This is a genomic window from Erythrobacter dokdonensis DSW-74 (genome assembly GCF_001677335.1).
Classification (GTDB): Bacteria; Pseudomonadota; Alphaproteobacteria; order Sphingomonadales; family Sphingomonadaceae; genus Erythrobacter; species Erythrobacter dokdonensis.
In genome coordinates this window covers 173,015-229,386 of the sequence record NZ_LZYB01000008.1, presented here as the reverse complement: position 1 = coordinate 229,386, position 56,372 = coordinate 173,015, and the positions used below count along the sequence as shown (strand labels likewise).

Sequence of the window (56,372 nt, the reverse complement as noted above, 5' to 3'; positions counted from 1 at the left end):
CGTGTCATGCCGCCGGGGCTGGCAACACGGTCGGCGAGCTCGCCCGGACCGATATCGGCAGCAGAAGCAAGCGCCGAGGCGCCGTCAACCGTGACCAGCGCCAGCTCTTCGGCCACATCACGGTCCAGCCCCAGCTCCACCGCCGCCCCCGCCAGCGCGTCGATGAAGCGATAGACGAAGCCGGGTCCCGACCCCGCGAGCGCGGTAACGAGATCGAAGCGGCTTTCCTCCTCCAGCCAGATCGCGGTGCCAAGCGCATCGTAGAGTGCAAACAGGTCCGCGCGACCCGCATCTTCCAGCCCGCTCTCGCACAGGATCACCGGCGAGCGGTTCACCCGCGCGGCGAGATTGGGCATCACCCGCACATGGCCCTTCGCTTGGGGAAAGGCGGAGGCAAGCTGCGCGCGGGTGATGCCGGCAAGCAGCGAGCACACCGTTACATCTTCTCCGGCAAGACCCTGCAATCCCGGCGCAAGGTCGCGCAGCTGTTGCGGCTTGAAGCCGAGCATCACGGCATCATGCGCATTCGCCGCTGCGGCTTCGGTCGCTTCGCGATAGAGCACGACCCCTTCAGGAGCTTCGGGCAGCGCCGGATCGAGAATGGCGAAACGCAAAGAGTCGATGCCTGCTGCAAGCCACCCGGCGAGCATCGCCCCGCCCATGTTGCCGCAGCCGATGATGAGAAGCTGGTTGATCATGCCAATCCACCCTTTTGGGGATGAGCCTGCCGAAGCCCCGTCCGTGCTGGCGACCGGCGAAAAGGAAAACGCGGCCCGGCCAAGCCGCGCAGCACGCGGAATGGGGGCAGACGGGATGCGAAGATCTGGCCTTCAGCCTCTCAGGCCTCGCCCGCCGCGTCAACCATGGCAGCCTCCAGCGCGGCGCGCGGGGATTTGTCGCCCCACAGCACAAACTGGAACGCCGGGTAGAAGCGGTCGCACTCGTCGATCGCGCATTCGACCAGCGCCTGGGCCATGTCGAGGCTGAGCCGCCCGTCCTCGCCAAGCAGGGCGCCGTGGCGGTAGAGCAGCACGTCACCGTTCGACCAGATGTCGAAATGGCCAAGCCACATCTGTTCGTTGACGAGACAGAGCAATTCATGGGCTGCGGTGCGCTTGTCTTCGGTGACGCGTATATCGGGCAGGCACAGGAACTGCAGCACCCGATCCTCGGCCCGCCAGATCCCGCGCAGCTGGTAATTGGCCCAGCTGCCCTGAACCTCGCCGCTCATCTCCTCGTCCGAAACCATCTCGCACGGCCAGCCGCGCGCCTCGAACAGGGCCGCCAGCATCTCGACAGGGGCGGCATCGTCTTCGGCGGAGTAATCCATTGCCCGCGGTCTCATCGGGAAATCTCCCGGTGGCAGGGCCGGAGGGCGAAGCGTAGGGGGCGCGATCCAGTCATTGCCGGCACGAATGGACGCGCGAGGGGCTGCTTGGCAATGCGCGGCAATTGGGCAGTTGGGGAGAACCGTGCTTGCTTGTTCAAAGCCTGTGCAAAGATTGTGGGGGAGATCCGGTTGAAATCACTTAACTTGCCGAATTTCCTCACCTTCCGGGCTGACATAGAGAAAGGAGTCGACCCCCTTGCCCTTGAGCTCGCGCACCATCGCCTCGGCCGTCTCGCGCCTGTCGACCGGCCCGGCAAGCAGGCGATGCGCCTCGCCCCAGGGGGTGGTGTGGGGCTTGAGCCGCGCCAGCACATTGCCGCCGCTGCGGGAGATGCGGCGCCAGTCGAAGCCGAGCGCGTCGGCCTTCTTGCCGGTTGCTACCTGCACCCACACCCGGCTGGGATGCACCGGCTTGGGAGGCTCCTTGGGCTTGGGCGGGGGTTCGCGCTTTACTGTGATTCGCGCCAGGTCGACCGCGCCGGCACCAACGCGGGCGTCGGGCAGCTCGTCGGCAACGAAATCGGCAAAGGCATCGGCGACGCGCTGCGGCGGCTCCGGTGGCGGAGGCGGTCCGGCGGGGCGCACAGGCTCAGGCGGCGGTGATTGCGGAGCGGCCACTACCGTCGCGATCACCGGCAAGGGGGCTGGCGGCGATGACGGCTTCGCCGTCGGCGCAGGCGGAGATACAAGTGCGGGCGAAACCGCCGGGCTCTGCGCGCCCTGCTTTCCGCCGAGCGGCGCTCCGGCCGGTTCCAGCCGGCTGCCTGCCTTGGCTTCGGCTGCGAAGCGGGCAAGGCGCGGGTCCTCGCGTCCGATATCGGCCGCGCGCGGAAAGATGCCAAGATTGGCGGCCGCCGCCTTCTGCGCCGCTGTCAGCCGGGGCATATAGGCAAGATAAGGCACAATCCGGCTCGACAGGTCACGCGGCATCACCTGCTCGGTGATAGATGCCGCGCGTTCCTGATCGCCGAGGATCGCAAGGCCAAAGGCCCGCGCCCGGAAGGCCGCCATGTCGCGTTTGTCAAGCAGCGAGCGCAGCGCCTCCTCGAAACGCGCGCGATTGCCCGAAATGGCAAAGCTGATCGCCAGCCTCCGGCGCGCCTCGTCATTGCCCGGATCAAGCGTGATCGCCTGACCATAGGCCGCCTGCGCCGACGTCTGGTTGCCGATCAGATCGAGGGCCAATCCCTGATCGGCCAGCACTTCGCGCGCCGGCACGCCCGCGGCAAGCGCACGGTCGAACTGGGGAATCGCCTCTTCCGGCCGGCCCGATCGCAGATAGACCGTTCCCAGCCCGAGAGCGACGCGTGGATGCGCCGGATCAATGTCCGCTGCCCGTCCGAAAAAACCGACCGCAGCCTCGAGATCGTCGACCCCCATCGCCGCTGTGCCTGCCTCGACCAGCGCATCGAGATCGCGCGGTGTCCTGGCCAGCGCCACCAGAGCGCGGTTGAGCCGCTGCACTTCCTCGCTCGGAAGCGGCTGCACCACCTCGCGCGAGATTACATCCTGGGCCTGAGCCACCGTCGGGAATGAGGCGGCAGCGCTTGCGGCCGCAAGCAGCGCCGTCCGCAAGAATGGGAGAGAACCGGTCATCACGCGGCGAGACTTAGTGCGGTTGGCCCGCTTTGCCAGCGGCGACAGGCCAAGCCAGCGGCGAACGGCACCGGAGACGCGCCGGACCGCCGCTGCGCACAGGAGCAGGCGCGGAAGTTACTGGTTCCGGTTGCGGTCGAGAAAGCGGGGAATGCTCAGCGCGGGGCCATCCCCGGCATCATCATCGTCATCCTCGTCCTCGTCCCCCCGTGCAGTGCTGCGCGACAGATTGGCCATGCGCTCGAACAGGGTGCTGCCGCCGATTGCGCCGCCACCGGCTTCGTCACCATCCGAGGCGCCGCCGAGCAGCCCGCGCCGGCGTCCGCCGAGCCGGGCCGTAACCGGCTGGTCATCGGCGGCAAGCCGGTCCGCACTGGCGAGCAGATCATCCTGCGCCGGGTCGACTTCGGGTTCGGCCGCATCTTCGTAGTCGGTATATTCGCCGGTCAGGTCGAGCGTCTCATCGGCCGGATCGCCGTCGTCGTCGAGCGGCAGCGGCTCTTCTTCCTCCTCCTCGACACCGCGCAAGCCGGCGAGCGGGTCGACGATTCCGTCGACATCGTCCTCGTATTCATCGCCCATCTCGTCACCAGCCTGCATGCCGGTAAGGTCGAAGGGCGCCGAGACATCGTAATCCGACTCCGCCTCGGGCTCCTCATCGGCGACGGGATCGGGCGGGGTAAGAGTGAAGCCGGGCGATACAAGCGGCGCGACCGCAGCGGGCGCTTCAGGCTCTTCAGGCGGCAGTTCGACCAGGCCTTCATCCTCGGACAACTCCAGCACCGGGCGCTTGGGCGCGCGCGATGCACCGAGCGCGACCGGCTGCGGACGCTCGATATTGCCCACCGCCCCCTGCTCGATCCCGGTGGCGACGACCGAGACGCGGATCTTGCCCTTGAGATCGGGATTGAAGGCGCTGCCCCAGATGATGTTGGCATCCTCGTCGACCAGCTCGCGGATGTGATTGGCGGCTTCATCGACTTCGAGCAGGCGCATATCCTCGCCGCCGATAATCGAGATGATCACGCCCTTGGCGCCTGCCATCGACACGCCATCCAGCAAGGGGTTGGCAATCGCCTGCTCGGCAGCCTGCAGCGCGCGGTTCTCGCCCTCGCCCTCGCCGGTGCCCATCATCGCCTTGCCCATCTCGCTCATCACCGAACGCACGTCGGCGAAGTCGAGGTTGATGAGGCCCGGCATCACCATCAGGTCGGTGATCGAGCGCACGCCCTGCTGCAGCACCTCGTCGGCGAGCTGGAAGGCTTCCTTGAAGGTGGTTTCGGCCTTTGCGACCAGGAACAGGTTCTGGTTGGGAATGACAATCAGCGTGTCGACGTGGTCCTGCAGTTCCGCAATGCCCGCTTCGGCAGCCCGCATCCGGCGGGTGCCTTCGAACAGGAACGGCTTGGTGACGACGCCCACGGTGAGCACGCCCATGCGACGCGCGGCCTCGGCGATCACCGGGGCGGCGCCGGTCCCTGTACCCCCGCCCATCCCGGCGGCAATGAAGCACATGTTTACGCCTTCGAGCGCCTTCTCGATCTCGGCGACGGTTTCCTCGGCAGCGGCCTTGCCCACTTCGGGCCGCGCGCCGGCTCCGAGCCCGCCGGTAATGTCGGGACCAAGCTGGATGCGCTTTTCAGCCGGCGACTTGCTCAGAGCCTGTGCATCCGTATTGGTGACAATGAAATCGACGCCCTCGATTTCGGCCTCGATCATGTTGGCGATCGCATTGCCACCTGCACCGCCGACACCGATGACAGTAATGCGCGGGCGCAGATCATCCGTGGCCGCAGGTCCGATATTGATGCTCATCAGCTTGTCCTCCAGGCGCGGGACAGGACGATTGATGACCTCTCCCCGCGGTCTTGGTTCTTCTGTGACATAATCATGGGTCACATTTTATAGGGGACGTGCCCTTATCCACAGGCCTCGTTCCCTTCAGAAATTCTCCTTAAGCGCCCGCACCATCCGCATGACAGGATCAAGCAGGCCGCCCGCGCGCGCTACGCCGCGATAGGTCGATGCGCGACCGGCCCCGACGGCGCGGATATCGATCGGGTCCTCGGCAGCATAGAGGCACAACCCCGCGAGCGTCGCAAAGCCTGGTGCATGATGCGCCTCGGGCATTCCCGGCAACTGCGGCGGGCGCCCGAGCCGGACCGGCTGGCCCAGCGCGCTCTGCATGAAATCGGCCATTCCGGCGAGTTCGGCCCCGCCTCCGGTAAGCACCACCTGCCCTGCGCGCGCGGCGGAAAAGCCCATTTCCTTGAGTGCCTTGCCGATCTCTCCGGTAAGCGCGGCAAGCTGCTGGGTCACGACCGAAACAAGTTCGGCGCGCACGATCCGGTTTTTGTCGTCGGCCCCGCGCGCGAGCGGCCCGGCGGCGACGCCATCGGGCGCGTCGTTGGGACCGTTGACGGGGATCAGTTCGCGGTGATCGGCCGGACTGGCGATGGCCGAGCCCGCGACGCATTTAAGCCGCTCGGCCTGCGAGCGGCGGATACCGAAGCCGCTGGCAATGGCATCGGTAATATCGGCCGATCCCATCGGCACCGCCTTGAGGCCCAGCAGCATCCCGCCCGCGAAGACCGCAACATTGGTGACATCGGCACCGATCTCGACCAGCGCCACGCCCAGTTCGCGCTCCTCGAGCGTCAGACAGGCATGGCCTGCAGCAAGCGGCGCGGCGACCACGCCCTCGACCGAAAGATGCGCGTTCTGCACCGCCTCGGTCAGATTGCGCACCGGCGCCCCGTCGGCCAGCATGACATGGATATCGACCCCGAGCCGTTCGGCATGAAGCCCGCGCGGATTGGCGACACCATGCGCCCCGTCGAGCGTGTAATGGGCAGGCTGGGCGTGAAGCACTGTGCGCCCGTCGGGCTGGATCATGTCCTGCGCCTGTATCAGCAGGGTCTCGACATCCTCGTCCTCGATCCGCCGTCCGCCGATCTCGATGTCGACCGCGACGACATTGCTGGCAAGCCCTGCCCCGGCACAGGCGATCCAGACCGAGCGCACGTTCGTATTGGCGCTCTTTTCCGCCCGCTCGACCGCATCGCGGATAGCGAAGCTGGCTGCGTTCATATCGGTGACATAGCCGCGCTTGATCCCGGCACTGGCGCGGTGCCCCGAACCGAGCACCTCCAGCTCGCCGGTCTCGGTCTCGCCCATGATCATCGCCGAAATGCGGAAGGAGCCGATATTCACCGCCCCGAAAGTGCGGGCGAAGCGGCGCGGCGAGGCGGCGCGGGAGGCCATCAGAGCGCCCCTCCCGCAGCTGCCATTTTGCGTGCCTCGCGCTCGCCGTCGGGCAGGCGCATGTAAAGCCGCGGCGGCGAACGCATGTCGAAGGCCAGCACCTTGCCGCCGATCAGGCGGTTCTGACCGTCGAGCCGCGCGAACTTGACCAGCGCCGTTGCCGCCTCGGTGTCGCCTTCGGGCAGGGCGAGCAATTGTCCGGTCTTGAAGGTAAGGTTCCAGCGACGGTTGCCGACCCACTCGGCCGCTTCGATCTGGGGTCGCAGCGCCGGAGCTGCGGCGAGCAGCGTATCCAGCCGCGCTGCCTGCTGGCCAGCACCCGGTCCCGCAAGCCGCAGCATCTGCTTGGCCTTTGCGGGCGCAACCGTTTCCAGCTCCACCCCGCCGACATCGATCAGCACCAAACGGTCGGGTTTCTCGAGCACCGCATGGGGCTTGCGTTCGACAATGTCGATCGCCAGCGTGTGCGGCAACTGGATCGAAACCCGCGCGTCCTTGACCCACGGCAGTTCGGTGCCGAGCCGGGCGCGGATCTCGGCCGGATCGACCTGCGGCATGGGTTGGCCGAGCTGGTCGGCGATCAGGGCATAGACCCGGCCCTCGTCCATTCTTTCGGTGCCGGTCACCCGAAAGCCCTTGACCTCGAATCCGGCGTCGGCGGCAATCCGCGCGGCCTGCGCCTCGGCCATGGCCGGAACGCCTGCAAGGCTGGCGATGATGAAGGCGAGCCCCACCGCGCCGCCGATGATGATGGCCAGCCAGATGCGGCTCCACTGTTCCTCGCTGAAGGGCAGGAGGCCCATGAGCCAGTCGATGAAACCGCTGGCCGAGCCCTTTGCCTTGCGCGCGGTGACCGCGCGGCTCTGTGCCTTGGCGGCACGCCGAACCCCGGTGGAGCCGTTACGCCTGATCTGCTGCGCCATGCGTCCCTCCCTTCTGCTTGAGCGCGTGGACGCGCAAGGCCTCGGCCACCAGCATCTCGACAAGATCGGCATAGGCAATGCCGCAACCTGCCGCCTGTTCGGGCACAAGGCTTAGCGGTGTCATCCCCGGCTGGGTGTTGGTTTCGAGTACGAACAGCCCCTCCTCGTGCAGCTCCTCGTCCCAGCGGAAGTCGGTGCGGCTGGTGCCGTGGCAACCCAGGACCTGGTGCGCCTTGATCGCATATTCCTCGCACAATGCGGTGATCTGTGGCGGCAGCTTGGCCGGAAAGATGTGCTCGGTACGCCCGGCGGTGTACTTGTTCTCGTAATCGTAGAAGCCGTTAGCGACCACCAGCTCAGTGACGCCAAGCGCGCGTGGGCCATCGGGGCCGTCGAGCACCGCCGCTGTCAGCTCGCGCCCCTTGATAAAGGGTTCAGCGAGCAGCTCGGGGAATTCCTGCCAGGGGCCTTTGGCTTCGGGTGAGATCGGGTTGCCGACATTGCTGTCTGCGGTGACGATGGCGACGCCGACCGAAGAGCCCTCATTCACAGGCTTCAGCACATAGGGGCGCGGCAGCGGGTCGCGCCTGTAGAGCTCCTCGCGGGTGACGATCCGTCCGCCGGGCATGGGGATGCCGTGCGGGACCAGCGCCTGCTTGGTCAGCTGCTTGTCGATCGCGATCACCGAGGTGGCGAGGCCAGAATGGGTGTAGGACAGGCCCATGAGGTCGAGCATCCCCTGCACGCTGCCGTCCTCCCCGGGAACGCCGTGGAGCGCGTTGAAGACGACGTCCGGCTTGGCCTCCGCCAGTCTCAGCGCCACATCGCGTCCCATGTCGATCCGGGTGACACGGTGGCCCTTGCTCTCCAAGGCGTCGGCCACGCCCTTCCCGCTGGAGAGCGAGACCGGACGCTCATTGGCCCAGCCGCCCATCAGGACGGCGACGTGGAGTTTCCGGTCAAGGCTCATGGCCGCCCCACCCGCTGGATTTCCCACTCAAGGCTGACGCCGGTCGCGGCATAGACCTTGTCGCGCACCAGTTCGCCCAGCCCTTCGATATCGGCGCTGGTGGCGGTGCCGGTGTTGATCAGGAAGTTGGTGTGCTTTTCGGATACCTGCGCCCCGCCCAGCGTCAGGCCGCGGCAACCTGCGCGGTCGACCAGTTCCCACGCCTTGTGGCCTTCGGGGTTCTTGAAGGTCGACCCGCCGGTCTTGGTGCGCAGCGGCTGCGAGGCTTCGCGGGCGGCGGCGATCCGCTCCATCTCTGCACCGATTTCGGCAGGATCGCCGGGACGTCCCTTGAACCGCGCAGAGACAACGATCGCCCCGTCGGGCAGGGCCGAGTGGCGGTAACCGTAATCGAGTTCGGCAGCGGTCAGTGTGACGAAGGCCCCATCGGGCAGGATCACCGCGCAATCAACCAGCACGTCGGCCACCTCGCGCCCGTAGGCTCCGCCGTTCATGCGTACGAAGCCGCCGACGGTGCCGGGGATGCCGCGCAGGAATTCCAGGCCCGCAATACCCAGATCGCGCGCCGTCGAAGCAACCAGAATGCCGCTTGCCCCGCCGCCGCAGGTGAGTTCCATGTCGCCGCTGTGCTGCACGCCCGCAAAGGCCTTGCCGAGCCGCACCACCACGCCCGGCACTCCGCCGTCACGCACGATCATGTTCGAGCCGAGGCCCAGAGCCATCACCGGAACTTCCCCGCCGAGCCGTTCAAGGAACATCTTGAGGTCTTCCAGATCGGCAGGCTCGAACAGCCAGTCAGCCGGTCCGCCGGTCTTGAACCAGGTGTAGGACGCAAGCGGCGCCTTGCAGGTGAGCTTGCCGCGAATCCCTTCGAGCGGAACCGGCGCGGAAACGGCTCCTTCGACCGCGCAGGTCGGGGCCGAGCCGTCGTCAAAGTGGTAGCTGTCGCCGGGCTGGTTCACGCCGCACCCCGCCTGTCGCTGATGGCGGAAGCGAGGCCCGCCGCCCAGCGGGTTATGTCGCCCGCACCCAGGCACACAACCATGTCGCCGGCCGCAATCTCCTCCGCCAGCACCTCGGCCAGCGCATCGGCTCCGGCAATCTCGCGCGCGGCGCGGTGCCCGCGGGCCTTCATCCCGGCCACCAGCGCGGCGTGATCGATGCCCGGAAGCGGCTCCTCGCCCGCAGGATAGACCGGTGCGACAAAGGCGATGTCGGCATCATCGAAGCACGACTGGAAGTCGTTCATAAGGGTCTGGAGGCGCGAATAGCGGTGCGGCTGGGCGACCGCGATCACGCGGCCTGCGCTGCCCGCCACAGCCTCGCGCGCTGCGGCAAGGACGGCGCGGATTTCGACCGGGTGGTGGGCGTAGTCGTCGATCACGGTGACGTTGCCGCCATCCATCGCCACCGAGCCGACCTTGGTGAAGCGCCGACGAACCCCGCCGAAGCGGGCAAAGCCGGTGCGGATCACCTCGTCCGAACAGCCCATCTCGATCGCCACGGCAATTGCCGCCAGAGCGTTCTGGACATTGTGGCGGCCCGGCATGGGCAGGTGCACACCCTCGATCCGGCGGTCCTCAAGGCCGCGCTGGCGCACGATCACGTCGAAGGTGTTGCCCCCGTCCTCGGAACGGACATTAACCCCGCAGATATCGGCTTGAAGGGAGAAACCGTAGGTCACGACCTTGCGATCGCGCACCTGTCCGATCACCGCCTGCACTTGCGGATGATCGACGCACAGCACCGCCGCGCCATAGAAGGGGACATTGTGGATGAACTCCACGAAGGCCCGCTTCACCCCGTCGAAATCGCCGTAGTGATCCAAGTGCTCGGGATCGATATTGGTGACCACCGCAATGGTGCCGTCCAATCGCAGGAAAGAACCATCGCTCTCGTCGGCCTCGACCACCATCCAGTCGGATGTCCCCAGCCGCGCGTTGGAGCCGTATTGCTCGATGATCCCGCCGTTGATCACGGTGGGATCGATCCCGCCCGCATCCAGCAGCGTGGCGATCATGCTGGTGGTGGTGGTCTTGCCGTGGGTGCCAGCCACCGCGACGGTGGATTTGAGGCGCATCAGTTCGGCCAGCATCTCCGCCCGCCGCACGACCGGGATGCGATTCTCGAGCGCGGCGGCGACTTCGGGATTGGTGCGGCGCACCGCAGTGGAGGTGACGACCACCGCGACGCCTTCGACATTCTCGCGCTCGTGGCAGACATGCACCGTAATGCCGCGCGCACGCAGACGCTCGACGCTCGGCCCTTCGGCAAGGTCGCTGCCCTGCACCCGGTAACCGAGATTATGCATCACCTCGGCGATGCCGGACATGCCGATCCCGCCGATGCCGACGAAGTGGATCGTGCCGATGTCGGTTCCCACGCCCTTCATTGGTCGGCAAACTCCCGGGCGCTCTTGCGCGCCGAACCTGTCGCCGGACGGGCACTGGCGGTAGCGGCAGCGGCTCCCTCGCCAACGCGGATCACGTCCATGAGATCGATCCCGCTCATACTCTCCACCAGATCGGCAAGGTCCTTCACCGCATCGGGCCGCCCGCAATTGAAGGCGCAATGCGCCGCATTGGCGAGGCTGGAGGGGTTCATCGCCATCGCCTGGATCTGCTTGGCGAGTTCCTTGGGCTGGAAGGCGTCCTGCCGGATCATCCGCGCCCCGCCCGCCTTCACCATCTCGCGCGTGTTGACGGCCTGGTGATCATCGGTGGCGATGGGCAGCGGAACCAGGATCGCCGGACGGCCCACGGCGGTCAGTTCGGCAATCGTCGAAGCGCCCGCGCGGCCGATGAACAGGTGCGCATCGGCGAGGCGTTCGTGCATGTCCTCGAAATAGGTGCCGAGCTCTGCGGGAATGTCGTGTTCGGCATAGCGCTGGCGCACGGCATCAAGATCCTCCGGACGGCATTGCTGCGTCACCTGCAAGCGCTGGCGCAGCGCGGGCGGGAGCATGGCAAGGCCATCGGGCACGACTTCGGACAGGACGCGCGCGCCCTGTGAACCGCCCGTCACCAGCACGCGCAGCAGGCCTTCCTCGGTGAACGCGGGGAAATCCTGCTCGCGCAGGGCCAGCACCTCGGCGCGCACCGGATTGCCGGTCAGATAGACCTTGGCCGCATGCTTCGGATCAAGCCGGTCAACCTTGTCGTAGGAGGTCGCAATCGCGTCCACGCGGCCAGCCAGCAGCCGGTTGACCCGGCCCAGCACAGCGTTCTGTTCGTGGATCACGCTCGGCAGTCCCGCCGAAGTCGCGGCCAGCAGTGCGGGCAGCGCGGGATAGCCGCCGAAGCCTACGATCGCGGACGGTTCGAAAGCATCGAACAGGCGCAGCGCCATGCGCCTGCCTTCCAGCACCGCCGCAATCCCCTTGGGCCAGCCGAGCGGGTTCTTGCCGAAGCGGCCCGCGGGCAGGACGTGGGCGGTGAGGTAATCGGGCTTGCCGGGGATATTCGCCCCGCGCTCGTCGGTGATCAGCGCGACATGGTGACCACGCGCGTGGAGTTCCCCCGCCAGCGCAAAGGCGGGGATAAGGTGGCCGCCGGTCCCGCCTGCTGCCAGCACGAAGTGGCGCGAGGCACCGGTGCGGATCTCGCTGCTCATGAGCGTTCCTCCTTGCGGTCGATCAGATCGCGCAAGCCTCCCGCCTCACGGGCGAGGAAGGGATTGCGTCGGGTGATCGCCAGCAATAGCCCAAGCGTGAAGCACACCGCCAGTGTCGATGATCCGCCATAGGAGATCAGTGGCAAGGTCATCCCCTTCGACGGGAACAGCTTGAGATTGACGAGGATGTTGATGAAGGCCTGCCCGCCGAACTGGGTGACAAGGCCTACCCCGGCGAGCAGCGCGAAGAGATTGTCCTCACCCGTCATGCGCAGCAGGGCGCGCAGCACAACCGCCGCGTAAAGCGCGACGACAACCGCACAGGCGATCAGGCCGAACTCCTCGCCGATCACCGAGAAGATGTAGTCCGTATGCGCCTCGGGCAGGTTCATTTTGCGGATGCCGAGCCACAAGCCGCTGCCGGTCCACCCGCCCGCCGTCAGCGTGCGCTGGGCAAGGTCGACCTGATCAAAGGCGGTGCCGCCGCCAAGGAAGCTGTCGATCCGGTTGCGGGCATTGTCGTAGAAAAAATAGGCGAGCGTAAGCCCGACCGCCCCGACCCCGATCAGGCCGAGAATCAACTGCCATGCGACACCGGCAAGCAGCACCATCACGAGCCAGATGCCGGCAAACAGGATCGCATCGCCAAGGTTGGGCTGGGCCATGAGCAATGCGGCAATCAGCCCCATCAAACCGCTGACGAACCAGATTACCGGCAGTCCGGCATCGCGCAGCCGCCAGCTCAGCACCCAGGCACATATGATCGCAAAGCCGGGCTTGAGGAATTCTGATGGCTGCAAGGACAGGCCGAGATTGATCCAGCGTCGCGCGCCGTTCTTCTCCTCGCCGATGATCGGCACCACGAACAAGAGCGCGAGCATGATCGCCCCCACCACGATGCCCACCCGCCGCGCAGACTCGCGCGACAGGAAGGACAAGCCGATCATCACCGAAAGGCCCATGAACTGGAAGATCACATGCCGCTTGAGGAACATGAATTCGTCGAGCGTGACCCGTGCGGTCGAAAGCTGGTCAGCGCTTGCCGGCGAGGCGGCGGCCACCGCCAGCACACCGAACGCCATCAGCAGCATGATGAGGCCCAGCAGCACCTTGTCGATCTCGCGCCACCATACCCGCAAGCTGTCCCGCCAGCGACGCTGCGCCACTGCCGGCGGACGATAGCTGCCCGAGGCCGGACGCGAGGGGGGCCAGGCCGAGCTCACGGCAGGATGCTCCGTCCAGACCCGTCGGTTTCGCAGCCGGTCATCGCGCCGACCATCTGGCGGAAATGGTGCCCGCGCTTCTCGTAGTCGCGGAACTGGTCATAGGAGGCGCAGGCGGGCGACAACAGCACCACCTCGCCCGGGCGGGCCGCATCGCGGGCGCGGCGTACCGCCTCGCTGATGAGCTCGCACCGTTCGACCTTGACGCCGTCGCCTTCGAGCAGGTCGGCGAACATCGGCCCGGCCTCGCCCACGGTATAGGCTGCGGCAAGATTGCCGAGATGCGCAGCGCAGGCGCCAAGGCCCGGCTCTTTGGGAAGGCCGCCGCAGATCCAGTGGATAAGGGGCGCGCCCCCTTGCACGGGCGGAAAGGCTGCCAGCGCAGGCGCCGCCGAGGCGGTGTTGGTGGCCTTGCTGTCGTTGATGTAAATGACCCCGCCTGCCTCGCACACCCGCTCCATCCGGTGCGGCAGGCCGGGATAGGTCGCAAGACCATGCGCAATCTGCGCCTCGCTCAGCCCAAGCTGGCGGCAGATTACCGCCGCTACGGCAGCGTTCTGGGCATTGTGCGGCCCGGCGAGCGAGGGCGAGCGCCCTTCGGCCAAGCCAGCCGCATCGAGATCGCTGGTCTTCACCCTCAATAACGGCTTGTCCGCCGCCGCGAGCCGATCGGCAATCGCGCCCGTCGGTTCGTCCTCGTCACAGATGACCGCAACGCCGCGCTCCTGCATCGCGAACAGCCGCTCCTTGGCCGCGGCATAGGCAGCAAAGCCGGCATAGCGATCGAGATGATCGGCCGTGATGTTGGTCAGCGCGGCGATATCGCAATCGAGCGTGAAGGTGAGGTCGATCTGGAAGCTCGACAGCTCGAGCACATAGACGCCCCCTTCAGGCAGCGGATCCTGTCCGAGAATGGGGTCGCCGATATTGCCGCCCATGACGCTCGGCACGCCCGCGGTTTGCAGGATGTGGTGCACAAGCGCCGTCGTGGTCGACTTGCCGTTGGTCCCGGTAATCCCGACCACGCGGTGCTTCGGGAGGCTTGGCCGGGCCATCGCAAACAGTTCGATATCGCCGATTACCGGCAGGCCATACTGCCAGACATGCGGCCCGATGGGGTGGGTATTGAGCGGCACGCCCGGCGAAACCACCACCCCTGCAAAGCCGGTGAGGTCAAGCTCCAGCGGATCGATCAGGCGGCAACGCCCCTCGAACGGTGCGCGCGCCACATCCTGACGGTCCCAGGCGATCACTTCCGCCCCGCTGGCCAGCAGCGCCTCGGCCGCAGCTGCGCCCGAGCGCGCCAGCCCCAGCACCGCAAAGCGTTTACCGGCAAAGGCGGGGGAAGTGATCATGCAGCCCGTCTACCTCAGCTTGAGCGTCGAAAGACCGATCAGCGCCAGCACGATGGCGATAATCCAGAACCGGATCACGACCTTGCTCTCGCTCCAGCCAAGCTGTTCGAAATGGTGATGGATCGGAGCCATGCGGAACACCCGCTTGCCGGTGCGCTTGAACCAGAACACCTGCACGATCACGCTGACCGCTTCGAGCACGAACAGCCCGCCGACGATGGCGAGCACCACCTCGTGGTGGCTCGCAACCGCAATCGCCCCCAGGGCGCCGCCCAGCGCCAGGCTGCCCGTGTCGCCCATGAACACCGCGGCCGGCGGCGCGTTGAACCACAGGAAGGCCAGCCCCGCGCCCATGATCGCGGCGCAGAAGATCGCCAGTTCGCCAGCGCCAGGTACATGCGGGATGCCCAGATAGGCGCTGAAATCCGCACGGCCCACGAGATAGGCGATGATCGCGAAGGTGCCGGCCGCGATGATCACCGGCATGATCGCAAGACCATCCAGCCCGTCGGTCAGGTTCACCGCATTGCCCGCGCCCACGATCACGAAGGCGGCGAAGACGTAATAGGCCGGCCCCAGCGGAATGCTCACGCCCGACAGGAAAGGCAGGTAGAGATTGGTGTTGATCTGGCTGACGATCAGCCACGCGGCGATGCCCGCCACCACGAATTCGAGCGCGAGCCGCACCCGGCCCGGAACGCCCGCATGGCTGTTCTTGGAAACCTTGTCATAATCATCGAGGAAACCGATGAACCCGAAACCGATCGTCACCGCCAGACAGGCCCATACGAAAGGGCTTGAAAGGTCCATCCACAAGAGCAGGGATGCGGTCAGCGCGGTCAGGATCATCAGCCCGCCCATGGTCGGCGTGCCGCGCTTGGCAAGGTGGGTCTGCGGCCCGTCCTCGCGGATCGGCTGGCCCTTGCCTTGCCGCACGCGCAGGAAATTGATGAACCGCTCACCGATAAGCAAGCCGATCACCAATGCGGTCATCAGCGTCGCACCGGCACGAAAACTCTGGTAGCGCACCAGATTGAGGATGCCGTCGAAGCCCAGCCATTCGGCAAGCAGATAGAGCATTCAGTCGTTCCTCGGCGCCCGTTGCTTCGGGCTTCAGGCTCCCGCTGCGGTTCCGGCGGGAGAGTTTTCGATAAAGTGCGACACCAACCTGCCCAGACCGACCGAGTTGGAGCCCTTCACAAGCACCGCATCGCCCGGCGCAAGGCTCCATTGTTCCAGCAACGCGATCGCCTCGACAGGTGTTTGGCAATGCGCGAAGGCAATGGGCTTGCCAAGCGAATTGCCGGTGCCTTTCCCCAGTTCCTCGGCAAGCGCGCGCATCTCCTCTCCGACGAGGATCGTATAGGCGACGCCCGCCTCGGCAAGCGGCTCGGCCAGCTGGCGGTGGAAAGCCTCGGTAAAGTCGCCCAGTTCCTTCATGGAGCCGAGCACAGCAAGGCGGCGGCTGGCGGGGGTGGCCGCCAGCGCCTTCAAGGTGGCGCGCATCGAGGCGGGGTTGGCGTTGTAGCTCTCGTCGATCATCAGCGCCTCGCCGCCCGGCACAGCGATCCGGTGACGCGCACCGCGGCCCTTCAATCCCCCCATTTCGGCGAGCGCCAGCCCCGCGCTGGCAAGATCGCCCCCAGCCGCGCGCACCGCCGCCATCACACCCAGAGAATTGACGATCCAGTGTTCGCCGGGCTCTGCGACATGATAGCAGATGCGTCTCTCGCCGAGGTCGGCGGTGACCAGCGCGCCGCCGCCCGGCGCCGGAATTGCATCGAGCAGCCGCACATCGGCCCCGGCGCTGCGCCCGAAGGTGACAATGGTCGCACCGCAATTCCTGGCATGGCCGATCAGGCGCCCGGCCCATTCGCTGTCGGCGGGAATGACTGCGGTGCCACCGGGCAGCAAGCCGGTAAAGATCTGCGCCTTCTCGTCCGCAATCGCCTCGAGGCTACCGAGGTTTTCGATGTGCGCGGGCGCGATGGTGGTGATCAGCGCGACATGCGGGCGCACGTGATCGGCCAGCGGCGCAATCTCGCCCGAATGGTTCATCCCCATCTCGAACACGCCGAACCTGGCCCGTGCAGGCAGGCGGGCAAGGCTGAGAGGCACGCCGACATGGTTGTTGTAGCTGCGCACCGAACGATGCGCCGCGCCCCGGCTGGCGCGATCAAGGCAGGCAAAAATCGCCTCCTTCACCCCGGTCTTGCCGACCGATCCGGTAATGCCGATGCGGATAGCGTGTGAGCGCTCACGCGCGAAATGCGCAAGGTCGTGCAGCGCCTTCGTGGTGTCCGCGACAAGGATGTGGGGGTAGTCGACCGGACGATCGACGATCGCAGCAACCGCTCCCTTTTCAAAGGCCTGGGGGATGAACCTGTGACCATCCATCGCCTCGCCCCGCAAGGCAACGAAGACGTCGCCCGGCTTGACATCGCGCGAGTCCATCTCGACGCCCGCGGCGGCAAAATCGTGACTTGTGACGCCGCCGGTTGCGGCCACGATCTCGGCAGCGGTCCACAACGACATCGGCAGCGCATCGCGCTCAGCGACGGGCCACTGGCGCAGCATCGGGTGGGCAAGCGATACGTTCATCACCCCAAGCCTCCGGAAGATTGGCCTCCGGCGCATTCGCGCGCCACTTCGACATCGTCGAACGCTTCGATCCGCATGTTTTCTCCTGACCCGAAAATCTGCCCTTGCTCGTGGCCCTTGCCGGCGATCAGCACAATATCGTCCGGCCCGGCTTCCCCGACAGCTTCGGCAATTGCTGCACGGCGATCGCCGGTTTCGCGTGCTGCGCTTCCCGCTCCTGCCATGATCGCGGCGCGGATGGCGGCGGGATCCTCGCTGCGGGGGTTGTCGTCGGTAATGATCACCAGATCGGCTCCGCGCGCAGCGACCGCGCCCATTTCCGTCCGCTTGCCGCTGTCACGATCCCCGCCCGCTCCGAACACCGCGATCAGCCTGCCACCCGGACCCACATGCGGGCGCAGCGCAGCAATTGCCGCCTCCAGCGCATCGGGCGTATGAGCATAGTCCACATAGGCCGGTGCCCCCGCCTGATTGATCGCCGCACGCTCAAGCCGTCCGCGCACGGGCTGCAGACGGCCCAGCGCGTCAAACACCGTCGTGGCGGCGACACCCGTCGCCAGCGCCAGTCCCGCCGCCACCAGCGCATTGGCCGCCTGGTAGGCGCCGATCAGCGGCAGATTGACCTTCCGCACCTCGCCTTCATGTTCGATGGCAAGAAGCTGCCCCAGCTGTCCGGGTTCGCGCGAGATCAGGCGCAGGAAGTTTCCGCCCTCGCCCACGGTCAGCACCTTGAGCCCGCGCGCCTCGGCCTGGCGTATTGCCCGGGCGGTCCAGTCCGAACCGTCGCCTGCGTCATGGATCACTGCCGGGCTGCCAGCGGCCACGACCTCGGTAAAGAGCCGCATCTTGGCCGCGAAGTAGTTCTCCATCGTGCCGTGATAGTCGAGATGGTCGCGGCTGAAATTGGTGAAGGCGCTGGCCGAGACCGTCAGCCCTTCGTTGCGATACTGGTCGAGGCCGTGGCTCGATGCCTCGTAGGCGACATGGGTCACGCCCTCGCGCGCAAGACCCGCCATGTTGGCGAGGAAGGTGACGATGTCGGGGGTGGTCAGCCCGGTCGAAACCGAACCGTCAGGCGTGGTGACGCCCAAGGTTCCGATGCTCGCCGCCCGCTCTCCGGCCATGCGCCAGATCTGGCGGGTCATCTCGACGGTCGAAGTCTTGCCGTTGGTGCCGGTGACCGCGACGATGGTTTCCGGAACGGGCGCGAAAAAGCCCGCCGCCAAACGCGCGAACGCCCGGCGGGGCTCGGCATCGGCGATGTGGAGTGCACCCGCGAACTCGGCTTCGGGCCGCGCAACGACCGCCACTGCCCCTGCCTCGATTGCTGCGGGGATAAAATCCTCGCCGTTGAAGGTGCCACCGGCAAAGGCGCCGAACACCGTGCCGGGGGCGACCTTGCGATGATCGATGGCAAAGCCCGTTACCGCCACCTCATCCGCCTCTCCGCTGGCTAGCCCGGCGCGCGCAAGCAGGTCGCCGAGCCGCATCAGTGCTTGTCCACGAGGTAGCGCAGGTCGGAAATGTCGACATCGCGGCGTTCGTCGGGCTGGACGCCCAGCATCGGCCCGATGCGCGGCACCAACCGGCCGACAACCGGCGCGGCGGTGAATGCGGCGGTGCGCTGGTAGGAACTGGCGATGGTTCCCTTGGGCTCGTCAATCACCACCACCACGACATAGCGCGGCGCATCCAGCGGGAAGGCCGAAGCGAAGGAGGAGATCAGCGAGGTCTTGGCATAGCCGCCACCGCTCGCCTTCTCGGCCGAACCGGTCTTCCCGCCCACCCGGTAGCCCGGCGCATCGGCGCTGCGCCCGGTGCCGTAGAGCGAGATCATGCGCAGCATCTGGCGCATGCGCGAGGAGGTCGATTCCTTGAACACGCGCCGTCCGCGCGGGATGTCCTTCCTGTCGAGCTTCATCAATGTCGCCGGACGCCAGATCCCGCCATTGACCATCGCGGCATAGGCACTGGCCAGATGTAGCGGGGTGACCGCGAGGCCGTGACCATAACTGACCGTCATGTTGGTCACCCGGCTCCACTTGCCACCCGGAAACAGCGGCTTTCCGCGCGCGGGCAGCTCGATGAAGGGGCGGGCATCCATACCCAGATCAATCATGGCACGGCGCAAGCGTTCCGGGCCGAGTTCGTCGGCCACACGCGCGGTGACGGTATTGGAGGAATAGACCAGCGCCTGCGGCACATTGAGCGTCGCGCCCTTGGGCTTGAGATCCTTGATCGTGCTGCGCCCGACCTGCACCGGCTCGGCGTTCCACGCGCGGCCCAGATCGCGCACCACGCCCGCATCCATCGCCGCCGCCACGCTCAGCGGCTTGAAGGTCGAACCAAGTTCGTAAACCCCGTTGGTGACACGGTTGAAGACGTTCTTCGCTCCGCTTGCCCCTGCCACATTGGGATCGAATTCGGGCAGGGAGGCCATCGCCATCACCTCGCCGCTATCGACATCAAGCACGATGCCCGCCGCGCCGAGAGCATTGGTCTCCAGCATCCCGCGCCGCAGTTCATCCTCCAGCGCGCCCTGCACGCGCACATCGAGCGATAGCGCCACCGGCTCTGCGCGAAGGTCGGGATCGGACAGGCGATCATCCAGCACCTGTTCCATGCCGAGCTTGCCGCCCTCGCCCTCCACGACATAGCCCAGCACATGCGCGGCGAGCGTGCCTTGCGGATAATGACGGTCGGTCTCGCGCGGGATCTCGAGCGCGACTTCGCCCAGTGCGAACACCTTGTTGGCCTCTTCGGGCAGGATGCGGCGGCGCAGATAGCCCGCACGGCCCGAGGCGAGGCGGCGCGCCATGCGTGCCTCGTCGATATCGGGGAAGATCGCCTTCAATTCGCGCGCCACCTGTTCAGGCGAGCGCACCAGCGGCGCGCCGTCATCGCCCATCGCCTTGGGATCGAACCACAGCGCGTAGGCCGGGAAGGCGCGCGCCAGCGGCACGCCATTGCGATCGGTGATCTCCCCGCGCGACGGCAACAGCGCCTCTTCCAGACTGGTGCGCTCGGGCACCTGTCCGGCAAAGGCGAGCGAGGCGATGCGCACCAGCGCGACAAGCGCCACGAGCACAAAGCCGAGCATGATCCACAGCACCCGGAAACGCGCGGTCCATAACAGCCGCGCGCGCAGGTTGAGACGCTGGACGCGTCCCGCAGGGATCGAGGGGACGGCCGCAGTGGCCGCCATGGCGTTCATTCGCCTTTCCCCTTTGCGCTCAGTGTCTGGGCCTGCGCGGCACGGATCGGCGAGGCATCGATCAGGAAATCGCCAAAGGCTTCAGTGACGACCTGCCCGGCATCCTTCTCGCTTGCAGCCGAGGCGAGCGTCACTGCCGCGCCCGAAACCGGCGAGCGCATGGGGCCAGCATCCACGCGAGCAGCTTGCGCCTCGCCGCCGGTTTCGGCTCGGGCCAGCATGACCGGTGCGGGCGCATCCGGCCCGCGCCGCTGGCCGAGGCTCGCAAGCTGGCGGGTGCCATCGAGAAACTGGTCGGCGCGCGGCGCCTCGTAGCCGAACTCGACCGCATTCCACGCCGCGAGCTGGCGCTGGCTGGCGCGGGTCTGGAACTCCGTCTCCAGCAGCAGGGTCTCGCGCTGTAGCGCGAGGATCTGGCGTTCGGCCAGCAACACCTCGCTCTTGACCGCATGGACCTTGAAGCTGAGGCCCACCACCATCGCAAGACAGATCGTCAGAACCGCCATCCATCCAAGCGAACGCGCGTGTAAGCCGGTCATCATGCCGCCATGCTCCTTGGCTGGGCGCCGGTGCGGATCGCATGGCGCAGGGTGGACGAACGCGCGCGCGGATTGCGCAGCGTCTCGGCCTCGGACGGGCGGATGCCCTTCGAGACGCGGGTGAAGGTCGGCGGCGGGCCGGGGATCTCGCCGGGCAGATGGCGCGACACGGCCCGACCGGCGCCACTGCGTTCGCGCAGGAAGTGCTTCACGATGCGGTCTTCGAGGCTGTGAAAGCTGACCACGGCCAGCACCCCGCCCTCGCCCAGCAGCGCCTCGGCCGCCGCCATCCCGGCTTCGAGCTCGCCCAGTTCATCGTTCACATGGATGCGCACCGCCTGGAAGGTGCGGGTCGCCGGGTCTTTCTTGTCATGCGGCTTGTGACCCAGCGCGCGGCGCACCACGCGGGCAAGTTCGCCGGTGGTCGCGAGCGGCCGCGCGGCGACGATGGCGCGGGCCACGCGGCGCGACTGGCGTTCCTCGCCATAGCGGTAGAGCACATCGGCAATCGCTTCCTCGTCAGCGGTATTGAGGAAGTCGGCGGCGCTTTCCCCCGCCTGGCTCATGCGCATGTCGAGCGGGCCGTCATGCATGAAGGCAAAGCCGCGCTCGCTTTGGTCAAGCTGCATCGAGGACACGCCGATATCCATGACGACCGCATCAACCCGGGTGATGCCGAGCGCGGCAAGTTCCTCGCGCATCTGGGAAAATCGCCCGGAATGCAGCGCAAGGCGGCCCGCATGGCGCGCCACCAGCGCCTGCCCGGCGGCGATGGCATCGGGATCGCGGTCGAAAGCGTGGACGCGCGCACCTGCCTCCAGCAAGGCGGTGGTGTAGCCGCCCGCACCGAAGGTCGCATCGACAATGGTCATGCCCGGGCGCGGCGCGATGGCGGCGACGACTTCATCGAGCAGCACGGGAATGTGGGGCGCAGATCTGGGGTCGAGCGACATCACGCGCCCCCCTTCTTCGCGGCGGCGACCAGCTTGGCGCAGCTTGCCTGCGCGCCTTTCCATTCCGGGCCCATGCGGGCGAGTTCTTCGGGATTCCAGACGAAGAAGAAATCGCCGGCTCCCTGGAAATAGAGACCCTCGCCGACCTTGCCGAGATCGCGCAGGTGTTCGGGCATGACGAAGCGGCCGGAATCATCGAAGGGCATCTGCTCGAAACCGAACAATTGCTGGGCGCGCACCTCACGGTCGAAATCGGTCTTGCCGAGGCGGGTCGCGCGTTCTTCCTCGCGGTCGAGCTGGTCGTGGAGCTGGGCCTTGCGCGACAGGCCGAAGCCGACGAGGCAATCGAAGCGGTCATGCGCAGCAAGACACAGGATGCGGTTGCCGTCCGAGCTTTCCTTCACCGCCTTGCGGAAGGCGGCAGGCAGGACAAAGCGGCCCTTGTCGCCGGCGGGCGAGTAGGCTTGGCCGCTATATCCTCCGAAAGCCGACACCTGGCCCTTCCCCTCCTGCCCCTGTGTCCGGGCCTCCCCACGAGGCCCCGGACGTCTTCAGACACGCCTTCCCCGTCGCCGCTCACGCGCAAGCGCCGGCGGCGCGCCGGCTCCACCAGCCGAACGCGTTGCAAACAGGCATGTTTGATGGACTACGGTATTATCGAGGAAGGTCGGGGGATGGAAGGGGTTTTTCGGGGATATTGCGGGAAAACTTGTTAAAAATCTGAATCTCCTCAATTTTCTGTATACAGCGTAAGAACACCTAGACTACGAAAATCACATGATCCGGGGGATTCAAGCGACCTGAAACGGGCATTTCCCGCAATTTCCCATGTCCGGACCGCCACCGAGTCCCGCCTCTCCCGCGATTTCCCCGATGGGCCCTATTCGAATGCGGCGGCGAGCAGCGCGGCGAGGATTTCCCCTTCCTCGCCCGCCAGTGCGGGATGCTCGAACACCGCGGCATCGGCAAGCAGGGTAACGCGCCCCTGTCCCACCGCGCAGCGCGCTGCCGCGCCGCCGGCGACCAGCGTGCATTGCCCAGCGGCGGGATCGACGATCGTCACCTGACCCGCCAGCACCAGCGGGAAGGCCGCTGTGCCAAGGCGCTCATTGCGCACCGCGACCTCCTGCGCATCGTCAAAGCGGATGGCCATGCCCCAGCGCGCCACGACCGGCGGGATCAGCGCGGAATCCACCGGACGGCGCGGGTCGCCGAGCGGCAGGTCATATTCCCCCGTCAACGCCGGATCGAGCACCAGCAGCAGGCGCCCGCCCTCCCGCACCCACGCATCAAGCGCGACATTGTCGGCAGGCGACAGCCCGCGCGGCTGGATCACCGCCAACCGCGCCAATCCGGCCAGCGGGTCGACCTCGGGCGCATCCGGAGACAGGGCGGGAGCCGGCGAGAGCGTGTCGAGCGGGTAGATTGCATGATCGCGCTCCAGCACCTTGCGCTGCCACGGGGCCGGCGCATCCGCTGCGGCGAGATCGGCGATCCCGGCCCCCTGCGGCCAGTAAAGGGGCAGACTGGTCATCAGCGCCAGCGGCGGACGATCGCCGGGGGAAGCGGAATCGGCCGGTGCCGCGCCATCGTGTCCTGCCTGTGACGTCGCACCGCATCCAGCCAGCGCCATCAGGACACTGACCAGCAGCGCAATACCTCTATGGTGCGGGTGCATCATTGCCCGGCGCGGTGTCCGGAGCCGGCAGGTCGAGCGGCGCGACCGGCGTCGGGCTGGGCTCGGCAGCGATATCGGGCACGACGCCCGCATCGGCAAGCGGGTTCGCCTGGGTCGGCGTTGCCGTCGGCTCGGTGGTCGGCGCTGCCTCGGGAACGGCGGCCTCTTCGGTGATGTCCGCCTGGCTGCCGATGATGCTGGCAAGCCCCACCAGCAGCACCATCGCAGCAATTCCGAACAGACCGATCTGGAGGCGCTGGAGCGCTTCCTGGCGGGCCTGGTTCGCCGGTGTCGCAGGCTGGGCGTTCACCGGCAGATCGCCCGCGCCCGGTGCCGCATCGCCCCCTCCCGCATACAGACTGCGCTGGGTCATCGCGCGCAGCCTTGCCATGAGGGAGGCAGGCGTCACGCGCGTTCCTCTGCCCGCCGGACCAGCCAGTCGAACACCGGCAGGCCCTTCGCTGCCAGCCAGTCCGGGTTGTAGAGCGTGGAGAGATAGCGAAAGCCGGTATCGCACAGGATCGTGACGACTTGCGGATTGTCTCGCCCCTCTGCGACCAGTTCACGGCCGAGCTGCACCGCGCCTGCGACATTGATGCCGGAGGACAGGCCGAGACACAGTCCTTCCTCGCGCAGCAATCGGGCGACCCAATGCAGCCCTTCCTCGTCACTGACGCGGTATTGCGTGTCGATGGCCGCGCCTTCGAGATTGGCGGTGATGCGTCCCTGCCCGATGCCCTCCGCGACAGACGAGCCTTCAGCCTTCAGCTCGCCATGGGCGTAATAATTATACAGCGCCGCGCCATGCGGATCGGTCAGCGCAATGCGGATATTCTCGTCGAAGGCCTTGAGGCCGAGGCCCACGCCCGCAATCGTCCCGCCGGTGCCGGCCGCGCAGGTAAAGCCGTCAATCCTGCCACCGGTCTGCTCCCAGATTTCGGGCGCGGTGCCTTCGATGTGGGCGCGGCGGTTGGCGATATTGTCGAACTGGTTGGCCCAGACTGCACCAGGCGTCTCTTCCGCCAGGCGGCGCGAGGTGTGGACGAAGTGGCCGGGATTGGCGAACTTGGTCGGCGGCACCAGCACCAGTTCGGCGCCAAGCGCCCGCAGGGTGTCCATCTTTTCCTGCGACTGGTTGTCCGGCATGACGATGATCGTCTTGTAGCCGCGCGCATTCGCCACCAGCGCGATGCCGATACCGGTATTGCCCGCGGTGCCTTCGACCACCGTCCCGCCCGGCTTCAATTCCCCGCGCGCCTCGGCATCGCGGATGATCCACAGCGCCGCGCGGTCCTTCACCGAAGAACCGGGATTGGCAAATTCGCATTTGCCGTAAATGTCGCAGCCGGCGGCCTTGCTCGGGCCGGCGAGCCGCACCATCGGCGTGTTGCCGATCAGCGCGAGCGTATCGCCAAAGGGGCGGGTGATGTTCATGGGGCCAGAGTTAGGCGCTGTTTCTCGTGCGGGCAAGGCGCACCAGAGCATCTGTCAGTCTCGACGCGATGCGCCGCAAGCCCAAGCGGGCACCCGCAAGCGGTCAGCCGCCACACGGCAGAAACAGCGCCGAGGACGGGCTCGCGCAAGGCGAGCCCGCAATCAGGAAGGCCTCAATCTTCCGGCGCGATCGTGACGTGCAACCCGTCAAGCTCGGCGGTGAAGGGGATCTGGCACGACAGGCGGCTGGTGGGCGCACGGTGATCGGAGGATTCGAGCAGGTCGTCCTCGTCCTCGCTGATCGCGGGCAGCTTGTCGGCGAAAGCCGGATCGACATGCACGTGGCAGGTCGCGCACGAACAGCAGCCGCCGCACAGTGCCAGCAGCTCGTCGAAGCCATTGTCGCGGATCGCTTCCATCACGGTCAGGCCGTCATCGACGCTGATCTCGCTGGTTTCGCCTTCGCGATTGGTGACGACCAGTCTGGGCATGGGTGCAGATCCTTTTCGGCTATTGGGCGCAATTCAGTGCGCTGGGAGAGTGGTGGATGCGCTGCTAAGACAGTCTTTCGCGCAAGGCAAGTTAAGGAAAGTGGCAGTGGGGCTGACGGCGGAAAAATTGCGCGAGGGCCTCGATTGCCTCGCCACGCGCGAGCCGCGCCTTGCCGCGGAGCTGGCGCGCATCGGCTATCCCGAACCACGCATCCGCCCGCCCGGCTTCAAAACGCTGCTGCGCACCATCGTCGGCCAGCAGGTCTCGGTCGCGGCGGCCGCTTCGATGTGGCGCAAGCTGGAGGCGGAACTGGGTGCGGATTTCACCCCCGGCTGCCTGCTGGCGCGGGATTTCGACACCTTGCGCGCCTGCGGACTGTCGCGCCAGAAGCAGGGCTATGCCCGGTCCTTGTGCGAACTGGCCCACGCGGGCGAGCTCGATTTCCATGCCCTGCCCGCCGACGACGAGGAAGCGATCGCCCGGCTCACCCGGATCAAGGGCATCGGCCGCTGGTCGGCGGAAATCTACCTGCTGTTCGCCGAAGGCCGCCCGGATATCTGGCCCGCTGGCGATCTCGCCGTGCAGGAGGGGGTGAAGCGGTTGCTGGACCTGCCTGAACGACCGGCGGAGAAAGCCACCCGCGAGCTTGCCGAACCCTGGGCGCCGCAGCGCGGGAGCATGGCGATCTTCACCTGGCATTTCTACGCTAACCCGGCGCTCTAGACCGGATTCCGCATGAAAAAGGCCCCCGGCCGCGCGAAGGCGACCGGGGGCCTTTTCGCATTCGCCGGATTTACTGGCGGGTTGCCGTCCAGCGTACCACGCTATTGTCGCGCGGATCGGTGCTCACGCCGCGCAGCGTGTCGCCATCGACGGTGAGTTCGAGCACGCTGATTACCTCTCCATCGCGCGAATAGGTTTCGCGATAGACATTGTCGGAAACCTTCTCGACCGCCATCGTGCCGCCGGTCGTGTCTCCTTCGGGAGTCACCGGCTCGCCGCCCAGCGTGGCGGTGTAGCCGCCGCTGTTGCCGGTCGAGGTGATCGTATCCCCGTCGATCGCGTAGGTGAAGGTCAGTGCCGCGTCGCTCATCTCGCCAAGGCTGGCAACGTTCCAGTCACCGGAAACCGCGTGCGCGCCCTCGGGGGCTGCCGCGACGCGCGTATAGGTGGTCGAACCCTTGACCTCCTCATCGCCGTCGAAATCGGTCCAGTTCATGGTCAGGGTCTGGCCGTCTTCGCTGACCGTCCAGGTCGAGGTGCCCAGTTCCTTGTCACCCAGCCGGGAAGCCGTGGTCACCGTCCGGTCGTCGACGATGGTGTATTTGAGCGCGTCCACGCCGGGGCGATCGACTGTCACCCAATCGCCGTTGGCCGCCACCGAAAACGGCGGGATGCAGCTGTTGCAGGTATATGTCCCGTCGGCGAACGCAAAGCTGCTGGTGTCGTTTTCGAACTCCGCGGAGTCGAGATTGGCTTTCCACGTGCCGGCGAGCGAGCCGGACGCGGTGGCTTCGGCAGAGCCGTTCGCCGTTTCGCCACTGCACGCGGCAATCCCAAACGCAAGCGATGCAGCACACATCGCAGTCACAAATTTCTTCATAAGTTCCCCACTCCTAAATCGCACCCGTTAGGGGACGGTAGCACCGATTGCCCCTGCGACCAAATTTGCCACGGGAGCGATGGCATCGGGCGAATGATCCGCAGCGTCCGCGCGTGCCGACTTGAAGGACGGCGAAGGGTGTCTTAACTGCACAACACAGAGACGCAATTGAGAGGGAGAAACTCAATGCAGACCCGTTTCGCCCGCTTGCTCGCCGGCGGCGTTGCCGCTGCCGCCCTGACCCTGCCCGGCCTCGCCAGCGCCGACAGCCACACCGCCATTCCATCCGCCATGACCGGAGCCGCAATGACCAACGAATCCCAAGCCGCCCCCCTGATCCCGCGCAGCGCCCTGTTCGGCAATCCGACCCGCGCATCGGGCCAGATCAGTCCCGATGGCCAATGGCTGAGCTGGCTTGCACCCAAAGACGGGGTGCTCAACATCTGGCTGGCTCCGGTCGACAATCCCGACGCGGCGCGCGCCATGACCAGCGCCGCCGACCGCCCGATCCGCCAGTATTTCTGGTCGCCGGATTCGCGCGCGGTGATGTATATTCAGGACAAGGGCGGGGACGAGAACTTCCTGCTCTACAGCGTCGATGTGGCGAGCGGCGCGGAAACCACCGTCACCCCGTTCACCAACACGCGGGTCGAGATCATCGGCGCATCCAACACGATCAAGGACAAGCTGCTGCTCGGCATCAACAACCGCGATCCGCAATGGCACGATGTCTACCTGCTCGACATTCCCACCGGTGAACTGACGCTTGTCATGGAAAACAACGCCTATGCCGGGTTCATGGCCGATGACAGCCTGACCTTGCGCATGGCGATGAGCCAGAACGAAGCGGGCGGGACGGATTATTTCCGGGTCGAAGGCAACACGGTCGAAAGCGAACCTTTCGAGACCACGGCGATGGAGGATTCGCTCACCACCGGCCCTGCGGGCTACACCACCGATGGCGGCACGCTCTACTGGATCGACAGCCGCGGGCGCAACACCGCCGCCCTGTTCGCGCAGGACACCGCGACCGGCGCCAAGCGCCTGATTGCCGAGGACGACAAGGCCGACATCGGCAGCACCCTGCGCGATCCGCAGACCGGCGAGGTCGAGGCCTATGCGGTCGATTACCTCACGACCGAATGGCACGCGACCGACCCCGAAACCCGCGCCTCGCTCGATTGGCTGGACCAGCAGCTCGAAGGCGAATTCGGCGTCAGCAGCCGGACCGATGACGATAGGACCTGGATCGTCTGGAACGATCCGCTGACCAAGCCTGCGGCCACCTTCATCTATGATCGCGCGGCGCAGACGCTCACCCCGTTCTACATCTCCCGGCCCGAGTTGGAAGGCGCGCCGCTGGTGCCGATGCACCCGGTCGAGATTACCAGCCGCGACGGGCTGATCTTGCCGTCCTACCTCACGCTGCCGCCGATGAGTGACAGCGATGGCGATGGCCGCCCCGATCAGGCAGTGCCGATGGTGCTGCTGGTGCATGGCGGCCCCTGGGCGCGCGATGGCTATGGCTTCAATTCGCTCCACCAGATGCTCGCCAACCGCGGCTACGGCGTGCTGAGCGTCAATTTCCGTGGCTCGACCGGGTTCGGCAAGGACTTCATCAATGCCGGGAACAAGCAGTGGGGCCTGACAATGCACGATGACCTGATCGACGCGGTCGACTGGGCGGTTGCAGAGGGCATCGCGCAACCCGACAAGGTGGCAATCATGGGCGGCTCCTATGGCGGCTATGCGACGCTGGCGGGCCTCACCTTCACGCCCCAGACCTTTGCCTGCGGGGTGGATATCGTCGGGCCGTCCAATCTTGAAACCCTGCTCGCCTCGATCCCGCCCTACTGGGCGCCGATGGTCAAGATCTTCCACGAACGCATGGGCGATCCCGGCACCGAGGAAGGCCGCGCGCTGCTGCGCGCTGCCAGCCCGCTCTACAAGGCGGACCGGATCGAAAAGCCGCTGCTGATCGCGCAAGGGGCGAACGACCCGCGCGTCAAGCAGGCGGAAAGCGACCAGATCGTGGACGCGATGAAATCGGCCGGGATTCCGGTTACCTATGTGCTCTATCCGGACGAGGGCCACGGCTTTGCCCGGCCTGAAAACAACATCGCCTTCTTCGCCATCGCCGAGAACTTCCTGGCCGAATGCATCGGCGGGCGGGCCGAACCGCTGGGCGATGCGCTCAAGCCCTCAAGTGCCAGGATCATCGAGGGCGAGGAACATGTGAAAGGTCTGGAGGCTGCACTGGCAAGCTGATTTGGCCTGCTGACAAGCGCCGCGAGCCGCTCTAGGCAGGTTGCAAATAGCAATCGAGGGAGAGGCATCACATGAGCGAGAGGCGCAGCATTTTCATCACCGGCGGCGCGTCGGGCATCGGGCGCGCCGTTGCCCGCCATTTCGCCGAGCGCGGCTGGTTCGTCGGCATCGCCGATGTCAATGTCGAAGGGATGGAGGACACGCTCGGCCTGATCGCGGGCGGGTTCAAGTACATGCACCGCCTCGACGTGCGCGACCGGGCGGGCTGGGACGAGGCGCTGGCCGCCTTCAACACCGCTGCCGGATCGCGGATCGACGTGGTGGTGAACAATGCGGGGATCGGCACCGGCGGGCCGATCGCCGAGCTCGACAAGGACGAGATCGACCGCTGTCTCGACATCAACCTGCGCGGGGTGCTCTACGGCGCGCAGGCCGCCTATCCCTACTTGAAGGCGAGCGCGCCCGGCTCGGCGCTGGTAAACATCGCCAGCGCCGCAGGGATCACCGGCGGCAGCGGGATGAGCGTCTATTCCGCCACCAAGTTCGGCGTGCGCGGGATTGCCGAGAGCCTGGACGCCGAATGGGCGCCCGACGGGATCAAAGTCTCCTCGATCTGCCCGAGCTTTATCGAGACGCCGCTTCTGGACGGCACCGGCAACCGCAACACCAACGAGAACATCCGCACCCGCGTGACTGCCGCAGGGCTGGAGATCACCCCGGTCGAGGAAGTCGCGAAGGCGGTGTGGAACGCGGTCCACGGGGACGAACTGCACTACCTCGTCGGCAAGACCGCCCGCCAGCTCGCCTTCGCCAAACGCTGGATGCCGGGCAAGGTTAGGAAGCAGCAGCGTGCCGCCGGGCGGGGGATTTTGGGGCGTTAGGCCGCCTGCCCGCCATCCGCGTCGCTTTCGCTCAATCCTGCCAGATGATCTGCCGGTCGCACTTTTCGGGATCGGCCTTCCGTGCCTCATAGCTACGGTAAGCCGGCAGCATCCGCTGCGTGCCGGCTTCGATCGTCGCACGGCTCACAAGGTAGCTGTCGACGATGTCGTCCTCGCTGCGGTAGAACGTGATCGTCAGCGCCTCGGCATCGCCGAGCAAGGCCTTCACCTCGTGCGGCTTGAAGCAGGCAATGCCGTAAAAGCCTTTCCGGCGCGACACTTCCACTGGCGGGAGCGTTCGCTCGTCCGCCGCCAGTTGCGCCCACAGCTTGCCGCGCGTGCGCATGGTCTTGGGCGAGACAAGCAGGGTCTTGCCGCCCCAGCGCGAGAACGGCCCTTCCTCGACGAAGTGATACCGGTCGTGCTCGTCATAGGTGTAGATATACAAGGCGAGGCTCGCGCGGTCGGGCAGCCAGTGGGTCCAGCGCACCCAGAAGTGATCGGCATCCCACCAGTCGGTATCCTCGCGCACTTCGACATCTCAGACCGCTTGCGACGGCACCACCTGCGCGGAGGCGGCTTGCGCCATGGCCAGCAGCGCCAGCATCGCAGGGGCGCGGCGTATCACGCCAGCGCGTCGATGCTGGCGGCCAGCTTCGCATCCCGCGCCGACAGCCCGCCGCTCTCCCCGGCATCATGGGTGGTCAGCGTCACCTCGACCTTGGCATAGACGTTGAACCATTCGGGGTGGTGGTCCTGCGCCTCGGCCAGCAGCGCCACCCGGCTCATGAAGCCCCAGGCCTCGGAGAAATCCCCGAACTGGAAGGTGCGGGTGATCGCCTTGCCTTCACGCCCAAGGCTCCAATCAGGGTGGTCGGCGAGCAGCTGTTCGGTTTCCTGCGCGTCGAGTTCGGGGACGGCCATGGCGGGGGCTCCTTGTTCGTGATCGCTTGTTTGGGCAGGCCCTTTTCCCTAACGCTGCACGCCAATGCAACCCTCGCTGCCGACCCTTGCCGCTGACAATCTCGCCTGCCGCCGGGGGGATAGGCTGCTGTTCCGGCGGCTGTCGTTCCGGCTGGAGGCGGGTGCGGCGTGCCATGTGACGGGGGCGAACGGCGCGGGCAAGACAACGCTGATCCGCGCGCTTGCCGGACTGACAACGCCCTATGCGGGCGCGGTCATGCGCGAGGGCGCGCTGGCGCTGCTCGATGAGCGCACGGGGCTCGATCCCGATCTGCCGCTGGGCCGTGCGCTGGCCTTCTGGTTTGGGCTCGACACCGCGCCCGACACGGGGACGATGATAGCGCGCCTCAGGCTCGACGCGCTGGCCGAGGTGCCGGTGCGCTATCTCTCCACCGGACAGAAAAAGCGCGCGGCACTGGCGCGGGTGCTGGGCCAGGGTGCGGGCGTGTGGCTGCTTGACGAGCCGCTGTCGGGACTCGACACCGACTCGCAAGGTCTGGTGATGGAGCTCGTGCGCGAGCACTGCGCTGACGGCGGGATTGCGCTGATCGCCTCGCACCAGCCGCTCGACCTGCCGGGGATGACCAGTTTCGCGATCGAGGACTTCGCGCCTGCCCTCGAAGATCTGGCCGAACAGGACGAGGACGCATGATATTCGCCCTGCTCCGCCGCGATCTGGCGCAATTCTTCCCCTTCACCGGCAGCGGCGCGGCGCTGCCTGTCGTGTTCTTCGTCGCCGTCGCGATGCTGTTCCCCTTCGCGGTCGGGCCGGATGCCAACCTGATGGCGAAAACCGGCGGGGGCGTGGTGTGGATCGCGGCGCTGCTGGCGGCGATCCTGCCGCTCGAAAAGCTGGTGGCGCGCGACATTGACCTCGGCTTCTTCGATCAGCTCAGACTGCGCGGCATGGCCGAGGAGGCAATGATGGCTGTCCGCCTCGCCGCCCACTGGCTGAGCTTCGGCCCGCCGCTGGTGCTGGCGACCTTCCCGGCGGCCGCGCTGCTCAAGATCGAGGGTGAGACGTTCCAGATCCTCCTCCTGGGGCTGCTGGCAGGCACGCCGGGCCTTGCCGCGATCGGGTTGATGATCGCCGCGCTCACCGCCAGCTTGCGCGCAGGCGCGGCGCTTTCGGGCCTGCTGCTGATCCCGCTGGCGCTGCCGATCCTGATTTTCGGTGCCGGTGCGCTGGCGCGTCAGGATCAAGTGAGCCTCGGCTTCGTTGCAGCCATAAGCCTCGCGCTGGTGGCCCTCGCTCCGTTTGCGGCGGGCGCCGCGATCCGGGCGGCAAGGGAGAACTAGTGAGAGCGCCAGAAAGTCACGTCCGCGCCAATGAACTGATGGGCAATATCGCGCTGGGGCTGCTGGGCTTCACGCTGCTGGCCTTCGGGCTGAAAGCCGTTGTCCACCCCGAAGTGCAGGCGCGCTATACGCCGATCGTGGTGTTCCATGCAGGCAGCATGGTCGGCTGGCTCGCGCTACTGGTCACCCAGGCCTTCGCCGCCGCGCGCTTCAGGCTGGCCGTGCACCGGGCTTTTGGCCGCGCCTCGCTGGCGCTGGTGGCGGCGATGCTGGTGAGCGGCGGGGTGATTTCGTGGCGGATCAGCGAGGAACTGGGCCGCCCCGAGGTGACGGTGGTGAACCTCGCTGCCTTTGCGACCTTCATTCCGCTATATATCCTCGCCATTCGCTATGCGAGGCAACGCGACATTGCCGCGCACCGGCAGGCGATGCTGATCGCAACGCTGGCGCTGATGACGCCCGCCTATGCCCGCGTGGTGCAGGTGCTGGGCCTGCCCGATCCGGTCGCGATTGGCGTGCAGCCGCCGATCACGATCCTGATCGCCTGCGGCTATGATTGGGTGCTGCATGGGCGGGTGACGCGGCCGGTGCTGGCGATGCTGGGCTTTTCGGTCGGTCTGGTGGTGGTGATGAGCGCGGTGCTGGCGGTGCTTTTCCTCTGACCCAACCGTCTCCCCGGCCTTGAGCCGGGGCCCCGCTTCTTCACTTCAGGACATCGTCGAAGAGATCACGCCAATCCGGATTACCCTTCTCGACCAGCGCAAACTTCCACTCACGCCGCCAGCGCTTGATGCGCTTCTCCTGATCCATTGCTTCCTGCATGGTCGGTAAAAGCTCCATCCAGACCAACCGGGTCAGGCCATATTCGGCGCAGAACTTCGAGCCTTGTCCGTCGCGATGCTGGGTGATGCGAAAAGCCAGATCAGCGGTCGATCCGACATAGATCGTCCAGCGATAACGGTCGGCCATGATGTAGACCCAGCCGCCCTGTTGTTCGCGATCCATGATCTCAGGAAACAGGAAAGCGGGACCCCGGGTCAAGCCCGGGGAGGCGTTAAATCAAAGGGCTGGACTAGAAATAAGGCGGGCAGTCCCGCCCCGTCGGGCTCTTGGTGAAGATCTCGTTGCCCGTTTCCGTGATCGCGATCGAATGCTCGAACTGCGCCGACAGGCTCTTGTCGCGCGTCACCGCGGTCCAGCCATCGCCGAGCACTTTCGCCCACGGCTTGCCCGCATTGATCATCGGTTCGATGGTGAAGAACATGCCCGGCTTCAATTCCGGCCCCGTCCCCGAGCGGGCGGCGTGGACCACCTCGGGCGCGTCGTGGAACAACCGGCCGAGGCCATGGCCGCAGAACTCGCGCACCACGCCATAACGGAACTGCGCTGCATGCGCCTCGATCGCCGCGCCGATATCGCCCAGCCGCGCGCCGGGCTGTGCCGCTGCGATGCCGAGCATCAGGCATTCATAGGTCACTTCGACCAGCTTCTTCGCCTTCAAGGGCGGCTCGCCCGCGTAGAACATGCGGCTGGTGTCGCCGTGCCAGCCGTCGACCAATGGCGTCACGTCGATGTTGAGAATGTCGCCATCTTTCAACACCTTGTCACCCGGAATGCCGTGACAGATCACATGGTTGATCGAAATGCACGAGGAATGCGCATAGCCGCGATAGCCCAGCGTCGCGGGAATCGCGCCCGCATCCAGCATCATCCCCCGGATCGCATCGTCGAGCGCGCCCGTGGTCACCCCCGGGCGCACCAGATCGGCGCAGGCATCGAGGATCTCGGCGGCCAGCCTCCCGGCCTTGCGCATCCCTTCGAAGCCTTCGGGCGTGTGCAGCTTGATCGTGCCGTCGCGGTAGACGGTCTCATCGCCGTCAACGAGTTGATATTCGTGCATGGCCGTCCACATAGCGACCCGCTGCGTGAATTGCTACTTCCCCGGCGCGAATGCCGCCTTGTATTCGGGTTTGACCGCATCGAGCACGGCCTGCGTAACCGGAAGGGTCACTTCATACGGCCCCTCGGCATAGGAGCCCGCGACATAGGGCGCGGCGATCAGCCCGATGCGGTCGAAAGCCGCCTTGCCTGCCGAGCCTGCCAGCAGCGTGAGATCGCTGACCGGCGGACAGGGGAAAAACCCGTCATCGCTGAAGTCCGCACCCAGCCGCGTCTTTTTCTCGATCTTGAGCGCATAGCACCACGCCTCGCCCAGCGCGTCCTGAAGCGCCGCTTGGGAGGTGAACATGGCCTCGGGCGCGATCGCCGCGCCGGCCTCCCGGTCCCACACCAGCCCCTCGAAATCCGAATTGCCATGCGCGCCGCCGGTGTAGAGATAGATATCGGCCGAGAGCGAAAGGTAGCGCGGCAGGTCGGCGACCACTTGCCATTCCTTCGAATAGCTCAGCGACTTGCAGCCCGCACAATCCTCGCCCGCGAATTCGGCAAGCGCCGTGTCCCAGTCGGATTTCTGACCGGCCAATGCCGTGTCGCGCTCGGCGGCGAGGCTTTCGGCCAGTGCGGGAATGGCGGAGACTTCTGCAGGCCACGCATAGGCGAATTCGCGCTTGCCACCGTCCTTTTCGGCATTGTCGGCGAAGGCCACGGCCTCGGAGCCGGTGCTTGCCGCCGCTTCGGCAGAGGCGGTTGCCCCGGCCATGTCTTCGGGCGATGAGCAGCCCGCGCCAAGCAGGCCGATAGCCAGCGCCAGACCCGCGCCAGCGCGCGCCAGACCCCCGCTCGACCCCTGCCAGACCTGCCCTTGCGGGTGTTTCATGTGGAACATTGCGCCGTGCATCATCTCTCCCCTCCCCTTCAGCGAATCTGCTGGTGACAATCGTCCGGCTGCGATTATGGAACAGGCATGAGCGAACCCAAAGACCTGATCCAGCCCGACCGCGGGCAGGACGCCATTGCCATCCATCTCGTCAACAAGGACGGTTTCGAAGCTTTCGCCAAAGGCCTCAGCGCCGGCCAGCGCGCGGCGCTTGCGGCACAGAAATTCGAGGGTGGCGGCTATCAGGTCGGGATCGTCCCCGAAGGGGATTCATGGTTCGCGGTGGGCGGTATCGCCAATCCCGAAAGCCTGTCGAGCTGGTGTCTCGCCAAACTCGCCGAGGAACTGCCCGAAGGCACCTATCGGCTTGCCAATATCGAAGCAGGCCCGGCGATGTTCGGCTGGATCACCGGGCAATATCGCTTTTGCCGCTACAAAAGTGATGACAAGCCGCAAGGCCCGCGCATCCTGCTGACCACGCAGGTCGGCCAGATCGATGCCGCCACCGCCGAGGCGCAGGCCGAATGCTTTGTGCGTGATCTGGTCAATACCCCGGCCGAGGACATGGGCCCCGCAGCGCTCGAGGCGGAATGCGAAAAGCTTGCCAAGGCGCACAAGGCCGAACTCACCGTGGTCCGCGGCGATACGCTGGAACAGGGCTATCCGATGGTTCATGCGGTCGGGCGGGCAGCGGCGCGTGCGCATGCGCCGCGGCTGATGCACCTCACCTGGGGCGATCCGTCACACCCGGTGCTGGCGGTGGTCGGCAAGGGCGTATGCTTCGATTCGGGCGGGCTCGACATCAAGCCGTCATCGGGCATGCGGCTGATGAAGAAGGACATGGGCGGCGCGGCCCACGCGATCGCGCTGGCGGGCCTCGTCATGGGCGCGCGGCTGAAGGTGCGGCTGCACCTGCTGATCCCGGCGGTCGAGAACGCGATTTCGGGCGCCTCCTTCCGCCCCGGCGATGTGCTCGCCAGCCGCAAGGGCCTTACCGTCGAGATCCACAACACCGATGCCGAAGGGCGGCTGATCCTTGGCGATGCGCTGACCCGCGCTTCGGAGGAAAGCCCCGATCTGGTCGTCGATTTCGCCACGCTGACCGGCGCGGCGCGAGTCGCGCTCGGCCCCGATCTGCCCGCGATGATGGCGCGGCGCGACGAGACGGCGGAGGCGTTTCTGGCGGCGGGCAAGGCCAATGACGATCCGCCCTGGCGGCTGCCGCTTCCTGACGCCTATCGCGAATACCTTTCGTCGGACGTGGCCGACATGGCCAACGCGTCGGCCAATCCCTTCGCCGGAGCAAGCGTCGCTGGCCTGTTCCTCGACCGCTTCGTGGGCGACGGGATCGACTGGGTGCATTTCGACACCTTCGCCTGGAACCCCACCCCGCGCCCTGGCCGCGCACGCGGCGGGCGCGGGCTGGGCCTGCGCGCCGCATGGCACGCGATCCGCGATCGATACGGCGCCTGAGCTTGCCCCGCAGGCCGCTTGCCGCTAACGGGCCTGCCACGCCGGTGCAGGGGAGAGCACGGGCGGGCCACGAGAGTTGACGGAACGCAGATGAGCGGCGCCACACGCGACACGACGGAATATGCAGTGCCCCAAGGCGTGCTGGGTCTGAAAGGGCCGGTCGAAAAGCCCGCGCCCGGCACCCTGCCGCTGCGCGGTGATCTGGCGCATATTGCGCTCGCCGGGAGCCATCTCGCCGCCCATTACGTCATCCCGCATCAGCGGTCGGTGGGGGAAGCGGGCGCTGCCTTGCGGCTCGCCCCGCGCGACGACAGCGAATCCTTCACCACGCTGGCGCCCGGCAGCCGTTTCGAGCTGCTCGATGTCGCGGGCGAATGGGTGTGGGGTTGCCCTGGCCCGCAAGGCCCTTCGGGATGGTGCCGGGCGAGTGAACTCGCCCCTGCCGAGGGCTGAACGCCTTGGCGATCCGCCTGTTCATCGACGGGGCCGCGGGCACCACGGGTCTTGAAATCCGCGAACGTTTGCAAGGGCGTAGCGAATTCGATCTGATCGTGCTGGACGATGCCCGGCGCAAAGACGAAGGCGCCCGCCGCGACGCGCTCCACGCTGCCGATATCGCGATCCTGTGCCTGCCGGACGACGCCGCGAAAGAGGCCGTGAAGCTGGCCGAGGGTTCGGACACCCGCATTATAGACGCCTCCAGCGCGCACCGTGTGGCCGAGGGCTGGACCTATGGTTTTCCCGAGCTGGTCGGGCATGACAAAGTCGCAAACGCGCGGTTCGTGAGCAATCCGGGGTGCTACCCCACCGGCTTCCTCGCGCTGGTTGCTCCGCTGGTTCAGGATGGACTGTTGCCCGCCGACTGGCCCTATACCGTCAACGCGGTGAGCGGCTATTCGGGCGGCGGCAATGCGCTGATCGAGCGGTTTGAGCAATTCGAGAACCTCGAAGGCCATCCCGGTATCGCTTTTCGCGCATACGGCCTGCAACTCGGCCACAAGCACTTGCCCGAAATGCAGGCCTATGCCGGCCTCACTTACGCGCCGGTGTTTTCCCCCGCGGTGGTGCCGACCTTTCGCGGAATGTTGGTCGATGTGCCCCTGCCGCTTGAAGCGATGCCCGGCGCGGGTCGGCCAGAGCAACTCGCCGATCATCTGACGGCGTTCTACCAAGGCAGCAAAAGCGTTGTCGTGGTCGAAACCCGCTACAGTGAAATGATCCTGCGGCAGGATGTCGAAGGTGGTGACGGCATGACACTTCATGTCTACGCGAACTCAGACGGCACCCAGGCGCGCCTCGTCGCCCACCTCGACAACCTCGGCAAGGGCGCGTCCGGTGCGGCGATCCAGAATCTCAACATCATGTGCGGCCTGCCCGAAACCACCGGCCTGCGGTTGTGAATGCGGTTCCGGGCGGCACCTTCTGCCTAAAATATAGGCAATGCCCGTCCACTCGCTGTGCACCATTGCGCAGTGCACCATAATCTTGCTACCCGCTGGCTTGAGGCGAAAGAGATCCTCTGGCCGGACTCGCCGGGCGGCAAGGATCGTTCAACCCGGAAACAGGTGCGCTTGGCACGATTCTTGAAGTCTTTTTGACAGGAATCCGGCCAGGCGCGGATGGGGACGACGTGAAAAAGATCGAAGCGATCATCAAGCCCTTCAAACTCGACGAGGTGAAGGAAGCGCTGCATGAAATCGGCGTGTCCGGGATCACCGTGACCGAGGCTAAGGGCTTCGGCCGCCAGAAGGGCCACACCGAACTCTATCGCGGCGCCGAATATGTCGTCGATTTCCTGCCCAAGGTGAAGCTCGAAGTCGTCGTTCCCGACGATCAGGCATCGCGCGTCGTCGAAGCGATTGCCGCTGCCGCGCAAACGGGGCGGATAGGCGACGGCAAGATTTTCGTCACCGCCATCGAGAGCGCACTGCGCATCCGCACTGGCGAGACCGACGACGACGCGATCTGATTACCACTCTCTCCTGCCTGCCCCAAATTGAGTGAGCTGGGGCGGGCCGGCCAAGTCATAACTCGGAGGCAAAATACCAATGTCGAAAGCGAAAGACGTCCTCAAGCAGATCAAGGACGAGGAAATCGAGTGGGTGGACCTGCGCTTCACCGACCCCAAGGGCAAGTGGCAGCACCTCACCATGGTCGCGAGCGTCATGGGCGAGGACGAGCTGGAAGACGGCTTGATGTTCGACGGGTCCTCGATTGCCGGCTGGAAGGTGATCAACGAGAGCGACATGATCCTCAAGCCCGACCTGTCGGAGACCTGGATCGACCCGTTCAGCGCCTCGCCGATGATGATCATCAACTGCGACATCGTCGAGCCTTCGACCGGCGACTGGTACGCCCGCGATCCGCGCACCACCGCCAAGCGCGCCGAGGCCTATCTCAAGTCGACCGGCATCGGCGACACGGTATATGTCGGGCCGGAAGCCGAGTTCTTCATGTTCGACGACGTTCGTTTCGAGGATGGCTATGCCGGCTCGGGCTTTGCGATCGACGATATCGAGCTGCCGACCAACACCGGCAAGGAATATGACAACGGCAACATGGCCCACCGCCCGCGCGCGAAGGGCGGTTACTTCCCGGTCGCGCCGGTCGACAGCGCGGTGGACATCCGCGGCGAGATGGTCACCACCATGCTCGAAATGGGCCTGCCCTGCGACAAGCACCACCACGAAGTCGCCGCTGCCCAGCACGAACTGGGCCTCACCTTCGGCACCCTGGTGCAGACCGCCGACCGGATGCAGATCTACAAGTATGTTGTGCACCAGGTCGCCCATGCCTATGGCAAGACCGCGACCTTCATGCCCAAGCCGATCAAGGCCGATAACGGCTCTGGCATGCACACCCACATGTCGATCTGGAAGGACGGCAAGCCGATGTTCGCGGGCAATGAATATGCCGGCTTGTCGGAAATGTGCCTGTACTACATCGGCGGCGTCATCAAGCATGCCAAGGCGCTGAATGCCTTCACCAACCCGACCACCAACAGCTACAAGCGGCTGGTGCCGGGCTTCGAAGCGCCGGTGCTGCTGGCCTATTCGGCGCGCAACCGTTCGGCCTCGTGCCGCATTCCCTATGGTGCGGGCGAGAAGGCCAAGCGTGTCGAGTTCCGCTTCCCCGATGCGATGGCCAACCCCTACCTCGCCTATTCGGCGCTGCTGATGGCCGGTCTCGACGGGATCGAGAACAAGATCCACCCGGGCGAGGCGATGGACAAGAACCTCTACGATCTGCCGCCGGCCGAGCTCGCCGAAGTGCCGACCGTGTGCGGCAGCTTGCGTGAAGCGCTCGAGGCCCTGACCGCTGATCACGAATTCCTGCTGAAGGGCGACGTGTTCACCAAGGACCAGATCGAGGCTTATTGCGAACTCAAGTGGGAAGAGGTGATCCGCACCGAAACCACCCCGTGCCCGGTCGAATTCGACATGTATTACAGCATGTAATCAGCCGACGGCGATCCGCCGTCAGGCACATGAACCAGAATGCAAGGGCCGTCCGGGAAACCGGGCGGCCTTTTGCATGGAGGCTCGGATGCTTGCGTTACGCAACCCGGATCTGTCCGCTTTCGGGGTTGCAACAGGAAGTTCGAATGGCTGGAAGTGGGTGGGAAGCAGTCATTGCCTGATGCGGATTATCCGAGCGGCTTCTCCAGCGCCAAGATACAAGTCTTCAGCTGTCACTTCAGGCCCTTTCGCGTTTCCGAGAAAAGTTGCGATACCTGTACCCATATCGATGAAGAGCACCATCTTGAGACCCGCATTCGGACTTTCGCTAGACAATGGTTCCACATCATACCGGATTGCAGGTCTGCCCAGCACTTCGACGAATGCGGGCTCTTGCAATCTATGCTCCGCGCCCAGCTCCTCCGCATAGGATTGCGCGTACTCTTCGAGTGGCGATGTCAAATCCCAAGCGATATTGAAGGCATAAAAAAGGTCACTCCTCGCCTTGAGCCGGACGATGCCCAGGACTGCACTTGTGGTTGCATCCACAAGGCTTACCTTGATGCCAGGAACATCGGTGCAAATCGAAAGGGTCGAGTTCAAAGGTGTACAGGAGCTTGGCTCCTGTGCGGATGAAGATGTGGAAACCCACAATAGAAAGAAGGCTGTGAAAAGGGCCGGTGGCTTTTTCACGATCATCACCCGAACTCCTGGCCAGGCCCTGACCTAAGCTAATCCTTTTCCAACCCGCCCGCTACGGGATAGTTTTCCGAATATCGGCTGCTGGCAAGGAGCCCGTTAAGGCTGCAAGGCAAGTCTCAGGATCGCGCGCCGGCCCCGCTGATGACCAATTAGGGGTCGATAGTTGCCATAGGCATCAGCGCTTTCGAGTGACTGCCTTGCTCCCTCATTTCGGTCATCAGATCCCGCGTTTTGACCTCATGATGATGCCATGGCGTTATTGGAAGAAATAAGCGTCGTTCAATTGCGAGGGTTTTGTAATAGCAGCCTGGGCCCAAACCTCGCGCACCTCTAAGGAAAATCTTGAGCCGAACCGGGTTTCATTGCAATCATCGTGCGATTTGGGCGGACTCTATCCGCGCCGCATAAAGGAGAACGACGTGGTCCGCCTTATGAATGCGATTGCGTGCCTGCTTTTTCTGAGTCTGTCTTGCCAGGCCCATGCCCGCAATTCGGCCGAAGTTATCTCTGCAAGTAATCCGGCGGGTATGGTGATAACTTTGCTCAACATGGGCTTCAATCCCGAACTTACGACCGATCCGGTGGGCGATCCGCTGATCATTTCGCGCTCGAATGGCGGGGTGTTTTCGGTGTTTTTCTTCGGCTGCAACGAGACGACGCACGATGCTTGCCAGTCGATCCGGCTGCAGGTCGGGTATGATCGCGCCAAGCCATGGAACCCGGTCGAGGCGATGCAGCTGAGCGCCGAGTATCCGTTCCTGGCCGTGAGGCTCGATCAGGAAGGCGATCCCTTCGTCCATTGGGACCTCTACCTGGGCGAAGGGATCCCTGAGACCGTGTTCGTTCGCAATGTCCGTGCCTTCGAGAAATCCGTGACGCTCGCTGCAGAACTCGTCTATGCCGAGGAAAAGGCCGACGCCGCCGAATAGAAGCAGGGCCGGACGGACCATGCCGACTGGGTTGCCAGCAAACTTGGCGCAGCAGCGACTATACCAAGCCATGCACTTTCGGCCCGTTCCCGCGGCCGTCACCTTTGCTGTGCTTACAACGGCGCTGATGGTGCCGGTGCTGGGCATGCTGGCGCTCGGCACCGGGCTAGGCAGCGACAGCGGCCCCGCCCTGCCCGCCATCCGGCTGTGGCCCTGCCTTGTCACCGCCAGCGTGGCGGGCGTGCTTTGCGCGTGGATCTGGTCGCTGCGCGCGGGCGAAAGCGCAGCACGGCTGTTCTGCGCCAGCGGGGCTGCGACCTATGCCTTCTGCCTCGGCGCTGCTGTCTTCAGCCTGCCCGGCCCGCTGACAGACCCGGTCGTGACGGCGGCGATTGCGGTCAATGTGATTGGCGCGAGCGCCTTCGGGATCGTCATGATCGCCCTGTTCGCCCGCTATCCAAGCCGCCTCCCCGGGGCGCAGACGATCACCCTTGCTGCGCTGCTGCTGTTCGGCGCCTGGACGATTGCGGCGTTTTTCGGCCCGGTCAAAATCCTGATCGAAATCCACCGCATCACCCTTGCCGAGATGGTGGTGATCCTTGCCCTTGCAGCGGCGCAGATCGTCGTCGCCCGCGCAGACCCCGTCGCCCGGGCCATCGCCATCTGGCTGGGGGCTGCGGTCGGGATCGGTGCTGGCGGGTTCATCGCGCTGGTGGCGCTTCCCAATGCGATCCTGCGTCCGGCGCTGGTGCCGGAGGAATTCGGCTTCCTGTTTTTCGTCATCATCTACATCGCGCTGGCGATTGCGCTGGTGCGCTACCGGATCTTCGGACTGGGGCGCTGGGCCTTCCAGCTGCTGTTCATCGTCGCTGCGGGGCTTGCGGTGCTTGCGGTCGATGCGCTGATTATCGTGGTGCTGGCGATGGACGCGGCGCGGGCAACCGGGATTGCGCTGCTGCTGGTGGCGCTTGCCTATCTCCCGGCGCGGGCGTGGCTGTGGCAAAAGCTGATCGCCCCGCCCCGCAGCGATGGCTCGGTGTTGCTGCGCGAGGCGGCGGGGGTCGCGCTGGCACCGACCGGGCCGGAGCGCGAACGGGCATGGCGCGATCTGCTGGCAGAGAGCTTCGATCCGCTGGCGATCGAGCCGGTCGCCGAGCGCTACGGCGAGGCCGTGATCGACGAGGAGGGACGCTCGCTGCTGGTACCCGGCCCCGATGGGTTTGCGGCCCTGCGGCTGCGCGACCGGAACCGCGGGCGGCGCCTGTTCAGCCCGGCCGATCTGGCGCTGGCGCGCGAACTGGGGGCGCTGGTGGCCCAGCTGGGCGAGGCGCGCAGTGCCTATGACCGGGGTGTCGCGTTCGAGCGGGCGCGGATTGCGCAGGACATCCACGACAATATCGGCGCACACCTGCTGACCGCGCTCCATGCCCCCAGCAATGCGCGCAAGGACGAGCTGATCCGCGAGACCATCGGCGACCTGCGCGACGTGATCCGCAATGCCGAGGACGAGCCGCTGGCGCTCGACGCGCTGCTCGCCGATCTGCGCATCGAGACCGCCGACCGGGTCGAACTGGCCGGGCTGGAACTGGAATGGACCATGCCCGAGCTTCCGGATGCCCCGCCCCCGCGCGAAACGGTGCGCGCGCTCAGAGCCCTGCTTCGCGAGGCGGTCAGCAATGTGCTACGCCATGCCGCAGCCTCGCGGATCGCGATCACGATTGCGCCAGACGATGGCCTTCTGGGCCTCACCATTGCCGACGACGGCACGGGGTTCGACCCCGCCGTCAGCTGTGACGGCCGCGGACTGGGGAACATGCGGCGCCGGATCGAGGGACTTGGTGGCAGCTTCGCCCTCACAAGCGACCCGCAGGGAACGCGGATCGTCGCAGGCCTGCCGCTACAGACCTAGCTTCGTCGCGTGCCACGCGGCCTCGGCGCGCGAGGATATGCCGAGCTTGGCGTAGACCGACTTGATGTGCGCCGCGACCGTGTTGGTGCCGATCCCCAGCGTGGCGGCCACTTCGTGATTGCGCAGCCCCTTGCCGATATGGCCCAGTACCTCACGCTCGCGCGGGGTGAGATTGGCGTCGGCCACAACCGGCCCCGTCTGGCGGAAATGGGTCATGATCCGCCGGGCGATGGCCGGTGACAGCGGCGGCACCCCGTCAAGCGTCTGGCGGATCTGGCGCACCAAGAGGGCGGAGGGCTGGTTCTTGAGCAGATAGCCATCCGCACCGGCGGCCAGCGCCCCCACCACCGAGGCATCATCGCCCATGATCGTCGCCACCACGCACAGCGCGGCGGGATTGGCCTGCTTGAGCGCGCGCAGCACCTCGAGCCCCGAACCGTCGGGCAGGCCGAGATCGATCAGCGCCAAATCGAACACCTCATGTCCGGCAATCGCCAGCGCCGTCCGGATATCGGGCGCGGTGGTGATCTCGGCATCAGGGCAGGCCTCGCGCATGACCTCCGACAGCCAGAGGCGCATTTCAGCAAGATCTTCGAGGATCAGCGTGCGCAGGTTCATGGCTCCGTCCTTTCGGGAGCCGGGAGCGCCCGCGTCAACAGCACCGCGCCGCATTCGTCCGCGACCTCGGTTTCGATCCGCCCTTCGAACTGCACCAACCCGTCGCCGCGCACGGTAAAGCGTCCCGCCAGATCGCCCGCGCCCTCACCTGCAGGCGGCATGATGAGCCAGCCGAGCGCATCCAGCGTGACCTGCCCGTCCGCGCGGATCTCGCCCAACAGCGCAAAGCTCCCGGCGATCTCGCCATAGACTCCGGCCCGTCCGCCGATCACCGGGAAGACAGCATAGCTGCCCTCAAGCCGCCAGGGATATTCCGGCGTCTCGCTGGCAACGACGCGGGTGATTTCGAGCAGCGCGCCATGCTCGCCGCTCTCGCAGACATGGCTTCCGCCATAAAACCCGGTCAGGCCCGGCGGGTCGGCGGGCAACCCGGCCCGCGCCGCGACAGGCGCCAAGGGCGCCAGCAACGGCGCGGCGAACAGCACAGCGGCAGGGCAGCAGGATGGTTTCACCTATGCTCTCCGTGGTTGTCCGAGCGCAGACAAAAGCACCGATGGCACAGCGATGCCATCCCCTGTTCGGGTAATTGTCTTTTGTTGCATCGACGAAGTATCGGCAAGATCGCGCACAGGGGGGAGCGATAAGATGCAAGGCTGCGAGGGGCACATAAAGCCGGCGTGGAACGGCTGGCTCCTGCTTGCGGCGGCGATTTCAGGATTGGCCGCAGCATCCAACCCGCCGATGGCAATGGCGCAGGGCGAGACCGCCGCACCGCCACCCGATTTCGAATGTGCGGTGCGCTATGTGGTGGGCGGACAGCTTGCGCCGCAAGACCGTGTCGGAGCGATGGAGCGGGCAAACCTGTCCGCCCAGGCGCATCAGCAGGCCAACCCGTCCGAGACCCAGGCCGCTATCAGCGAGCGGATCAACGCCGAAGTCACCCGCCGGCTCAAGGGCTTCGAGGCGCTGATCGCGGAAGGCACCAGGATTTCCGAAGCGTGGCGCGATGCGGCGGATTATCCAGATGCCGATGCGCGCCGCGCCGATCTGGAGCAACGGCGGCAGGAATGGCAGGGCCGGGAAAGAGCCGCGGGCCAGCAAGTCGCCGCCGGGATCGCCGCCTGCGAGGCCAAGTATGGCCGCACCCCGCCGCCGGAACAGCCCAGGGCTCAGGGGCGCTGAAGCGATGCGCGCGCTGCTCTGTCTGTGCGGACTGGTTCTGGCCACCCTCATGCTGCTTACGGAGTCTGCCTCCGCGCGCGAGCGCGTGCCGCTCAACCGCGATGGCTGGCGGCACGGCGCGATCCATAATGGCAAGCAGAACATGCCGGTCATCCTGCCCGGCGTGGCGCGGGACTGGGCGGGCGGATGCGCAGGAAAGAAGGCAGCCGATTGCCGCAAGCTGGCCGAGGCCTTCACCAATGGCAGCGGCGATATCCGCACCGACCTGCGCATTGCGGTCGGCTATTGGCTCGCCGGATGCCGCGCGGGCGATGGCGCTGCCTGCGGCGAGGCGGCGGCGATCATTCGTAATGGCAGCGCGGGCTATGTCGATTTCGACCTCGCCTTCCGCACCGCGCAGAGCGGATGCGAGAGCGCGCGCGATGCGGAAGCCTGCGCGCTGATGGGGCTCGGCCTCTATCGCGGCCAAGGCACCGCGCGCGACCCGGCGCGCGCGCTCGCGATGTGGCAGGCGGGCTGCGCCTCGGGCGGGATGGAAGCCTGCCGCCTTCAGGCGAGCGCCCTGCGCGAGGCGGGCGACCTGGCGGGCGCGCTCGTGCTGGCGCGCAAGGCCTGCGATGGCGGCGCGGCATGGGGCTGCGGCCAGCTTGCCAGCGCCTATCGCCTGGGCGACGGGGTCACCGCCGACGAAGCCGCCGCCGCGCGCTTTGCCGAGCGCGGATGCGGCAGCGCTTCGACCAGCGATGCCGATGCCTGCGCGCATCATGGCTACTACCTCGCACGCACGGGTGATGCCGCGAACCTGGAGCGCGGCTCGCGCCTGCTGACCCGCTCCTGCCTTGCCGGGTCAGCGACCGGGTGTTTCGAGGCGGGCGAACTGGGCCGCCGCAATCCGGCCGGATCGAAAATAGCGCGCTGGGAAGTCGCGCTGTCCTACCGCGACGGCTGCGACAAGAGCCACGCGCCTTCATGCCGCGAATTGGGCGCGCTCTACCTGCAAGGCAACGGACAGGTCGGGCGCTGGCCCGACCGCGCCATCGCGCTGATTGACCACGCTTGCGCGCTGGGCGACGAACCCGCCTGCGGACGCGCCCGCGCGCTTGGCCCGGCAGCCGATGCGGCGCGGCGCCGTGTTCACCCCGTCCACCCGGCATACCCGGCAAGCGAGCAGATCGCCGCCGCCCTCGCGCTGGTCAAAGCCGGGCGCGGGCAAGATGGGCTGGAGGTCATCGCCCGGCTGATGGAGGAAGGCCATGCCGATGCCAGCTGGGTGCTGGCGGGCTGGCTGGCCTATGGCGAACCCGGCGTGATCGACACCCCCAACCGCGCACAGGCCATCGCGCTGGCGGAAAACGCCGCCGCGCAAGGCCATACTGCCGCCGCGCGCTGGGTCGGCATGGCCTATTGGGAAGGCGACGGCGTGCCGGTCAACCGCGAGAAGGCCAAGCGCATCATGCAGGTGGCGATGAAAAGCGGCGATCCGCTCGACGAGGCGCTCTACCGCTCGATGGTCGGCACGATCGAGCGCGACCGCCAGAAGGCCGAATATGACCGCCGCCTTGCCGCCAGCTACCGCCCGCGCAGCTTCTGGGGCGAGGTCATGGCCGGGCTCGCCGCGTCGGTGAGCAGTTATCAGCCGAGCTATTCTTCGCGCCCGTCATCCTCGGGCGGAGGCTGGGCGAATTATGTCGCCGGAGCCTCCCAGCGCGATTTCGACAGCTTCGTGCGCTATGCGACCGGCGCCACCACCGTCTGCCGGTCAAGCTATTGCTGAACATGGTATTTCTTCTCATCCGACAAGGAGCCTGCCGATGATCCCGCGTCTGTCCCTATGCCTCGCCGCCGCACTGGTCGCGCTTGCCCCGCATCCGGCGGCAGCCCAGCAGAAACAATCATTCAATTTCGAGTTCAGCGAAAAGAACGGCATCTGCTCGGTCGGCATTCCGGCGGGCGCGCAGGGGCTGAAGGTGGAGTTCACCGTCCGGGTGAGCGATGGAAATACCAACGTGTCGATGCACAATATCGACGGCGAGATCGTCAACGCCGCGCTTGATGCGGGCCGCAAGCCGAAGCTTGCGCTCGTCTTCGACGGCAAGCGGCGGCATGATCTGGAATGGGGCGAATATGTCGCGGGCTTCACCTATCGCGCGGTCGGCGGCTGGGACGACACGGCCAAGGCCAACCGCGCGTTGGAGGAGCTGAAATCGTCCGGCGCGGTGACCTTCGTCGCCGACCGGGAAAGCTGGGGGCCGATCTCGCTGCAAGCGCCGGGCATGGCCTATGGCCTGCTCGATGATTGCGTGAAGCGCACCGCCGCCAAGCAGGCGGCAGAAGCCGGGTCTGCGCAGGGCTTCACTGTCCAGAATGCCGGCGAGCAATACGAAATCGGCGCGAATTCCGGCACGACGCCGCTGACCCGGGGGGAAAAGGTGATGTGCTTTGCGCACTGGGTCGCGCTGCTCACCATGCATGACAATAACGCCAACGACCGTTTCTGGTCGCGCCTGCCCGCCGATCTTGGCCCGGCGAGCGCCGAGGCGATGGCGCAGGACTGGGCGATCTCGCTCAGGCAGGACATCGGCGAGGATGAGGCAGCCGCCGCGCGGATGGAGCGCGAACTGCAGACCAAAACCGAAGCCCAATACCAGAAGATCCAGGCCGCGCAGACACCCGAGGAATTGGGCCGGTTCTTCCGCACGCTCGGCACCTGCGAGTTCTAGGAGCGACGATGCGTTCGCAATTGTGCCTCCCGGCTCCGGCCGCGCGGGGGCTACAGCAGCCCATACGCAATTGCCGCTGCCAGTCGGGATGTGTCTCGAAGCCGTCACCGCCGACCAGATGGACAAGGCGCGCGCCGGGCTGGAACGGCTGGTGCAGTAGGACGGGAGAGTCGCGCGCGCAGGGCTGCGAAGGGGGCCACTGGGGGGGGGCGGAGCGCCCCCGGCACGCCTTCCTCCCTCTTTTCAGTAGCAGTCGAAATCGAGCAGCGTCGTCCCCGCCGTCACCCCGCGGGTGCGGGTCTGGCGGCGGATGCACGCGCCGAAGGTCTCACCGCCGCGGCGCGGGTCGTTGCCGAAGCCCGCGCGCGGCTCCGCCAGCGGCGCCCAGGCACGGGCCATCTGCTCGGCAAAGGCCCGCTGATTGTTCGCCCGCTCGGCCTGATTGTAGCGCTGCTTCCACGTGGTGCAGTTCCTGCCCCCGAAGCGGCAATAGACCTCGACCTCGTAGGCGAAATTGGCAAGGGTCGACATGTCGGGGCCGACGCTGTCGATCATGTAGACGAATTCCGCCTCGCGCACCTTGGGGGCGATGGTCTGGAGGACCGAGAGCGATTCCTTGTCGCCCTTGCGCGCAGCCGAGGCGAGGAAGCGCGCCGCGTCGAGGTAATCGCGGTTCGTCCCCTGCCCGTAGGCCAGCATCCAGCCGACCGTGTATTCCGCTTTGACCTCACCCTGTTCGGCGAAGGGGCGCAGCAGGGAATAGGCGTCGGCATAGAGCTTGGAATTGAAGGACTGGAGACCGCGCGCAAGCTGCCCGGCGCCGCCCGAACCTTGTCCTGCGCCCGGCGCGCCATTGGGGAAGTACTGGGCGAGATTGTCGCACCCGCCCTTGTTCCCGGCCTTGCAGGCCTTGTCGAGGTAGAGATAGGCGCCCGCCTTGTCGACCGGCCCGCCTGTCCCGACCTGCAAGAAGTAGCCATAATTGCTGCACCCGGTGGCGTGGCCTGCGCTGCACGCCTTATAGGCATATTCACGGGCCTTTACGGGGTCCTTTTCGACCCCGCGGCCATTAGCATAGAAAAAGCTCATGTCGGTGCATGATCCGGCAGAGCCCCAGCGGCACCCGAAATGGGCCAGCGAGACAGCCTTCTTGTCATCGACAGGTATCTGGCCCTTGCCCCTCGCTCCGCCCAGATAGATCTGGGTGGCCGTTTCGCAGGAAAGGGCATAGGTCATATCGCATGCCTTGACCAAATTGGCTGTCGCCGCGGGGATATCCTGCGGGCCGCCTTCGCCATCAAGTTGCATGAGGGCAAGCAGATCGCACCCCTCGCCCGATCGCTTCTCGCAGGCCTTGGCCAAGAGGGCTCTCGCTTTGTCCGGTTTCTTTTGGGCATAGGCCTTCTTCGCCTCGGCAACCTCTTTCGATTGCGCGAACGCCTCTCCGGCGGGCAGCACAAGCAGGGCGGCACACAGAACAAGCAACCAGCGGAACATGGCAGTCTCCCCAAGAGCAGATGCGGCGACCCATCGCTTCAAGAAGCTTCGCGACATGATGCCGCCAAGCCTTGCGAGGTAGCAAGATAGATTGCGTCAGGGCTTGCGCACATCCCCTGTTCGGGGGGCAGGCCGGATATTTGGGCCTGCCGCTCTTGCTTCAAAAAGATTGCGCGATTAGCCCCGCATCATGTTTGGCAAGCTCATAAAGCGTTATCGCGACAGGCGCTTCTGGGCAAGGCTCGATAAGCTGCCTCGCGATGAATATCTGATCGCGCTTCGGCACGATCGTCTCGAGGAAACCAAGGATTCGCGGGACGGGCTGACCTTCCTCGAGCTGGTCGAAAAACAGCTGAAGGAAGGCAGGGTCGATCTCGCGCTGAGGAATATCAGCACTCAGGTGAAATCCTGCCTCGAACTGGCGGTGCTCTACTGGGCGAAAGGCAATCGGGCGCAAGCGGAGAAATATCTGCGCATGACGCTGGAACGCTACCAGCGCATGGTCACAGCTGCGGCCGAACACGACCGGCGATTGGATGCGCGAAGTGATATTGGTGAGGCTTACATCAAGGCAGCCGCCATCCTGCTTGGCGAACCGCTTGATGGTCCGGCGCTCACCATCGCCTCCAAACCGGGCTATTCGCCTATGTTCGCCAACACTATCCTCGACGCCTGCATCGGAACGCACGATTTCGACATGGGTCTTTGGCAATCGCTCGAAGACGAATGGCTCAAGAACCGCTTTCCCAAATACATGATCGAAGAGAAGATGGTCTATGTGAAGGCGCTCACCGGGCAGTACGCGAGCGACGCCGAAATGCTCGAGGCGCACCGGAAGATGTGGGCCGGCAAGGCCAAGCGCAACCCCGATGCTGGAACGCTCGATGGCTATGACGAGTTCAACGCCTATGTGGTCGACTACACCTTCGCCTGCGTTCTCAAACGCATCGGCTGGGAAGGGACCTATCGCCACTCATGGCCCAACTCCACACCGTTGGGCGGCGAGGCCACGACCACCCGGCCAGCCGACCGCCACCTTGGCATCATCGCCGCGCCCCCGCCTGCGCCCGACGCAGAAACGGGGATAATAATCGACGCGCAGGAAGCGCGACGCTTCATCGACGAACACGTCAAGGACCAGCGCGACAAGTGGGAGAACGAGTTCTTCGATCCCGCCCGCCCCGCTAAAGACCGCTCCAAAGTGTCGGGCGCGCTAAAGGAACTGGGCTGGAATGCGGACAAGGCGACGCTCGATCTGATGCGCACCTACAAGATGAACGAAATCCTGAATGACAGCACCCATGTCTTCCTCGCCGATCCCCTGGGCGACAAGTGGACGGGCATGAAAGGCTGGACCGAGCTGTTCGTCGACGAGTTCGGCCTGCATCCCGATTTCATCCCCGTCGTCGAAAGCGAAAACAAGCCCGACTACCGTGATCCCCAAGACGCCTGGTACGTCTATTGGAAGAAGGACAAGCGCGTCTATTCGGTGCAGCGCGAGGACTGGGGCGATCCCGCGGCCGCCACCGCGGGCGCGCGGCCCGGCAAGGAAATGTGGCCCTCCTATGTCAGCTTTGTCGCGTGGTGGGTGGCCGAACATCTCGCTTTCGAGGCCTGACCTGCGCGAAGGAGCGCTTGCCTGCGTCCCGCTTTTGCACCCCGCTTTTGCGCTCCGCTTTTTTTGCAAGGGCCGCGCCTTTCGCCGTCTACCGCGCTGCGCTAGGGGCCTGCGACAAAGGCAACGCTTGGGGACGTGATGACCAATTCGATCCTGCTGGTGGCCGGAGGCCTTGTCCTGCTTGCGCTGGGCGGCGAATTGCTGGTGCGCGGCGCGGTCGGGATGGCGGCGCGGATCGGAATTTCGCCGCTGCTCGCGGGGCTGACCATCGTCGGCTTCGGCACCTCGATGCCCGAACTGGCAACCAGCGTCCAGGCCGCGCTCGAAGGTGCGCCTGGGATCGCGGTCGGCAATGTCGTGGGCTCGAATATCGCCAACATGCTGCTGATCCTGGGGGTCGCGGGGCTTGTCGCGCCGATTGCGGTCAATCCGGCCTCGTTCAAGCGGGATGCACTGGCCATGGGCGGTGCGACCCTGCTGGCGACCGGGGCAGTGATGCTCGGAGTGATAGGTCTGGTGCCGGGGCTGGTGCTGGCGGCGGCGCTCGCGGGTTACATCTGGTGGGCCTACAAGTCGGAAAGCGCCGCACATGACGACGAAGCACGCCGCCACGAGGCCGAAGCCGAGGATCGCCCGGTGCCGCCCGATACCGGCCCTGTGGTTCTCGGCGGCATGATCCTCGCTGGACTGGCGGCGGCAATTTTCGGTGCGCGGCTGCTGGTTGACGGCGCGGTGGTGCTCGCCGCAGCAGCAGGGGTATCGCAAAGCGTTATCGGCCTGACCGTGGTCGCGATCGGCACCTCCCTGCCCGAACTCATCGCCTGTGTTGTCGCAGTCTTCCGGAAACATGGCGATGTGGCGCTCGGCAACGTGGTCGGCTCGAACATCTACAATCTGTGCGGCATCCTGGGGGTCACTGCAACCATCCATCCGATCGCGGTACCAGCCGAGATCGCGCGGATCGATATCTGGGTCCTGGCTGGCGTGACAATGCTGCTGATCGTGCAATTGCGCAGCGGCTGGAAGCTGTCACGGCTCGAAGCTGCACTTTTGCTTGTGCTTTATGCGGCCTACACGACGTTTCTTGCCGTGCGTTGAGGCTGCGCTGCAACGCCTTAAAGACAATCCCGGAAAATTGCGTTTTTTCCAATTGTCATGCGGGATTGAAACGTTAACGTGCCGCCCCTTGGCGCCATGCCTCGGCGCACGAAATCACAAAGGGGTTAACATGAAAATTACCGACACTAGCCGCCGCATCTTGCTCGCCGGCTCGGCCACGCTCGCTTTGGCCGCCGCTGCCACGGCGACCCCGGCGCTTGCCATCGTTCCCAACGAAACGACGGACTCCGAGGAAATCGTCGACGACGAGGAAGCGTTCGAAGGCGTCGGCATGATCATCACCAACCAGGTGGGAAGCGGCGGGATCGGGATCTGCACCGGCTCGCTTATCAATCCGCGCACCGTACTGTTCGCGGCCCACTGCGTGAACACGCGCCCCGACACTGCTTATGATGGCGAGACGTTCCGGGCCGCGGTCGGGTTCAACTTCGATGCGTTCCCGGGCATTCTCAACTGGTTCGGCACCGGCCAGAGCAATCCGGCGCTCAAGGTGTTCAACATCAACCGCATCTTCTACGATCCGCGCTCGCTGCAGAACCCGGCGGCGGGAGGCTTCATCGAGGCCGACATCGCGCTTGCCAGCCTCGACACGCCGGCCGTGGGCATCCCGATGTGGGCGATGCTGTTCAGCACCCTGCCCGCGCCCGAAGCGATCGATCCGGTCACGGGCACTGGCTATCATGTCAACATCGTCGGCTACGGCGGCACGGGCAATGCCTTCCAGGGCTCGGTCGAAGGCATCGATTTCCGCCGCCGCGCGGCCGAGAATATGCTCGGCGGATTTTTCTCGCTGTCGGACCGCAATGCGGTGCTGTTCGGTGCCGGCAACAGCCTGACGCAGAACCTCTACCAGCTCGACTTCGACTCGCAGGAGCGGAATTTCGTTCAGGACATCAACGTTTTCCGTGACGATGCCCTGCCCAATGAAGGGACCACGGCCGGCGGCGATTCGGGCGGCCCGCTGGTGCTCGACGCGGCAAACAACGCGATCACCAACGAAGACCTGATCATCGGCGTGCTGTCGGGCGGTTCGCGCCTGTTCAACGTGCCGTTCAGCTCGATCGGCACTACCAGTTTCTACCAGCCGCTGTCGCTCTACTGGCAGTATATCGTCGAAACCAATCCCTATCGCTATGTCGGCGCCAAGGCGGGCAACGGCGATTGGGAAGACCCGGATCACTGGGTGACGCTGCTCGACCCGATGTACCGCGTGATCAATGCCGACGGGCAGATCGTCAACGGCCTGCCGACCACGCCGGAGCAGGGCCTTAACGGCACCGAGGGCGATTGGGGCGCAGTCTGTGTCGAGTTTGAAAGCCCGGGCGATTTCTGCACCGATCTTGCCACCGGCGTCACCGAAGGTACCTTCCCGACGCCGACGCCAACCCCGTCCTCCACCGCGGGCGAGGTGACTGTGACCAACAACCGCGGCGAACTGGACATCACCGCGATCGCCGGCGGCGAAAACGCCGCAAGCCCGGCGACCTTTGATCTCGCCAACGCCGACAATGCCGGCCGCGGTTTGGTGATGCTCGACCAGCCCGAAGAAGCGGCCCAGAACGGCGAAGCCAACGGCGTCGACGGCCTGCCCGCCCCGACCCTCGCCAACGGCCTGCCGGGCGCGAGCGGCTTTGTTCCGAACAACATCGACCCGGTGGTCAGTGCCGATGCGGCGGTCAATGTCGACCCGCGCTATTTCGACGTGACCCTCAGCCAGAACGGCACCACCACGCTCTCCAGCGCGGTGACGATCGACAAGCTGACGATCCGCGGCAACGCCGGTCTCAACGTCGCCAGCGGCGGCGATCTGACCTCGCTGATCGACATCAACCAGTTCGGCGGCACCACGACGGTCAATGGTGAGCTGAACTCGGTCGGTGACTACACGCTGTTCGCCGGCATGCTGGGCGGTACCGGGACAGTCACCGCGCCCTTCGTGACCAGCATCACCGGAATCCTGTCGCCTGCGACCATGGGCACCACCGGCACGCTCACCATCGACGGTAACCTGGTGATGTCCTCGGGAAGCACCTTCCTTGCCGACATCACCGCCAGCGGCGATTCGGACCGCATCGCGGTGACCGGCATCGCCAATGTCGGCGGCGTAGTCGGCCTCGGCATCGGTCTGGGCCAGCAGGTCAACGGTAACGGTCGCCAGTTCACCATCCTCACCGCTGACGGCGGGGTGACCGGTGCCTTCACCGAGACCACCATCTCGGCCATCCTCAGCCAGACCTTCATCTACGAAGAGAACGCCGTGCTGATGGAAATCGAGGCGGCGAGCTACACCTCGGTGATCGACAATACGGATCCGAGCCAGCGCGCCTATGCCCAGCTGTTCGACCAGAACCGTTCGAATGGTGCTGTGTCGGATATCTACGCACTCGACTTCGCCGATACTGACACGATCCGGAGCACCTTCACCAATCTGGCGCCCTTCACCGAACAGACTGTCCGTTCGCTGTCGGCCCAGACGATCAACACCCTGCAGAACTTCAACGACACCCGGATGCGCATTTCGGATCGCAGCGAAGCAGGTGGCAAGATTGCCATGATCGGTGCGCCGCTGAACGCCGTTCAGGTTGGTCTGTCGCCCTTTGGCCAGCCCTTGGCTGCCGATGTGATGGCCCTGCAGAGCGGCACCGAAACCGAGATGACCGAGGCTGACCTGCCCGACAACGTTGCCATCTTCCTGGCTGGCGGCCTTGTGGCGGGCGAGTTCGACTCCTACCCGGGCTTTGCGGCGCAGAGCGACGTTACCGGTGTCTACGTGTCGGGTGGTATCGAGTTCTATCCCAGCGACAGCACCATGATCGGTCTTTCGGGCTTCTTCAACTCGGTTGAAGCGACCGCGCCGCGTGGACAGCAGGTCAAGAGCGACACCTATGCAGCCTCGCTGTATGCGCGTCATCGCCTCGAAAACGGCCCGACCATCGACGGCCAGTTCAGCATGGGCACTATGGGCTTCGACATCAACCGCCAGGTATCGTTCCTGACCGGCGGCCAGACGCTCGAATCCTCCACCGATGATCTGTTGATTTCGGGTGCACTTGGCGTGTCGTGGGATCTGGAAACCGGCATCGGGACCTTCTCGCCCGGTGTCGAAGGTCGCTATGCGAGCGTCGATCTTTCGACCGTGCGCGAAACCGGCGGGTCGCTCGGTCTGGTGATCGATCGTCAGAACTTCACCAGCACCCAGGCCCGCGCGGGTGTGGACTTCGCGCGCAAGAGCTCTGGCATCTCGATCAATGCCACCGCGCAATATGTCCACGAATTCGAGGATGGTCCGCAGCTTCTGGGAGCCAACTTTGCCCAGGGCATCGGGCCCAATGCGAACTTCGTGATCGACCAGGCTGATTCGAACTGGGTCGAATTGGGCGTATGGGCACATGCTGGCCAGGGTCCGGTCCAGGTCGGTGTCGGCTTTGACACCACCATCGGTCGCGACACCGCAAGCGCCCAGGTGGTAAGCGCCAAGGCGTCCTACCGCTTCTGATCGCGCTCTCCGGGAACGAAAATGGGGGCGTCTGCAATCCGCAGGCGCCCCCTTTTCTTTGTCCCGGTACGAATGATCAGCGGATCGCCAGCATCCCACGCCGCCCGATGACGACGAAGCTCGCCACCAGCACCAGCACATAGAACGTCGTCAGCAAGTCAAGCGGCTGCGGACCGGTCACGTATCCGAGATGCGCGAGCATCGCCCAGAACCCCACGACCAGCAGCACCAGACCATAGGTCAGCGCACTGGCCTCCAGATTGACCGCCAGCATCAGTTCGTCGGACCCGCGATAGACCAGCACCGAAAACGCCGTGCCAAGCACCAGGCCGCCACCGCCCAGCACCAGCGCAACGCCCTGCGGCAGCGGACCGTCAGGCGCCGCAAGCGCCAGCGCCAGCAGCGCTATCCCCCACAACAGCATTGCTCCCCCCGAGTACAGCAAGACCCGCTTCTGTTCGCGCAGTTCGTCGGCATCCTCGACATTGAGGAACCGGGCCCCCAGTCCGGGGTTGGCCGTTCCGACGAGGATGCTGAAAGCAGCCAAAAGATAGAGCGCCCCGACCAATGCGGCGACGGTTGCGGAGGTATCGAGTCCGCCTACGGTTTCGCTGTCT

54 protein-coding genes (2 of these 54 running past the window's edge) are annotated in these 56,372 nt (G+C 65.7%); 20 read left to right on the top strand and 34 right to left on the bottom strand.

From position 1 onward, the window contains the following. The 23 genes from I603_RS13350 to I603_RS13240 form a co-directional block, all read right to left on the bottom strand. Window positions 1–698 carry the 5' portion of a pyrroline-5-carboxylate reductase family protein gene (locus I603_RS13350; RefSeq protein ID WP_068865710.1) on the bottom strand. Its footprint begins 106 nt before the window's first position, so 698 of the gene's 804 nt are visible here — the first part of the coding sequence; the start codon lies at window positions 696–698; the stop codon falls past the left edge of the window. Between the two features lie 140 nt (window positions 699–838). Next, a complete protein-coding gene (locus I603_RS13345) occupies window positions 839–1,345 on the bottom strand; it encodes a type III secretion system chaperone family protein (RefSeq protein WP_068865709.1) in 507 nt (168 codons plus the stop codon). Window positions 1,346–1,525: 180 nt separating this feature from the next. Further along, the gene (locus tag I603_RS13340; protein ID WP_232305399.1) at window positions 1,526–2,914 is read right to left on the bottom strand and encodes a tetratricopeptide repeat protein; all 1,389 of its coding nucleotides are present in this window, start codon (window positions 2,912–2,914) and stop codon (window positions 1,526–1,528) included. 189 nt (window positions 2,915–3,103) lie between these two features. Continuing rightward, entirely contained in the window at window positions 3,104–4,801 is a 1,698-nt protein-coding gene (gene ftsZ / locus I603_RS13335) for a cell division protein FtsZ (protein WP_068865707.1), read from the bottom strand. Between the two features lie 126 nt (window positions 4,802–4,927). Beyond that, complete coding sequence (gene ftsA, locus I603_RS13330; RefSeq protein ID WP_068865706.1) at window positions 4,928–6,250, bottom strand: cell division protein FtsA; 1,323 nt, start codon at window positions 6,248–6,250, stop codon at window positions 4,928–4,930. Beyond that, entirely contained in the window at window positions 6,250–7,173 is a 924-nt protein-coding gene (locus I603_RS13325) for a cell division protein FtsQ/DivIB (protein ID WP_068865705.1), read from the bottom strand. The genes ftsA and I603_RS13325 overlap by 1 nt, the downstream gene beginning before the upstream one ends. Then, window positions 7,151–8,143 (bottom strand): D-alanine--D-alanine ligase, encoded by a 993-nt coding sequence (locus tag I603_RS13320; protein ID WP_068865704.1) that lies wholly within the window; start codon window positions 8,141–8,143, stop codon window positions 7,151–7,153. The genes I603_RS13325 and I603_RS13320 overlap by 23 nt, the downstream gene beginning before the upstream one ends. After that, window positions 8,140–9,009, bottom strand: coding sequence for a UDP-N-acetylmuramate dehydrogenase (gene murB, locus I603_RS13315; protein WP_068865757.1), 870 nt, complete (start codon window positions 9,007–9,009; stop codon window positions 8,140–8,142). The genes I603_RS13320 and murB overlap by 4 nt, the downstream gene beginning before the upstream one ends. A gap of 92 nt (window positions 9,010–9,101) precedes the next feature. Further along, the gene (gene murC / locus I603_RS13310; protein WP_068865703.1) at window positions 9,102–10,535 is read right to left on the bottom strand and encodes a UDP-N-acetylmuramate--L-alanine ligase; all 1,434 of its coding nucleotides are present in this window, start codon (window positions 10,533–10,535) and stop codon (window positions 9,102–9,104) included. Then, window positions 10,532–11,755, bottom strand: a complete 1,224-nt coding sequence (gene murG / locus I603_RS13305; RefSeq protein ID WP_068865702.1) for an undecaprenyldiphospho-muramoylpentapeptide beta-N-acetylglucosaminyltransferase — start codon at window positions 11,753–11,755, stop codon at window positions 10,532–10,534. The genes murC and murG overlap by 4 nt, the downstream gene beginning before the upstream one ends. Next, entirely contained in the window at window positions 11,752–12,978 is a 1,227-nt protein-coding gene (locus I603_RS13300) for an FtsW/RodA/SpoVE family cell cycle protein (RefSeq protein ID WP_068865701.1), read from the bottom strand. Before I603_RS13300 ends, murG begins: the two co-directional genes overlap by 4 nt. Further along, window positions 12,975–14,333, bottom strand: coding sequence for a UDP-N-acetylmuramoyl-L-alanine--D-glutamate ligase (gene murD, locus I603_RS13295; RefSeq protein WP_068865700.1), 1,359 nt, complete (start codon window positions 14,331–14,333; stop codon window positions 12,975–12,977). The genes I603_RS13300 and murD overlap by 4 nt, the downstream gene beginning before the upstream one ends. 9 nt (window positions 14,334–14,342) lie before the next feature. After that, on the bottom strand, window positions 14,343–15,413 hold the full coding sequence (gene mraY / locus I603_RS13290; protein WP_068865699.1) for a phospho-N-acetylmuramoyl-pentapeptide-transferase: 1,071 nt from the start codon (window positions 15,411–15,413) through the stop codon (window positions 14,343–14,345). Between the two features lie 33 nt (window positions 15,414–15,446). After that, on the bottom strand, window positions 15,447–16,934 hold the full coding sequence (locus tag I603_RS13285) for a UDP-N-acetylmuramoyl-tripeptide--D-alanyl-D-alanine ligase (protein WP_068865698.1): 1,488 nt from the start codon (window positions 16,932–16,934) through the stop codon (window positions 15,447–15,449). Then, window positions 16,934–18,424, bottom strand: a complete 1,491-nt coding sequence (locus I603_RS13280; RefSeq protein ID WP_068865697.1) for a UDP-N-acetylmuramoyl-L-alanyl-D-glutamate--2,6-diaminopimelate ligase — start codon at window positions 18,422–18,424, stop codon at window positions 16,934–16,936. The genes I603_RS13285 and I603_RS13280 overlap by 1 nt, the downstream gene beginning before the upstream one ends. Continuing rightward, complete coding sequence (locus I603_RS13275; protein ID WP_068865756.1) at window positions 18,424–20,139, bottom strand: peptidoglycan D,D-transpeptidase FtsI family protein; 1,716 nt, start codon at window positions 20,137–20,139, stop codon at window positions 18,424–18,426. The genes I603_RS13280 and I603_RS13275 overlap by 1 nt, the downstream gene beginning before the upstream one ends. A gap of 5 nt (window positions 20,140–20,144) precedes the next feature. Continuing rightward, window positions 20,145–20,690 (bottom strand): hypothetical protein, encoded by a 546-nt coding sequence (locus I603_RS13270; protein WP_068865696.1) that lies wholly within the window; start codon window positions 20,688–20,690, stop codon window positions 20,145–20,147. Beyond that, window positions 20,687–21,640, bottom strand: a complete 954-nt coding sequence (gene rsmH, locus I603_RS13265; protein ID WP_068865695.1) for a 16S rRNA (cytosine(1402)-N(4))-methyltransferase RsmH — start codon at window positions 21,638–21,640, stop codon at window positions 20,687–20,689. The genes I603_RS13270 and rsmH overlap by 4 nt, the downstream gene beginning before the upstream one ends. Beyond that, window positions 21,640–22,134, bottom strand: a complete 495-nt coding sequence (locus I603_RS13260) for a division/cell wall cluster transcriptional repressor MraZ (RefSeq protein WP_068865694.1) — start codon at window positions 22,132–22,134, stop codon at window positions 21,640–21,642. The genes rsmH and I603_RS13260 overlap by 1 nt, the downstream gene beginning before the upstream one ends. Window positions 22,135–22,520: 386 nt before the next feature. Then, complete coding sequence (locus I603_RS13255; protein ID WP_068865693.1) at window positions 22,521–23,321, bottom strand: hypothetical protein; 801 nt, start codon at window positions 23,319–23,321, stop codon at window positions 22,521–22,523. Further along, window positions 23,302–23,727, bottom strand: a complete 426-nt coding sequence (locus tag I603_RS13250; protein WP_232305398.1) for a hypothetical protein — start codon at window positions 23,725–23,727, stop codon at window positions 23,302–23,304. Before I603_RS13250 ends, I603_RS13255 begins: the two co-directional genes overlap by 20 nt. Continuing rightward, window positions 23,724–24,752 carry a cysteine synthase A gene (locus tag I603_RS13245; protein WP_068865692.1) on the bottom strand — a complete coding sequence of 343 codons (1,029 nt, stop codon included), beginning with the start codon at window positions 24,750–24,752 and terminating at the stop codon, window positions 23,724–23,726. Before I603_RS13245 ends, I603_RS13250 begins: the two co-directional genes overlap by 4 nt. A 173-nt stretch (window positions 24,753–24,925) precedes the next feature. Beyond that, on the bottom strand, window positions 24,926–25,243 hold the full coding sequence (locus tag I603_RS13240) for a 2Fe-2S iron-sulfur cluster-binding protein (protein WP_068865691.1): 318 nt from the start codon (window positions 25,241–25,243) through the stop codon (window positions 24,926–24,928). A 106-nt stretch (window positions 25,244–25,349) separates the two neighbouring features. Here I603_RS13240 and I603_RS13235 point away from each other — a divergent pair, with 106 nt between their 5' ends. Next, complete coding sequence (locus I603_RS13235) at window positions 25,350–25,967, top strand: DNA-3-methyladenine glycosylase family protein (protein ID WP_068865690.1); 618 nt, start codon at window positions 25,350–25,352, stop codon at window positions 25,965–25,967. 70 nt (window positions 25,968–26,037) lie between these two features. Here the strand turns inward: I603_RS13235 and I603_RS13230 are convergent, their stop codons facing one another. Next, window positions 26,038–26,847 (bottom strand): hypothetical protein, encoded by an 810-nt coding sequence (locus tag I603_RS13230; protein WP_068865689.1) that lies wholly within the window; start codon window positions 26,845–26,847, stop codon window positions 26,038–26,040. A gap of 186 nt (window positions 26,848–27,033) precedes the next feature. Between I603_RS13230 and I603_RS13225 the strand changes: the two genes are divergently transcribed. Both I603_RS13225 and I603_RS13220 read left to right on the top strand, forming a co-directional pair. After that, complete coding sequence (locus I603_RS13225) at window positions 27,034–29,115, top strand: S9 family peptidase (protein ID WP_084440114.1); 2,082 nt, start codon at window positions 27,034–27,036, stop codon at window positions 29,113–29,115. Window positions 29,116–29,186: 71 nt separating this feature from the next. Beyond that, the gene (locus I603_RS13220; protein ID WP_068865688.1) at window positions 29,187–29,996 is read left to right on the top strand and encodes an SDR family oxidoreductase; all 810 of its coding nucleotides are present in this window, start codon (window positions 29,187–29,189) and stop codon (window positions 29,994–29,996) included. A gap of 31 nt (window positions 29,997–30,027) precedes the next feature. On the opposite strand, the gene I603_RS13215 is transcribed toward I603_RS13220, so the two are convergent. Beyond that, window positions 30,028–30,528, bottom strand: a complete 501-nt coding sequence (locus I603_RS13215) for a hypothetical protein (RefSeq protein WP_068865687.1) — start codon at window positions 30,526–30,528, stop codon at window positions 30,028–30,030. A 92-nt stretch (window positions 30,529–30,620) separates the two neighbouring features. Continuing rightward, window positions 30,621–30,920, bottom strand: coding sequence for a 4a-hydroxytetrahydrobiopterin dehydratase (locus I603_RS13210; protein WP_068865686.1), 300 nt, complete (start codon window positions 30,918–30,920; stop codon window positions 30,621–30,623). Between the two features lie 64 nt (window positions 30,921–30,984). Between I603_RS13210 and ccmA the strand changes: the two genes are divergently transcribed. Genes ccmA through I603_RS13195 form a run of 3 tightly spaced genes read left to right on the top strand, consistent with a single transcriptional unit; the run spans window position 30,985 to window position 32,920 of the window. Then, complete coding sequence (ccmA, locus tag I603_RS13205; protein ID WP_068865685.1) at window positions 30,985–31,611, top strand: heme ABC exporter ATP-binding protein CcmA; 627 nt, start codon at window positions 30,985–30,987, stop codon at window positions 31,609–31,611. Continuing rightward, the gene (locus I603_RS13200) at window positions 31,608–32,258 is read left to right on the top strand and encodes a heme exporter protein CcmB (protein ID WP_068865684.1); all 651 of its coding nucleotides are present in this window, start codon (window positions 31,608–31,610) and stop codon (window positions 32,256–32,258) included. Before ccmA ends, I603_RS13200 begins: the two co-directional genes overlap by 4 nt. Further along, window positions 32,258–32,920 (top strand): hypothetical protein, encoded by a 663-nt coding sequence (locus I603_RS13195; protein WP_232305397.1) that lies wholly within the window; start codon window positions 32,258–32,260, stop codon window positions 32,918–32,920. The genes I603_RS13200 and I603_RS13195 overlap by 1 nt, the downstream gene beginning before the upstream one ends. A 40-nt stretch (window positions 32,921–32,960) precedes the next feature. Here the strand turns inward: I603_RS13195 and I603_RS13190 are convergent, their stop codons facing one another. From I603_RS13190 to I603_RS13180, 3 genes are all read right to left on the bottom strand, one after another. After that, window positions 32,961–33,263: a GIY-YIG nuclease family protein gene (locus I603_RS13190; RefSeq protein WP_068865682.1), complete on the bottom strand. Its 303-nt coding sequence runs from the start codon at window positions 33,261–33,263 to the stop codon at window positions 32,961–32,963. Window positions 33,264–33,330: 67 nt separating this feature from the next. After that, a complete protein-coding gene (gene map, locus I603_RS13185) occupies window positions 33,331–34,158 on the bottom strand; it encodes a type I methionyl aminopeptidase (protein WP_068865753.1) in 828 nt (275 codons plus the stop codon). A gap of 33 nt (window positions 34,159–34,191) precedes the next feature. Beyond that, complete coding sequence (locus tag I603_RS13180) at window positions 34,192–35,058, bottom strand: DUF4163 domain-containing protein (protein ID WP_232305396.1); 867 nt, start codon at window positions 35,056–35,058, stop codon at window positions 34,192–34,194. A gap of 63 nt (window positions 35,059–35,121) precedes the next feature. Here I603_RS13180 and I603_RS13175 point away from each other — a divergent pair, with 63 nt between their 5' ends. The 5 genes from I603_RS13175 to glnA all read left to right on the top strand — a co-directional run bounded on the left by I603_RS13175 (window position 35,122) and on the right by glnA (window position 39,965). Further along, window positions 35,122–36,507: a leucyl aminopeptidase family protein gene (locus I603_RS13175; RefSeq protein ID WP_068865681.1), complete on the top strand. Its 1,386-nt coding sequence runs from the start codon at window positions 35,122–35,124 to the stop codon at window positions 36,505–36,507. 90 nt (window positions 36,508–36,597) lie between these two features. Then, window positions 36,598–36,960, top strand: coding sequence for an SH3 domain-containing protein (locus I603_RS13170; protein ID WP_068865680.1), 363 nt, complete (start codon window positions 36,598–36,600; stop codon window positions 36,958–36,960). 5 nt (window positions 36,961–36,965) lie between these two features. Further along, entirely contained in the window at window positions 36,966–37,907 is a 942-nt protein-coding gene (argC, locus tag I603_RS13165; RefSeq protein WP_068865679.1) for an N-acetyl-gamma-glutamyl-phosphate reductase, read from the top strand. A 230-nt stretch (window positions 37,908–38,137) separates the two neighbouring features. Continuing rightward, window positions 38,138–38,476: a P-II family nitrogen regulator gene (locus I603_RS13160; protein ID WP_068865678.1), complete on the top strand. Its 339-nt coding sequence runs from the start codon at window positions 38,138–38,140 to the stop codon at window positions 38,474–38,476. A 79-nt stretch (window positions 38,477–38,555) separates the two neighbouring features. After that, window positions 38,556–39,965, top strand: a complete 1,410-nt coding sequence (gene glnA, locus I603_RS13155; RefSeq protein ID WP_068865677.1) for a type I glutamate--ammonia ligase — start codon at window positions 38,556–38,558, stop codon at window positions 39,963–39,965. A gap of 171 nt (window positions 39,966–40,136) precedes the next feature. Here glnA and I603_RS13150 read toward each other — a convergent pair whose 3' ends face one another. Next, window positions 40,137–40,664, bottom strand: coding sequence for a hypothetical protein (locus I603_RS13150; RefSeq protein WP_143736754.1), 528 nt, complete (start codon window positions 40,662–40,664; stop codon window positions 40,137–40,139). Between the two features lie 530 nt (window positions 40,665–41,194). On the opposite strand from I603_RS13150, the gene I603_RS13145 reads away from it, so the two are divergent. Next, on the top strand, window positions 41,195–41,596 hold the full coding sequence (locus I603_RS13145; protein WP_158093661.1) for a YbjN domain-containing protein: 402 nt from the start codon (window positions 41,195–41,197) through the stop codon (window positions 41,594–41,596). Between the two features lie 70 nt (window positions 41,597–41,666). Continuing rightward, the gene (locus I603_RS13140; protein ID WP_068865674.1) at window positions 41,667–43,505 is read left to right on the top strand and encodes a sensor histidine kinase; all 1,839 of its coding nucleotides are present in this window, start codon (window positions 41,667–41,669) and stop codon (window positions 43,503–43,505) included. Here the strand turns inward: I603_RS13140 and I603_RS13135 are convergent. Both I603_RS13135 and I603_RS13130 read right to left on the bottom strand, forming a co-directional pair. After that, window positions 43,494–44,123: a response regulator gene (locus I603_RS13135; RefSeq protein WP_068865673.1), complete on the bottom strand. Its 630-nt coding sequence runs from the start codon at window positions 44,121–44,123 to the stop codon at window positions 43,494–43,496. The two genes, I603_RS13140 and I603_RS13135, sit on opposite strands and share 12 nt — an antisense overlap. Continuing rightward, window positions 44,120–44,635 (bottom strand): hypothetical protein, encoded by a 516-nt coding sequence (locus I603_RS13130; RefSeq protein WP_143736756.1) that lies wholly within the window; start codon window positions 44,633–44,635, stop codon window positions 44,120–44,122. Before I603_RS13130 ends, I603_RS13135 begins: the two co-directional genes overlap by 4 nt. Window positions 44,636–44,768: 133 nt before the next feature. On the opposite strand from I603_RS13130, the gene I603_RS14755 reads away from it, so the two are divergent. The 4 genes from I603_RS14755 to I603_RS14750 are packed head-to-tail and all read left to right on the top strand — an operon-like array spanning window position 44,769 to window position 48,185. Then, a complete protein-coding gene (locus tag I603_RS14755; RefSeq protein WP_158093662.1) occupies window positions 44,769–45,305 on the top strand; it encodes a hypothetical protein in 537 nt (178 codons plus the stop codon). 4 nt (window positions 45,306–45,309) lie between these two features. Beyond that, on the top strand, window positions 45,310–47,079 hold the full coding sequence (locus tag I603_RS13120; RefSeq protein ID WP_068865670.1) for a tetratricopeptide repeat protein: 1,770 nt from the start codon (window positions 45,310–45,312) through the stop codon (window positions 47,077–47,079). Window positions 47,080–47,116: 37 nt separating this feature from the next. After that, window positions 47,117–48,025, top strand: a complete 909-nt coding sequence (locus I603_RS13115; protein WP_068865669.1) for a hypothetical protein — start codon at window positions 47,117–47,119, stop codon at window positions 48,023–48,025. 22 nt (window positions 48,026–48,047) lie between these two features. Further along, window positions 48,048–48,185 carry a hypothetical protein gene (locus I603_RS14750; RefSeq protein ID WP_158093663.1) on the top strand — a complete coding sequence of 46 codons (138 nt, stop codon included), beginning with the start codon at window positions 48,048–48,050 and terminating at the stop codon, window positions 48,183–48,185. 83 nt (window positions 48,186–48,268) lie between these two features. Here the strand turns inward: I603_RS14750 and I603_RS13110 are convergent, their stop codons facing one another. After that, window positions 48,269–49,522, bottom strand: a complete 1,254-nt coding sequence (locus I603_RS13110) for a tetratricopeptide repeat protein (RefSeq protein ID WP_068865668.1) — start codon at window positions 49,520–49,522, stop codon at window positions 48,269–48,271. Window positions 49,523–49,712: 190 nt separating this feature from the next. Between I603_RS13110 and I603_RS13105 the strand changes: the two genes are divergently transcribed. The 3 genes from I603_RS13105 (at window position 49,713) to I603_RS13095 (ending at window position 55,755) form a co-directional block, all read left to right on the top strand. Next, on the top strand, window positions 49,713–51,140 hold the full coding sequence (locus I603_RS13105; RefSeq protein ID WP_068865667.1) for a hypothetical protein: 1,428 nt from the start codon (window positions 49,713–49,715) through the stop codon (window positions 51,138–51,140). A gap of 138 nt (window positions 51,141–51,278) precedes the next feature. Further along, a complete protein-coding gene (locus I603_RS13100; RefSeq protein WP_068865666.1) occupies window positions 51,279–52,238 on the top strand; it encodes a calcium/sodium antiporter in 960 nt (319 codons plus the stop codon). Between the two features lie 130 nt (window positions 52,239–52,368). Continuing rightward, a complete protein-coding gene (locus I603_RS13095) occupies window positions 52,369–55,755 on the top strand; it encodes an autotransporter domain-containing protein (protein WP_068865665.1) in 3,387 nt (1,128 codons plus the stop codon). A 76-nt stretch (window positions 55,756–55,831) separates the two neighbouring features. On the opposite strand, the gene I603_RS13090 is transcribed toward I603_RS13095, so the two are convergent. Next, window positions 55,832–56,372, bottom strand: the 3' portion of a protein-coding gene (locus I603_RS13090; RefSeq protein WP_068865664.1) for a hypothetical protein. 116 nt of this gene lie beyond the right edge of the window; 541 of the gene's 657 nt are visible here — the last part of the coding sequence; the start codon falls outside the window, past its right edge; it ends in the stop codon at window positions 55,832–55,834.

Bases quoted from the DNA above. Each gene is read 5' to 3' on its own strand.
- I603_RS13280 (WP_068865697.1), bottom strand. From the start codon at position 18,424: ATGCGGCTCGGCGACCTGCTTGCGCGCGCCGGGCTAGCCAGCGGAGAG.
- I603_RS13245 (WP_068865692.1), bottom strand. From the start codon at position 24,752: ATGAACATCACCCGCCCCTTTGGCGATACGCTCGCGCTGATCGGCAAC.
- I603_RS13120 (WP_068865670.1), top strand. From the start codon at position 45,310: ATGCGCGCGCTGCTCTGTCTGTGCGGACTGGTTCTGGCCACCCTCATG.
- I603_RS13285 (WP_068865698.1), bottom strand. From the start codon at position 16,934: ATGAACGTATCGCTTGCCCACCCGATGCTGCGCCAGTGGCCCGTCGCT.
- I603_RS14755 (WP_158093662.1), top strand. From the start codon at position 44,769: ATGCAAGGCTGCGAGGGGCACATAAAGCCGGCGTGGAACGGCTGGCTC.
- I603_RS13180 (WP_232305396.1), bottom strand. From the start codon at position 35,058: ATGATGCACGGCGCAATGTTCCACATGAAACACCCGCAAGGGCAGGTC.
- murD (WP_068865700.1), bottom strand. From the start codon at position 14,333: ATGATCACTTCCCCCGCCTTTGCCGGTAAACGCTTTGCGGTGCTGGGG.
- I603_RS13210 (WP_068865686.1), bottom strand. From the start codon at position 30,920: ATGGCCGTCCCCGAACTCGACGCGCAGGAAACCGAACAGCTGCTCGCC.
- mraY (WP_068865699.1), bottom strand. From the start codon at position 15,413: ATGCTCTATCTGCTTGCCGAATGGCTGGGCTTCGACGGCATCCTCAAT.
- I603_RS13275 (WP_068865756.1), bottom strand. From the start codon at position 20,139: ATGGCGGCCACTGCGGCCGTCCCCTCGATCCCTGCGGGACGCGTCCAG.
- ftsA (WP_068865706.1), bottom strand. From the start codon at position 6,250: ATGGCCTCCCGCGCCGCCTCGCCGCGCCGCTTCGCCCGCACTTTCGGG.
- map (WP_068865753.1), bottom strand. From the start codon at position 34,158: ATGCACGAATATCAACTCGTTGACGGCGATGAGACCGTCTACCGCGAC.
- I603_RS13230 (WP_068865689.1), bottom strand. From the start codon at position 26,847: ATGAAGAAATTTGTGACTGCGATGTGTGCTGCATCGCTTGCGTTTGGG.
- I603_RS13225 (WP_084440114.1), top strand. From the start codon at position 27,034: ATGCAGACCCGTTTCGCCCGCTTGCTCGCCGGCGGCGTTGCCGCTGCC.
- I603_RS13345 (WP_068865709.1), bottom strand. From the start codon at position 1,345: ATGAGACCGCGGGCAATGGATTACTCCGCCGAAGACGATGCCGCCCCT.
- I603_RS13170 (WP_068865680.1), top strand. From the start codon at position 36,598: ATGAGCGGCGCCACACGCGACACGACGGAATATGCAGTGCCCCAAGGC.
- I603_RS13220 (WP_068865688.1), top strand. From the start codon at position 29,187: ATGAGCGAGAGGCGCAGCATTTTCATCACCGGCGGCGCGTCGGGCATC.
- I603_RS13135 (WP_068865673.1), bottom strand. From the start codon at position 44,123: ATGAACCTGCGCACGCTGATCCTCGAAGATCTTGCTGAAATGCGCCTC.
- I603_RS13270 (WP_068865696.1), bottom strand. From the start codon at position 20,690: ATGATGACCGGCTTACACGCGCGTTCGCTTGGATGGATGGCGGTTCTG.
- murG (WP_068865702.1), bottom strand. From the start codon at position 11,755: ATGAGCAGCGAGATCCGCACCGGTGCCTCGCGCCACTTCGTGCTGGCA.
- I603_RS13255 (WP_068865693.1), bottom strand. From the start codon at position 23,321: ATGATGCACCCGCACCATAGAGGTATTGCGCTGCTGGTCAGTGTCCTG.
- I603_RS13240 (WP_068865691.1), bottom strand. From the start codon at position 25,243: ATGCCCAGACTGGTCGTCACCAATCGCGAAGGCGAAACCAGCGAGATC.
- I603_RS13200 (WP_068865684.1), top strand. From the start codon at position 31,608: ATGATATTCGCCCTGCTCCGCCGCGATCTGGCGCAATTCTTCCCCTTC.
- rsmH (WP_068865695.1), bottom strand. From the start codon at position 21,640: ATGTCGCTCGACCCCAGATCTGCGCCCCACATTCCCGTGCTGCTCGAT.
- ftsZ (WP_068865707.1), bottom strand. From the start codon at position 4,801: ATGAGCATCAATATCGGACCTGCGGCCACGGATGATCTGCGCCCGCGC.
- murC (WP_068865703.1), bottom strand. From the start codon at position 10,535: ATGAAGGGCGTGGGAACCGACATCGGCACGATCCACTTCGTCGGCATC.
- glnA (WP_068865677.1), top strand. From the start codon at position 38,556: ATGTCGAAAGCGAAAGACGTCCTCAAGCAGATCAAGGACGAGGAAATC.
- I603_RS13095 (WP_068865665.1), top strand. From the start codon at position 52,369: ATGAAAATTACCGACACTAGCCGCCGCATCTTGCTCGCCGGCTCGGCC.
- I603_RS13115 (WP_068865669.1), top strand. From the start codon at position 47,117: ATGATCCCGCGTCTGTCCCTATGCCTCGCCGCCGCACTGGTCGCGCTT.
- I603_RS13190 (WP_068865682.1), bottom strand. From the start codon at position 33,263: ATGGATCGCGAACAACAGGGCGGCTGGGTCTACATCATGGCCGACCGT.
- I603_RS13100 (WP_068865666.1), top strand. From the start codon at position 51,279: ATGACCAATTCGATCCTGCTGGTGGCCGGAGGCCTTGTCCTGCTTGCG.
- I603_RS13110 (WP_068865668.1), bottom strand. From the start codon at position 49,522: ATGTTCCGCTGGTTGCTTGTTCTGTGTGCCGCCCTGCTTGTGCTGCCC.
- I603_RS13140 (WP_068865674.1), top strand. From the start codon at position 41,667: ATGCACTTTCGGCCCGTTCCCGCGGCCGTCACCTTTGCTGTGCTTACA.
- ccmA (WP_068865685.1), top strand. From the start codon at position 30,985: ATGCAACCCTCGCTGCCGACCCTTGCCGCTGACAATCTCGCCTGCCGC.
- I603_RS13150 (WP_143736754.1), bottom strand. From the start codon at position 40,664: ATGATCGTGAAAAAGCCACCGGCCCTTTTCACAGCCTTCTTTCTATTG.
- I603_RS13145 (WP_158093661.1), top strand. From the start codon at position 41,195: ATGGTGATAACTTTGCTCAACATGGGCTTCAATCCCGAACTTACGACC.
- I603_RS13175 (WP_068865681.1), top strand. From the start codon at position 35,122: ATGAGCGAACCCAAAGACCTGATCCAGCCCGACCGCGGGCAGGACGCC.
- I603_RS13105 (WP_068865667.1), top strand. From the start codon at position 49,713: ATGTTTGGCAAGCTCATAAAGCGTTATCGCGACAGGCGCTTCTGGGCA.
- I603_RS13320 (WP_068865704.1), bottom strand. From the start codon at position 8,143: ATGAGCCTTGACCGGAAACTCCACGTCGCCGTCCTGATGGGCGGCTGG.
- I603_RS13325 (WP_068865705.1), bottom strand. From the start codon at position 7,173: ATGGCGCAGCAGATCAGGCGTAACGGCTCCACCGGGGTTCGGCGTGCC.